45 protein-coding genes and 1 tRNA gene (2 of these 46 only partly in view) are annotated in these 57671 nt (G+C 52.6%); 18 read left to right on the top strand and 28 right to left on the bottom strand.

Going from position 1 to position 57671, the window contains the following annotated elements; genetic code table 11:
* On the top strand, positions 1 to 162 hold the 3' end of the coding sequence (locus AC6HVW_RS15645; protein WP_071682613.1) for a UxaA family hydrolase. The gene continues 1329 nt to the left of window position 1, outside the view; the window shows 162 of its 1491 coding nt (coding positions 1330–1491); the start codon falls outside the window, past its left edge; its stop codon occupies positions 160 to 162.
* Positions 163 to 238: 76 nt separating this feature from the next.
* Positions 239 to 802, top strand: coding sequence for a YgjV family protein (locus AC6HVW_RS15640; RefSeq protein WP_071682612.1), 564 nt, complete (start codon positions 239 to 241; stop codon positions 800 to 802).
* Between the two features lie 91 nt (positions 803 to 893).
* Here the strand turns inward: AC6HVW_RS15640 and sstT are convergent, their stop codons facing one another.
* The 4 genes from sstT to AC6HVW_RS15620 all read right to left on the bottom strand — a co-directional run bounded on the left by sstT (position 894) and on the right by AC6HVW_RS15620 (position 4738).
* Complete coding sequence (gene sstT, locus AC6HVW_RS15635; RefSeq protein WP_186486936.1) at positions 894 to 2129, bottom strand: serine/threonine transporter SstT; 1236 nt, start codon at positions 2127 to 2129, stop codon at positions 894 to 896.
* A gap of 293 nt (positions 2130 to 2422) precedes the next feature.
* The gene (locus tag AC6HVW_RS15630) at positions 2423 to 3160 is read right to left on the bottom strand and encodes a glutamine amidotransferase (protein WP_071682610.1); all 738 of its coding nucleotides are present in this window, start codon (positions 3158 to 3160) and stop codon (positions 2423 to 2425) included.
* 1 nt (position 3161) lies between these two features.
* Entirely contained in the window at positions 3162 to 4142 is a 981-nt protein-coding gene (locus AC6HVW_RS15625) for a Gfo/Idh/MocA family protein (RefSeq protein ID WP_071682609.1), read from the bottom strand.
* Between the two features lie 89 nt (positions 4143 to 4231).
* Positions 4232 to 4738, bottom strand: coding sequence for a M48 metallopeptidase family protein (locus AC6HVW_RS15620; protein ID WP_059201900.1), 507 nt, complete (start codon positions 4736 to 4738; stop codon positions 4232 to 4234).
* Positions 4739 to 4887: 149 nt separating this feature from the next.
* Between AC6HVW_RS15620 and rlmG the strand changes: the two genes are divergently transcribed.
* Entirely contained in the window at positions 4888 to 6027 is a 1140-nt protein-coding gene (rlmG, locus tag AC6HVW_RS15615) for a 23S rRNA (guanine(1835)-N(2))-methyltransferase RlmG (RefSeq protein WP_059201899.1), read from the top strand.
* 42 nt (positions 6028 to 6069) lie between these two features.
* On the opposite strand, the gene AC6HVW_RS15610 is transcribed toward rlmG, so the two are convergent.
* Complete coding sequence (locus AC6HVW_RS15610; RefSeq protein WP_497569540.1) at positions 6070 to 8091, bottom strand: oxidoreductase; 2022 nt, start codon at positions 8089 to 8091, stop codon at positions 6070 to 6072.
* A 284-nt stretch (positions 8092 to 8375) separates the two neighbouring features.
* Here AC6HVW_RS15610 and AC6HVW_RS15605 point away from each other — a divergent pair, with 284 nt between their 5' ends.
* From AC6HVW_RS15605 to AC6HVW_RS15580, 6 genes are all read left to right on the top strand, one after another.
* The gene (locus AC6HVW_RS15605) at positions 8376 to 9995 is read left to right on the top strand and encodes an ABC-F family ATP-binding cassette domain-containing protein (protein WP_497569539.1); all 1620 of its coding nucleotides are present in this window, start codon (positions 8376 to 8378) and stop codon (positions 9993 to 9995) included.
* A 74-nt stretch (positions 9996 to 10069) separates the two neighbouring features.
* The gene (locus AC6HVW_RS15600; protein WP_071682646.1) at positions 10070 to 11776 is read left to right on the top strand and encodes an amidohydrolase; all 1707 of its coding nucleotides are present in this window, start codon (positions 10070 to 10072) and stop codon (positions 11774 to 11776) included.
* A gap of 121 nt (positions 11777 to 11897) precedes the next feature.
* The gene (locus AC6HVW_RS15595; RefSeq protein WP_175415641.1) at positions 11898 to 12632 is read left to right on the top strand and encodes a GntR family transcriptional regulator; all 735 of its coding nucleotides are present in this window, start codon (positions 11898 to 11900) and stop codon (positions 12630 to 12632) included.
* 130 nt (positions 12633 to 12762) lie between these two features.
* Positions 12763 to 14373, top strand: coding sequence for a PTS transporter subunit EIIC (locus AC6HVW_RS15590; protein ID WP_071682606.1), 1611 nt, complete (start codon positions 12763 to 12765; stop codon positions 14371 to 14373).
* A gap of 9 nt (positions 14374 to 14382) precedes the next feature.
* The gene (locus AC6HVW_RS15585; RefSeq protein WP_254698879.1) at positions 14383 to 15711 is read left to right on the top strand and encodes a 6-phospho-alpha-glucosidase; all 1329 of its coding nucleotides are present in this window, start codon (positions 14383 to 14385) and stop codon (positions 15709 to 15711) included.
* Between the two features lie 243 nt (positions 15712 to 15954).
* Complete coding sequence (locus tag AC6HVW_RS15580; RefSeq protein ID WP_021806924.1) at positions 15955 to 17295, top strand: APC family permease; 1341 nt, start codon at positions 15955 to 15957, stop codon at positions 17293 to 17295.
* Positions 17296 to 17713: 418 nt separating this feature from the next.
* Here AC6HVW_RS15580 and pdxR read toward each other — a convergent pair whose 3' ends face one another.
* On the bottom strand, positions 17714 to 19228 hold the full coding sequence (gene pdxR / locus AC6HVW_RS15575; protein WP_071682605.1) for a MocR-like pyridoxine biosynthesis transcription factor PdxR: 1515 nt from the start codon (positions 19226 to 19228) through the stop codon (positions 17714 to 17716).
* A gap of 120 nt (positions 19229 to 19348) precedes the next feature.
* On the opposite strand from pdxR, the gene AC6HVW_RS15570 reads away from it, so the two are divergent.
* Together AC6HVW_RS15570 and AC6HVW_RS15565 are read left to right on the top strand one after the other, a co-directional pair.
* Entirely contained in the window at positions 19349 to 20614 is a 1266-nt protein-coding gene (locus tag AC6HVW_RS15570; protein ID WP_071682604.1) for a 4-aminobutyrate--2-oxoglutarate transaminase, read from the top strand.
* A gap of 12 nt (positions 20615 to 20626) precedes the next feature.
* A complete protein-coding gene (locus AC6HVW_RS15565) occupies positions 20627 to 22081 on the top strand; it encodes an NAD-dependent succinate-semialdehyde dehydrogenase (RefSeq protein ID WP_071682603.1) in 1455 nt (484 codons plus the stop codon).
* A gap of 110 nt (positions 22082 to 22191) precedes the next feature.
* Here AC6HVW_RS15565 and yfcF read toward each other — a convergent pair whose 3' ends face one another.
* From yfcF to AC6HVW_RS15545, 4 genes are all read right to left on the bottom strand, one after another.
* The gene (gene yfcF / locus AC6HVW_RS15560) at positions 22192 to 22827 is read right to left on the bottom strand and encodes a glutathione transferase (protein WP_071682602.1); all 636 of its coding nucleotides are present in this window, start codon (positions 22825 to 22827) and stop codon (positions 22192 to 22194) included.
* A 168-nt stretch (positions 22828 to 22995) separates the two neighbouring features.
* Positions 22996 to 23277 carry a type II toxin-antitoxin system RelE family toxin gene (locus AC6HVW_RS15555; protein WP_021806920.1) on the bottom strand — a complete coding sequence of 94 codons (282 nt, stop codon included), beginning with the start codon at positions 23275 to 23277 and terminating at the stop codon, positions 22996 to 22998.
* Complete coding sequence (locus AC6HVW_RS15550) at positions 23267 to 23518, bottom strand: type II toxin-antitoxin system Phd/YefM family antitoxin (protein WP_071682601.1); 252 nt, start codon at positions 23516 to 23518, stop codon at positions 23267 to 23269. The genes AC6HVW_RS15555 and AC6HVW_RS15550 overlap by 11 nt, the downstream gene beginning before the upstream one ends.
* 64 nt (positions 23519 to 23582) lie before the next feature.
* The gene (locus AC6HVW_RS15545) at positions 23583 to 24236 is read right to left on the bottom strand and encodes a Qnr family pentapeptide repeat protein (protein ID WP_071682600.1); all 654 of its coding nucleotides are present in this window, start codon (positions 24234 to 24236) and stop codon (positions 23583 to 23585) included.
* 206 nt (positions 24237 to 24442) lie between these two features.
* Between AC6HVW_RS15545 and AC6HVW_RS15540 the strand changes: the two genes are divergently transcribed.
* The 4 genes from AC6HVW_RS15540 (at position 24443) to AC6HVW_RS15525 (ending at position 30686) form a co-directional block, all read left to right on the top strand.
* On the top strand, positions 24443 to 25900 hold the full coding sequence (locus AC6HVW_RS15540) for an EmmdR/YeeO family multidrug/toxin efflux MATE transporter (RefSeq protein ID WP_497569538.1): 1458 nt from the start codon (positions 24443 to 24445) through the stop codon (positions 25898 to 25900).
* A 103-nt stretch (positions 25901 to 26003) separates the two neighbouring features.
* Complete coding sequence (locus AC6HVW_RS15535) at positions 26004 to 28775, top strand: DUF2339 domain-containing protein (protein ID WP_497569537.1); 2772 nt, start codon at positions 26004 to 26006, stop codon at positions 28773 to 28775.
* Positions 28772 to 30148 (top strand): DUF3999 family protein, encoded by a 1377-nt coding sequence (locus tag AC6HVW_RS15530; protein WP_071682597.1) that lies wholly within the window; start codon positions 28772 to 28774, stop codon positions 30146 to 30148. Before AC6HVW_RS15535 ends, AC6HVW_RS15530 begins: the two co-directional genes overlap by 4 nt.
* Positions 30149 to 30386: 238 nt before the next feature.
* Positions 30387 to 30686, top strand: a complete 300-nt coding sequence (locus tag AC6HVW_RS15525; RefSeq protein ID WP_217497037.1) for a DUF1889 family protein — start codon at positions 30387 to 30389, stop codon at positions 30684 to 30686.
* 418 nt (positions 30687 to 31104) lie between these two features.
* Here AC6HVW_RS15525 and AC6HVW_RS15520 read toward each other — a convergent pair.
* Positions 31105 to 31181, bottom strand: a tRNA-Ile gene (locus AC6HVW_RS15520).
* 148 nt (positions 31182 to 31329) lie between these two features.
* On the opposite strand from AC6HVW_RS15520, the gene mug reads away from it, so the two are divergent.
* Positions 31330 to 31818 (top strand): G/U mismatch-specific DNA glycosylase, encoded by a 489-nt coding sequence (gene mug / locus AC6HVW_RS15515; protein ID WP_074031204.1) that lies wholly within the window; start codon positions 31330 to 31332, stop codon positions 31816 to 31818.
* 49 nt (positions 31819 to 31867) lie between these two features.
* Here the strand turns inward: mug and rpoD are convergent, their stop codons facing one another.
* The 3 genes from rpoD to rpsU form a co-directional block, all read right to left on the bottom strand.
* Positions 31868 to 33706 carry an RNA polymerase sigma factor RpoD gene (gene rpoD / locus AC6HVW_RS15510; protein WP_021179483.1) on the bottom strand — a complete coding sequence of 613 codons (1839 nt, stop codon included), beginning with the start codon at positions 33704 to 33706 and terminating at the stop codon, positions 31868 to 31870.
* 157 nt (positions 33707 to 33863) lie between these two features.
* Positions 33864 to 35612: a DNA primase gene (gene dnaG, locus AC6HVW_RS15505; RefSeq protein WP_059201884.1), complete on the bottom strand. Its 1749-nt coding sequence runs from the start codon at positions 35610 to 35612 to the stop codon at positions 33864 to 33866.
* Between the two features lie 137 nt (positions 35613 to 35749).
* On the bottom strand, positions 35750 to 35965 hold the full coding sequence (gene rpsU, locus AC6HVW_RS15500; RefSeq protein WP_001144069.1) for a 30S ribosomal protein S21: 216 nt from the start codon (positions 35963 to 35965) through the stop codon (positions 35750 to 35752).
* A gap of 324 nt (positions 35966 to 36289) precedes the next feature.
* Here rpsU and tsaD point away from each other — a divergent pair, with 324 nt between their 5' ends.
* Positions 36290 to 37303 carry a tRNA (adenosine(37)-N6)-threonylcarbamoyltransferase complex transferase subunit TsaD gene (tsaD, locus tag AC6HVW_RS15495; protein ID WP_115159962.1) on the top strand — a complete coding sequence of 338 codons (1014 nt, stop codon included), beginning with the start codon at positions 36290 to 36292 and terminating at the stop codon, positions 37301 to 37303.
* 88 nt (positions 37304 to 37391) lie between these two features.
* On the opposite strand, the gene AC6HVW_RS15490 is transcribed toward tsaD, so the two are convergent.
* The 4 genes from AC6HVW_RS15490 to AC6HVW_RS15475 form a co-directional block, all read right to left on the bottom strand.
* Positions 37392 to 37937: a fimbrial protein gene (locus tag AC6HVW_RS15490; protein ID WP_059201867.1), complete on the bottom strand. Its 546-nt coding sequence runs from the start codon at positions 37935 to 37937 to the stop codon at positions 37392 to 37394.
* A gap of 495 nt (positions 37938 to 38432) precedes the next feature.
* Positions 38433 to 38990 carry a helix-turn-helix domain-containing protein gene (locus AC6HVW_RS15485; protein WP_179254106.1) on the bottom strand — a complete coding sequence of 186 codons (558 nt, stop codon included), beginning with the start codon at positions 38988 to 38990 and terminating at the stop codon, positions 38433 to 38435.
* Positions 38991 to 39100: 110 nt separating this feature from the next.
* On the bottom strand, positions 39101 to 41716 hold the full coding sequence (locus AC6HVW_RS15480) for a fimbria/pilus outer membrane usher protein (protein WP_497569536.1): 2616 nt from the start codon (positions 41714 to 41716) through the stop codon (positions 39101 to 39103).
* Positions 41717 to 41909: 193 nt separating this feature from the next.
* Positions 41910 to 42458, bottom strand: a complete 549-nt coding sequence (locus AC6HVW_RS15475) for a fimbrial protein (RefSeq protein WP_497569535.1) — start codon at positions 42456 to 42458, stop codon at positions 41910 to 41912.
* Positions 42459 to 43896: 1438 nt separating this feature from the next.
* Here AC6HVW_RS15475 and AC6HVW_RS15470 point away from each other — a divergent pair.
* Positions 43897 to 45237: a metal-dependent hydrolase family protein gene (locus tag AC6HVW_RS15470; protein WP_497569534.1), complete on the top strand. Its 1341-nt coding sequence runs from the start codon at positions 43897 to 43899 to the stop codon at positions 45235 to 45237.
* A gap of 476 nt (positions 45238 to 45713) precedes the next feature.
* Here the strand turns inward: AC6HVW_RS15470 and AC6HVW_RS15465 are convergent, their stop codons facing one another.
* The 10 genes from AC6HVW_RS15465 to AC6HVW_RS15420 form a co-directional block, all read right to left on the bottom strand.
* Positions 45714 to 48245 carry a fimbria/pilus outer membrane usher protein gene (locus AC6HVW_RS15465; RefSeq protein WP_497569533.1) on the bottom strand — a complete coding sequence of 844 codons (2532 nt, stop codon included), beginning with the start codon at positions 48243 to 48245 and terminating at the stop codon, positions 45714 to 45716.
* Between the two features lie 106 nt (positions 48246 to 48351).
* On the bottom strand, positions 48352 to 49053 hold the full coding sequence (locus AC6HVW_RS15460) for a fimbria/pilus periplasmic chaperone (protein ID WP_497569532.1): 702 nt from the start codon (positions 49051 to 49053) through the stop codon (positions 48352 to 48354).
* Between the two features lie 48 nt (positions 49054 to 49101).
* Positions 49102 to 49278: a hypothetical protein gene (locus tag AC6HVW_RS15455; RefSeq protein ID WP_497569531.1), complete on the bottom strand. Its 177-nt coding sequence runs from the start codon at positions 49276 to 49278 to the stop codon at positions 49102 to 49104.
* Positions 49279 to 49703: 425 nt separating this feature from the next.
* Complete coding sequence (locus AC6HVW_RS15450) at positions 49704 to 49940, bottom strand: hypothetical protein (RefSeq protein ID WP_059201865.1); 237 nt, start codon at positions 49938 to 49940, stop codon at positions 49704 to 49706.
* Between the two features lie 439 nt (positions 49941 to 50379).
* Positions 50380 to 50883: an NlpC/P60 family protein gene (locus AC6HVW_RS15445; protein ID WP_497569530.1), complete on the bottom strand. Its 504-nt coding sequence runs from the start codon at positions 50881 to 50883 to the stop codon at positions 50380 to 50382.
* Between the two features lie 162 nt (positions 50884 to 51045).
* The gene (locus AC6HVW_RS15440; RefSeq protein WP_497569529.1) at positions 51046 to 51591 is read right to left on the bottom strand and encodes a fimbrial protein; all 546 of its coding nucleotides are present in this window, start codon (positions 51589 to 51591) and stop codon (positions 51046 to 51048) included.
* Positions 51592 to 52321: 730 nt separating this feature from the next.
* Complete coding sequence (locus AC6HVW_RS15435) at positions 52322 to 53416, bottom strand: fimbrial protein (protein WP_497569528.1); 1095 nt, start codon at positions 53414 to 53416, stop codon at positions 52322 to 52324.
* Positions 53417 to 53594: 178 nt separating this feature from the next.
* Positions 53595 to 54161 carry a helix-turn-helix domain-containing protein gene (locus AC6HVW_RS15430; protein WP_497569527.1) on the bottom strand — a complete coding sequence of 189 codons (567 nt, stop codon included), beginning with the start codon at positions 54159 to 54161 and terminating at the stop codon, positions 53595 to 53597.
* Between the two features lie 332 nt (positions 54162 to 54493).
* Positions 54494 to 55645 carry a fimbrial protein gene (locus tag AC6HVW_RS15425; RefSeq protein ID WP_497569526.1) on the bottom strand — a complete coding sequence of 384 codons (1152 nt, stop codon included), beginning with the start codon at positions 55643 to 55645 and terminating at the stop codon, positions 54494 to 54496.
* Positions 55646 to 55802: 157 nt separating this feature from the next.
* Positions 55803 to 57671 carry the 3' portion of a fimbria/pilus outer membrane usher protein gene (locus AC6HVW_RS15420; protein WP_497569525.1) on the bottom strand. It continues 786 nt past the right edge of the window, so 1869 of the gene's 2655 nt are visible here — the last part of the coding sequence; the start codon falls outside the window, past its right edge; its stop codon occupies positions 55803 to 55805.

Raw genomic sequence — 57671 nt, 5'->3', positions numbered from 1 at the left:
ATCGATTTTGACGCAGGCCGCCTGATCCACGGCTTGCCGATGGCGCAGATGCTGGAGCAGTTTGTCGATCTGATCGCGGACATTGCCGATGGCGCTCCGGCGCGTAATGAAGTGAATGATTTCCGCGAGTTGGCGATCTTTAAAAGCGGTGTCACGTTGTAAAGCCTAGCCGGCGGGAGTAGCATAAAACGGCGTTTTGTTTTAAACGCCTTGCTACTACCGCCCCAGGATCTCCCTAATGACGTTTTATTGGTTTGCGCAGTCTGTTGGCGTGCTGGCTTTTTTGGTCGGCATCACCAGCTTTTTTAATCGCGATGACCAGCGTTTCAAACTGCAGCTGTCGGGCTACAGCCTGATTATCGGCATTCACTTTATCCTGATGGGGGCGAATGCCGCAGGGAGTAGCGCACTGCTTAGCGCCTGCCGCAACCTGGTTTCGATGAAGACTCGCAGCCTATGGGTGATGTGGATCTTTATCTCCCTTACGCTCATCATCGGTTTATCCCGCTTCCACCACTGGATCGAACTGCTACCGATTTGCGGCACGACCGTCAGCACCTGGGCGTTGTTCCGCACACGGGGTTTGATCACTCGCTGTGTAATGTGGTGCTCAACGGCCTGTTGGGTTACCCACAACATCTGGCTTGGCTCGATCGGGGGTTCGCTGATTGAAGGCAGTTTCCTGCTGATGAACGGTTTCAACATTATCCGCTTCCGCCGCCTGCAACTGCGCGGCATCGATCCTTTTGCGGTCGAAAAAAAGGCGCCCGTTGCAGAGGGGCGCCAGCCAGTTAAGCAATAAAGTGCCGGTTGCTGAGATTATCTTCACTCTTCCAACAGAGCAGAGGCTATCAGCTCCCTCTCCCTGTGGGAGAGGGTTGGGGTGAGGGGACTTAGCGAACTTTCAGCGGATCTTCATTGGCCAAGCGCTGGTCTTCCGCCTGACAGGCCGCTGCGGTAAACAGCACGTCGGTGGAGGAGTTGAGCGCGGTTTCAGCCGAGTCCTGCAGTACGCCGATGATAAAGCCGACGGCAACGACCTGCATCGCAATTTCGTTAGGAATACCGAACATGTTGCAAGCCAGCGGGATCAACAGCAGTGAACCACCGGCCACGCCGGAGGCCCCACAGGCGCAGATCGCAGCAACCACGCTCAGCAGCAGTGCAGTCGGCACATCCACCGGAATACCCAGCGTATTCACCGCCGCCAGCGTCAGCACGGTGATGGTGATTGCGGCACCAGCCATGTTGATGGTCGCCCCTAACGGAATAGAAACCGAATAGGTATCTTCGTTCAGATTCAGCTTTCTGCTCAGTTCCATATTCACCGGAATGTTGGCTGCGGAGCTGCGGGTAAAGAAGGCGGTAACGCCGCTTTCGCGCAGGCAGGTGAACACCAGTGGATAAGGATTACGGCGGATTTTCCAGTAAACGATCAGCGGGTTCAGCACCAACGCCACCAGCAGCATACAGCCGATCAGCACGAACAGTAGTTGAGCATAGCCCCACAGTGCGCTGAAGCCGGTATCGGCCAGGGTCGATGCCACCAGGCCAAAGATACCCAGCGGCGCAAAGCGGATCACCGAACGAACCACCATGGTCACGGCATGGGACATGTCGGTGATTAGCGATTTGGTGGTATCAGAGGCATGGCGCAGTGCCAGCCCCAAACCCACGGCCCAGGCCAGGATGCCGATATAGTTGGCGTTGATCAGCGCATGGAATGGGTTCGCCACCACGCTCATCAGCAAGCCTTTGAGCACTTCAACGATGCCACCTGGCGGATTGATGTCGGTGGTGCCCACGGCCAGCGCCAGCGTGGAAGGGAAAATAAAGCTGATCACCACGGCGGTCAGCGCGGCGGCAAAGGTACCCAGCAGGTAAAGGAACAGGATGGGGCGGATATTGGTTTTTTGGCCCTGCTTATGGTTGGCAATGGAGGCCATGACCAACACCAGCACCAGCAGCGGTGCCACCGCCTTCAGCGCGCCAACGAACAGCGAGCCGAGCAGGCCAACGGCTGCTGCTGCGGCTGGCGAAACCAGTGCCACCACAATGCCCGCTACCAGGCCGATCAATATTTGTTTAACCAGGCTGCCCTGAGTGATGCGTCGTAATAGTTTATTCATGATGCGCTTGCGTTTCCGCTCCCTGAGAATGTGATGTACAGATTGCTGCGCCTCGGCTGAAACGTGGCCGGGCAACTTATCGTCATATCTGTAACTAAGTATGTTTGCTACGCCAGTATTCAGTAAACGGGGGATCTTGGAAAGGGGAGAAGGTGAAATTACCTGCATGGATCAATGATTGATAACATGCTGTTTACATTTGTGTGATCGTCATAACATTTGGCGTTTATGGCTATTTGCCAAATAATCGCGGGGCGTCTAGCACCCCGGATAACAGATTATGGTGACTAACCTCAACCGACCCCGGCCAATGGCTGCTGGGCCCCAAGGCTGGCGACAAAGTCTTGCAGTAACAGCTGGCTGAATGGCGTATCGCTAACCTGTTGTTGTTTAAGTTGATAAATTTTCTGCTTGGCCGGTTCCAACTCGCTGAGCCAGCTCAGGTAGCGCTGCATGATCGCCCCGTTAAATTCCGGGTGGAACTGGGTGGTCAGGGCGTTATCGCCGTAACGCAGGATTTGGCAGGCGTCCTGTTGCGAGCGGGCCAGCACTTCAGCCCCTGGTGGCGGCGTTAGTACGCTTTGCGCATGGATCAGGTTCACGTTGAAGCGAGCAGGCAGGGTGGCAAGACGCTTATCTGAGCGGGCAGCGGGTAATAACTCGATCTCGAGAGTGCCAACCTCCATGCCCTGCGGGTGGTAGCCCACCTCGCCGCCCAGCGCATGTGCCAAAAGCTGGTGGCCGTAGCACACGCCAAAGATCGGCAGGTTGATTTGCATTGCCTGGCGCAACCATTCTGCCGCCCGTTCGCTCCAGGGAAGCCGTTCGGTCACCATCGCGGCTGAACCGGTGATCACCACGCCGCAGTAATCTTCTGGGGGCAATGGCGTCTCACCGGCGAGGACGTGCACGATCTGTACTCGATCGGTGTTGATATTTCCCTGTTTTAGGAACATCTGCTCAAAATTGGCCTGCTCCTGCTGGATCATCTGCGGTGCATCACCGGTTTGCATCAACAACAGCGGTTTCATCTCATTCTCCGTCAGCGGGGAACACTACGCCGGTCTGGCGGCGGATCTCCGTCAGCAGGCTGGCGACGATCAGGGAATTTTCCAGGCCCTCATGCTCGACCTGCCGTTTTTCCACCAGTTCGGCAAACACTTGCGCTTCATACAGCATGGTATTGATGTGTTGTGGCTGGGTCAGCACCTGGCTATTTTCACCGCGCGGCGTCAGCACCACGCCTTGGGCTTCGGAGATTTTTTCGATCACCAGCGTACCTTCTTCGCCCTGGATCTCACTCGGAATGTCAGAGTTGCTGACCTTGGAATGGCTGATCACCACGTCAAAGTCACCATAGTTCAGGCACACGCTGCCGTGGGCATCGACTCCGGTATCGAGCAATGTTGCGCTAGCCAATACCGACTGCGGTGCACCAAACAGCGCCACGGTGCTGGCCACGCAGTAATAGCCAATGTCCATGATCGAGCCGTTGGAGAACTGCGGGTTGAAGGTGTTCGGGTTTTCACCGGCCAGATAACGGGGATAGCGAGAGGAGTATTGGCAATAGTTGATAAATGCCTTACGCAGTTTGCCAATCTTTGGCAATGCCTGTTGCAGGATAAGAAAATTGGGCAAGTGGGCGCTTTTGAACGCTTCAAACAGCACTACCTGATGTTCCCGTGCGCAAGCCACCAGTTGTTCCACTTCGCGCAGATTTGACGCCAGCGGCTTCTCGCAAATCACGTGTTTTTTATGGCTGAGGAATAGCAGAGATTGTTGGCAGTGCAGAGCGTTGGGGCTGGCAATATACACCGCATCAATCACGTCGGATTGCGCCAGCGCTTCCAGCGAGTCAAAGAAGTGCTCGACCGGGTAGTTGGCGCCAAAGGCCTGCGCTTGTTCGAGCTTACGCGAATAGATGGCGGTCAGCCTCATCTTGCCGCTTTCGTGAGCCGCATCGATAAAACGTTCGGTGATCCAGTTGGTGCCGACAACAGCAAAGCGAATCATGGGTGACTCCAGTTTCCACAGGAAGATAGCTCAGGGGACCAGATTATCACGCCGCAAAGATTAGGCGAATATTTGCTTAAAAAGGCTTATTATTCATATAGTTCACCAAACAAGGAGAGATGGGTCAGATACAGACGGGTATCAAACTCCAACTGGTGATAGCTGGGTTCCATATGGCAGCACAGGCTGTAAAACGCCTTGTTGTGGTCTTTCTCTTTCAGGTGCGCCAACTCGTGGACCACGATCATGCGCAGGAAAGGCTCTGGGGCGTTTTTAAACACCGTCGCCACGCGGATCTCGGCTTTGGCCTTCAGCTTGCCACCTTGCACCCGGGAAATGGCGGTATGCAGCCCCAAGGCGTGCTTCATCACCTGGATTTTGCTGTCGTAGGCCACCTTGCTCAGCGGTTGAGCATTACGCAGATACTGATTTTTCAGATCGACGGTAAACTGATAAAGCGACTTGTCGGTGGTGCAGTCATGAACCTGCGGATAGCGTTGTAACAAAACCTCACCCAGCCGCTGTTGCTCGATGAGTTGTTGCACCTGCATTTGCAGATGATCGGGGTAGCCTTGCAGGTAGCTCAGTTCAGACATGTTATTCAGTATTCAGTGGTAAACCGGGGCGAGCATTGTATGACGTTTTGTTGCTCAAATCCTGCAAAGGGCAATTAATCCCAAAAAACATTTTACTGCCGAGCGTTTTTAGGGGATAAACAGCCCAAATTTATCATTCAGGAGGGGCAATGAGCCAACTCGATCTGGGAACACAGCAACTTGAGCTGGAGCGTTATCCCCAACAGGAAGAAGCCACCCAGCTGCAGGCGTGGGAAGCGGCGGACGAATATCTGCTGCAACAGTTGGAAAATGTCGACATCGGCGAACGTCCGGTACTGATTTTCAACGACAACTTTGGCACCTTGGCTTGTGCTCTGCATGGCTATAAGCCTTACAGTATCAGCGATTCATACATGAGCCAGTTGGCGACGCGCCATAACCTCAAGCTCAATGAGCTCGATGTCGAGCAGGTCACCTTGCAAGACAGCCTGGCCGAACTGCCTGCCAACCCGGCGGTGGTGTTGATCCGCATCCCGAAAGCGCTGGCGCTGCTGGAGCAGCAATTACGTGCTCTACGTGACGTGGTGGCACCCGATACGCTGATCGTGGCGGGTGCCAAGGCGCGTGACGTGCATACCTCGACCATGCAAGTGTTTGAGCGGGTGCTGGGCCCAACCCGCACCAGCCTGGCCTGGAAAAAGGCCCGCCTGATCTATTGCCAGGTCGCTGACATCGTGCCACCGGCAGCGCCGGAAACCACCGACTGGCTGCTCGACGGCACGGACTGGCTGATCCACAATCACGCCAACGTGTTCTCACGCGGTAGCCTGGATATTGGCGCACGCCTGTTCCTGGAAAATCTGCCGAAGGATTTGCAGGGCCATATTGTCGATCTCGGCTGTGGCAACGGCATTATCGGGATGCGTGCCTTGGTGCAGAACCCGCAAGCGCAGATGACCTTCGTCGATGAGTCTTACATGGCGGTGGCTTCCAGCGAACTGAACGTGGAGCACAACCTGCCGCAGGAGATGGATCGCTGTCAGTTTGAAGTGAACAACTCGCTGGCGGGCATTGAGCGTGAAAGCCTGCAGGCGGTACTGTGCAACCCACCGTTCCACCAGCAACATGCGATCACCGATCATACCGCCTGGCAAATGTTCTGCGACGCCAAGCGCTGCCTGCAAGTAGGTGGTGAGCTGTGGATCGTGGGCAACCGCCATCTGGATTACTACCAGAAGCTGAGGCGTTTATTCGGCAACTGCACCACCGTGGCCTCTAACCAGAAGTTCTTGATCCTCAAAGCGGTCAAGTCTGGCGCGCGCTATTGATGTAGGGGCGCAGCATTATACTGCGCCCGTCTAATCAATGGGTTACAGAGCCATTGCCAACCGCGTGCCCTGATCGATAGCGCGGCGGGCATCCAGCTCGGCAGCCACGTCGGCTCCGCCAATCAGATATACCGTTTTCCCCATCTCCAGCAGCGGCTGCTGCAATTCACGGCGCGGTTCCTGCCCGGCACAAATTACCACCGTATCCACCGGCAAGCAGCTTTCCTGCTCGGCACGCAGGATATGCAGACCTTCGTCGTCAATGCGTTGATAGCTCACGCTATTGAGCATTTTCACGCCACGTAGCGCCAGGCTGGTGCGATGGATCCAACCGGTGGTTTTACCCAGCCCTTCACCTACCTTGCTGGTTTTGCGTTGCAACAGGAATATCTGGCGTGGTGAGGCTGGCACTTCCGGCCCTTGGGCGCTGAGGCCCCCGCGCTGCTCGAGCTGCGAATCGATCCCCCATTCGCGGTTAAACGCTGCCGGATCCAGGCTACTGGAGGTGCCGTGCTGGCTAAGGTATTCGGCGACGTCGAAGCCAATTCCCCCGGCCCCAATGATGGCGACCCGTTGCCCAACCGGCTTTTTATCGCGTAAAACATCGAGATAGTTCACCACCTTGGCGTGCTCGATGCCCGCAATAGCTGGCATACGCGGCACGATGCCACAGGCCAGGATCACCTCATCGAAATCCGCCAGATCCTGCGGTTGCACCTGCTGCCCCAGCTTCAGCTCCACTTCATTGAGCGCCAACTGACGGCGGAAATAGCGCAACGTCTGGTGAAACTCCTCCTTGCCGGGGATTTGCTTGGCGATATTGAATTGGCCACCGATCTGCTCGGCGGCGTCAAACAGGGTTACCTGATGCCCACGGCTGGCGGCGGTGGTGGCAAACGCCAACCCGGCTGGCCCGGCCCCCACCACGGCCAATTTTTTAGGCGTTGCCGTGGCGATCAATGGCATTTCGGTTTCGCGACAGGCGCGAGGGTTGACCAGGCAGGAAGTGAGCTTGTGATCGAAAATCTGATCCAGACAGGCCTGATTGCAGCCGATGCAGGTGTTGATTTCGTCTGCACGACCTTCAGCGGCTTTCTGCACGAACGCCGCATCCGCCAGGAACGGGCGCGCCATGGACACCATGTCGGCACAGCCATCGGCCAACACCTGTTCCGCCACCGCCGGATCGTTGATGCGGTTGGTGGTGATCAGCGGGATCTTCACTTTGCCCATCAGCTTGCGCGTCACCCAACTGAACCCGGCGCGCGGCACCATGGTGGCGATGGTGGGAATACGTGCTTCGTGCCAGCCGATGCCGGTGTTGATCAGCGTTGCGCCAGCCTGTTCAATCGCCACGGCAAGCTGTTCGATCTCCTGCCAGCTGGAGCCATCCTCCACCAGATCGAGCATCGACAGGCGGTAGATCAGAATAAATTCTGGCCCGGTTGCCTCGCGCACGGCCCGCACAATTTCCACGGCGAAACGCATGCGGTTGCTGAAGCTGCCACCCCATTGGTCGGTGCGCTGGTTGGTGCGCGAGACCAGGAACTGGTTAATCAGGTAGCCCTCAGACCCCATGACTTCCACGCCGTCATAGCCAGCCTGCTGAGCCAAAGCCGCGCAGTTGGCGAAGTCGGCAATAGTCTGTTCGACCTCTTGATGGGTAAGTGCTGCTGGGCTGAATGGGTTAATCGGCGCTTGCAGCGCAGAAGGGGCTACCGGCTGTGGCTGATAGCTATAGCGCCCGGTATGCAGGATTTGCAGGGCAATCTTGCCTCCAGCCTGATGGACTGCCTCAGTTACGATCCGGTGATGGGCAACCTGCTGTGGCTGGTTCAGGACCGATGCCCCACGATACACCACGCCTTTCTCATTGGGGGCTATACCGCCGGTCACGATAAGGGCGACACCGGCAGCGGCCCGCTCGGCATAGAATGCCGCCATACGCTCGGGGCCATCAGGCAGTTCTTCCAGGCCAGTGTGCATCGAGCCCATCAACACCCGATTTTTCAAGGTGGTGAAGCCGAGATCCAGCGGCGCAAGCAGGTTGGGGTAAGCACGCATTGCAGTCTCCACAATATTTATCGTTATAGTTTTGACGACCCTTAAGTGGTCGGATGAGATAAATCTAGCCGTTGTTGGCGCACTTGGGAAACGCGGATGTGCTGAATGTGATAGACCTCATGTTTGCAATCGGTATAAAAGATCGGCTAACATCGGCTCGCTTTATCCCTTTTCTCTCTGCGGAGCCATTACCGAAAATGAACAACCACACCTGCTGATATCTGGCCCTATACCGAGCACGCCCGTGCCGTATGGGGATGTTTTGATTTCATACAGGAGTGTTTATGGCTCATTTTGCGCAGTCCCCTTATTTCGTTTTACATCAATTAACCTGTCAGTTTGCCAATGGCGAAACGCTGTTTGGCCCGCTTAATCTGGCCGTTGAACAGCAGCACTGTGGCCTGGTGGGGCGTAACGGCGTGGGAAAAACTCGCCTGCTACGTCTGATTGCCGGGTTGGATCAACCCGCCTCAGGCCATATTGAGACGCAGGCAACCTTTGCCTATGTGGCTCAGCAGCCTCACTTCACCGAACAGACAACCCAGGCAACGCTGCTAGGCTACGGCGAGGTGTTTGCCGCCCAGGCCCGTCTTGAGCAAGGTTGCCCACGGCTGGACGATATCGATCGTCTTGAGGGCCAGTGGGATCTGGCGGATCGCCTGAGCACGGCTTTTGCGGCGGCGGGATTGCCTGATTTTGACCCGCAACGGCCAGCCGGAGAGCTGAGTGGCGGCGAGCGTATGCGTGCGGCTTTGTGTGGCGCGTTAATGTCGGGGGCCGATTTCCTGTTGCTGGACGAACCGACCAATCACCTCGATAGCACGGGCCGTGAATGGTTGTATCAGCAATTGGCACAGTGGCGCGGCGGCCTGTTGATTGCCAGCCACGATCGGCAACTGCTGTCACGGATGCAGCGGATCGTCGAACTGACTCCCGAAGCACTGCGCAGCTATAGTGGCAATTATCACGAATACCATCGGCTGCGGGAGCAAGAGCAACAGGCGGCGCGTGCCCAACTGGAACATGCCGCGTTGGAAAGACGGCGCGTCCGCGCCCGCCAGCAGAAAGAACATGACAATTACCAGCGCCACTCCGCCCGTACGCTGAGAACCGTAGACTCGCTGAATATCGCCTCTTTTGAAAAAGCGGCCCTCAAAGGGGCTGCGCGCGACACGATGGGTACCTTGCGTAAACAGCATCAGGGGCAAAAGAACACACTGGATGAAGCAGTGCGCGAGGCGAGGGAACGGGTTGAAGAGGATAACCCGGTGATGCTGACCTTACCGGGCAGCACGGTGGCCGCAGGTAAGCAGGTGTTGGTACTGGAACAGTTACAGCTGCCGTTTTTCAGCTTACCGCCGCTCGACTGGCGGATAGATGGCCCGATGCGCGTCGCCATCACCGGCCCGAACGGCTGTGGCAAATCCACGCTGTTGAAGGTGATCCTGGGGCAGCTGGCTGCCAGCGCTGGTCATTGCCATTGCTCGGTATCGCTGGCCTATCTCGATCAAAACCTGTCCCAGCTCGATCTGACGCGTTCGGTGGTCGATCATCTGGGTTTACAGGATACCCCGCTGGCCGAAGGAGTATTGCGTAGCCAACTGGCGCAGCTGCAACTGAATGCCGACCGAGTCACGCTGCCGCTGGCGGCATTGAGTGGTGGAGAGCGGTTGAAAGCGGCGCTGGCCTGTGTGCTGTGGCGGCGTGAGCCTGCGCAACTCCTGCTGCTGGATGAACCGACCAACCATTTGGATCTGGCCTCATCGCAGGCGATTGAAGCGGCCTTGGCGGAGTTTCCTGGTGCGATGCTGGTAGTGTCGCACGATGAGGACTTCTTACAGGCGCTGCGATTGACCCATCGTTTGTCCTGGTCGGCAGCGGGTTGGTGCTTTCAAGCAATGTAACCCCGCCTGAGGGGCCAAGCTGGGGAGTTTTTGGTATACTTAAGGTCATTTTGTGAGGTTTCGAGACAATGACTATGACTCCAGTGGCAACAGCAGCCGAGGTAATTTATTACAACGGCACTATCTTCACCGCAGATGCGGAAAATCGTGTTTGTAGTGCGTTGGCGATAGGGCAGGGATACATTCTTGCGGTAGGGACTGATGAGCAGGTGCTTGCGCTGGCGACACCCACCACCGAACGCATCGATCTGCACGGTAAAATGATGATGCCGGGCCTGATCGACAGCCATATGCACCCATTCTGGGGGGGCAAACAGCTCAAGGGATGCAGCCTGCACTATGCGGCGCTGACGGTAGAGCAGACCTTGCAGCATATACAGGACCATCTGGATAAATATCCGGCTGGCGATGACGAATGGCTGACGGTGCGCGCCTGGCAGCGTCAGGCGATGATCCCGGTGGGTGCGGACATGAGCCGTGCGCTGCTGGACTCTCTGAACACCCGCCGCCCGGTAGCGTTGTTCGCTAACGATTGCCACACGCTGGCGGCTAACAGCCGTGCGCTGGAGATGTTGGGCATTGATGAAAATACGCCAGTGCCGCCAGATGGCAAGATCGCCCGCGATGCCGATGGTCAACTGACCGGGATCCTGGAAGATGCTCCAGCCATGCGCGCCTTCGACAGCATTCCTTCCGGCACGGCGGAACAGAACGTGCAGGTGGCGGCTCATGTGCAGCAGGTACTGCATGAGCAGGGCGTAACCACGGTGATGGACACCCGCGTGTTTGCGGAACAGTTGGAGGCTTTTGCCGTACTGCGCGATCGCGGTGAGCTGACCTTACGCGTGCTGGGGGCCAAAGAAGTCACGCCAGACAGCGTACAAGGGCCGGAAGACGCTGCCCGTGCGGTGCAGGAAGTTGTCGCCTTTGCCGAACAGTGGAGCAGCCAGCCTTGGACACCGCAGGCCGGGATCTCTGTTGGCCATCTCAAACTGTTCGTTGACGGCGTGTTGCAGCCACCGACCATGACGGCGGCGCTGCTGGAGCCTTACCGTGAACATCATGGGGAAGCCAAGAGTGAGCGTTATGGCGATCTCTACTTTAACACGCCGGTGCTGAACGCGCTGATCGTCGAGTGTGGCCGCGCTGGCCTGCATCCGCATACCCACACGGTAGGCGATGGCGCAATCGAGCAGGTGCTGGATGCGGTTGAGCTGATGCGAGCGGCCTGCCCGGGCAAAGATATCCGTCCAGGGTTGGCCCATAACGAACTGGTTGCGCCGCATCAGTATGCGCGTTTTGCCTCTTTGGCGGCAACGGCAGTGCTTTCGTTCCAGTGGGCCGGTTTACCGGGCGTACTGATCGATGAAGAGCGCGAGATGCTGGGTGAAGCCCGTTTCCCTCACCTGGAGCCCGCGGCACGCTTCCTGGATGCCGGTGCGCGGCTGGCCTATGGCAGCGACTGGCCAATCGATCGCCTGGATGAGTGGTATAACCTGCAAGTGGGGATGACCCGCCGGGCCTGGGATAGCGAAGGTAATCCTGCCGGGCCACGTCTGGATAACGATCGCGATCTGACCCTGATCGAAACGCTGCGCGCAGCCACCATCGATGCGGCCTACATGATCGCCAAAGAGCAGTACATTGGCTCGCTGGAAGTGGGCAAATTTGCCGACGCGATCGTGCTGCACCAAAATCTGTTTGAGCAACCAGCAGAGAAACTGTACCAAACCCGCATTGAGCGGACCTTGATCGGTGGGCAGATCGGCTATCAGTCCTGATAGCGATTTTCATTGATAACAAAGCCCTGGCCGTGAGGGCAGGGCTTTGAATGAAACCAGACTAATTGTTGTTACTTTGCGGCAGACTGCTACCATACCTTGGAAAAATAGGGGGCTGCTGATGATTGACCGATATTCTACCGTTCCGGTTTATTTACAACTTGAACAATACCTGAATGGGCTGATTGCCTACGGCACCCTACGCCCGGGCGATGCGTTGCCTTCAGAACACGAACTTTGCCAGCAGTTCACCATCTCCCGTATGACGGCACGTAAAGCGGTAGATTACCTGGTACGCCAGGGGAAGGTAGAACGCAGACGCGGACAAGGAACCTTCGTGATCCAGGCGAAAAAAAACGTCCTGGTATCATTACCTCTCGATCGCCATCTTTCTTCCAGTGAAGTCACCTGTGGGTTGGATGTCCCTGTCAGCAATCGTCTGATTTGTCTTTTTCGGCAACAGGCTACTGCCGATATCGCTGAGAAGCTCCGAATTGCGCCCGGCAGTGACGTCTGGTTTATGAAACGTCTGCGCCTAGTGGGGGATGTGCCCTTTGTCTTTGAACAGTCGTGGATGATTACCGAGCTTTTCGCCGATCTGCATGAAGATGACCTGAACAGTTCGAAATATGCCTATATCAGCCGCAAAGGCTTTAGCGTAGAGCATTCAGAAAAAGAGATCCGGGCGGAACTTCCCTCACATGAAGTGCGGGATATGCTGGGATTAAAGCGAGACGAACCGGTGTTACACGCCACCTCTCTCGCCACCCTTAGTGGGGGTAAAATATTCGAGTTTTCAGATATCTACTATAATCAGCAGCATTACCGTTTTACCCTGACGGCCTCCCGCGCCTAAACGGTAATCCTGGTTGATTTGTGATCACTCTCTTGCTTTGCTACTGGTGGGCTAGACAACTAGACATTTGCTGTGGTTATACTTACGCACAATTAAAACAGCCTCAGCCCCTTTGCTGGAGGGAGATACAATGAGTCGTGCCGGTGAGTTTCTACAAGATCTAGGTAAGGCACTAATGATGCCTATTTCTGTTATTGCCGCAGCAGGGATATTCCTCGGGCTTGCTGCCGCCTTACAGAATCCGGCGATTGTCGGTGAAAGCATCATGCATGCCGAAACCATGCAGAGATGTATTGGGTTTATACGAAAAGTTGCCGGTTCCTTATTTGCCAACCTGCCGCTGCTGTTTGCCATTGCTGCGGCTATTGGCCTTGCCCGTGATGAGAAACCCACGGCAGCCCTGGCGGCAGTGATTGGTTTTATCACCTTCCATGTCGGTGTGAATTTCAGTTTACTGTCGCAAGGGTTGACGCCAGACACCATCTCGGTAGCGGCGTTGGTCGCGAAAGGTTATAGCCAGACGGAAGCGGTGATGTACTCCGCCGAGTTTACCCACACCCTGGGGATTTTTACCTATCAAATGAGCGTGCTGGGCGGGGTCATTGCTGGCCTGATGACGGTCATGCTGCATAATCGTTTTTATACCATTAAGCTCCCGGCGGCCATTGCCTACTTTGGTGGCCGCCGTTTTGTTCCCATTATTACTGTCATTGTTTTACCTATTACTGGTGTGCTGGTGTCATTAATCTGGCCGGTTATCGCCAATGGCATTATTCACCTTGGTAAATACATCGGGGAATCAGGGCCATGGGGCACATTTGTCTATGCCTTTACTGAACGCGTGCTTATTCCCACCGGGCTGCACCATATCCTTAATGAAACCGTCCGTTTTACCCCGGTCGGAGGCATGGTTCACATTAATAATGAAAGCGTGATTGGGGCATTATCCATCTTCAACTTTGCCTTGGCCCATCCCGGTGAACTCGCCGACAACGTTGTGCGCGAGGCGACGCGCTTCCTGGCCCAGGGCAAAATTCCGGTCATGATGTTTGGTCTTCCTGCCGCTGCTTTGGCTATCTGGCACTGTGCCAAGCCTGAGCACAAGCAGCGCGTCAAGGCGTTAATGATGGCAGGCGCGCTAGCCTCCTTTACCACCGGCATCACGGAACCGCTGGAGTTCAGCTTTATCTTTGTCTCGCCGGTACTGTTTTTATTCCATGCCATCATGACCGGCCTATCGTTTGCCGTTGCCCAGATCTTTCAGGTGATGATTGGCAACATTCAGGGTGGATTTATCGATTTTGTCGTCTTCGGCGTGCTTGGCGGGGAGAAAACACATTGGTGGGTCAGTCTGATTATGGGGTGTATCTGGGCGCCTGTTTATTACTTTTCCTTCCGGTGGATTATTTTACGCCTGAACGTCAAGACCCCCGGGCGGGAAGATGAAGAAACTGCCATTGCGCTTTCCAGGTCAGGAGCAAACCAGGATGAAGGTCAATCGGCACAAATTATTGTCGGCCTGGGTGGTAAAGAGAATATCCAACATGTTGACTGCTGTTTCACCCGGCTGCGAGTGAAAATCAAAGACATACAAAAAATTAATGAAGTCATCCTGAAACAAAGCGGCGCTAGCGGGATCATCCGTGCCACTGAGAATGACTTACAGGTGATTTATGGCCCGCAGGTGGAAAGTATCGCCGGAGCGGTCAAGCAAAGTTTACTGGTTCAACAGACGCAATAAGAGAAACTCATGATGAAAACATCTTTTAATATTGTATTAGTGGGTGGCGGTTCTACCTGGACGCCGGGTTTATTAAAAGCATTATGTAAACTCAAAGCACGTCTGCCGCTAAAAAAGCTGGTGATGTTTGATATCAATCGCGAGCGCCAGGCCGTTATCGGTGAGTATGCTAAAGTCCTTTTCAGTGAGGAGTATCCTGAGCTGGAGTTTACTTATACCAATGATGAAGACGTCGCTTTTACGGATATGGATTTTATCTTCTGCCAGATGCGTACCGGCGGATATGCCATGCGTGAAAAGGATGAAAAGATCCCGTTAGAACTGGGCGTGATTGGTCAGGAAACCTGTGGTGCTGGCGGGTTTGCTTATGGCATGCGCTCCATACGTGACATGATTGAGCTGGTGGAAAATGTCCGGGCACGTTCCCCTCAGGCCTGGATATTGAACTACACCAACCCGGCGGCGATCGTGGCGGATGCCCTGAACAAAAAATTCCCGGATGATAAACGGATCCTGAATATCTGCGATCAGCCGGTGAATTTACTGCGTTCTTATGGGCGATTGTTAAATCGCGATCCGGCGACCTTTGATCCGGTCTATTTTGGGCTCAACCACTTTGGCTGGTTTAAACATCTGTATGACGAAACCGGGCACGATCTGGCACCGGAACTGAAATCATTTATCGCAGAAAATGGTTTTAAGCCGGTGGATGCGGAGCAACGCGATCAATCCTGGCTGGAAACCTACGCTGCGGTTGCCGATATGCTGCGCGACTTCCCGGATTACTTGCCCAATACCTATCTGCAATATTACCTCTATCCAGAATACAAACTGTCGAAACTGGATGCCCATTACACGCGAGCCAATGAGGTCATTGATGGGCGTGAAAAGCGGGTCTTTGACGAATGCCGTACCGCGGCGAAAGAGGGCACGACGAAGAACGTGCATGTGGTGCATAACGATGCTCACGGTGACATGATTGTCGAGCTGGCAGAGGCGATTGCGTTTAATCTGAAGAAAAAGTTTATCGTCATGGTGCCTAATAACGGCCTGGTAGCAAACCTGGACGACGATGTGATGGTCGAAGTGACCGCCGAAATTGGCAGCAACGGGCCAAGGGCCTTCGGCGTGGGTAAGATCCCAACCTTTTATAAAGGGCTTATTGAGCAGCAATTTGCCTATGAACGCTTGACGGTAGAAGCCTGGTTTGAAGGCTCCTACACTAAAGCTTTGCAGGCGCTGACGCTAAACCGCACCATTGTGGATGCCAAGAAAGCACGCCTGGTGCTTGATGCACTGATTGAAGCCAATAAAGACTACTGGCCTACGTTACGTTGACCGAACAGCAAGCCTTGCCCTTGACGGGCAGGGTTTGCCCCCTTCCCGCAGAAACAATATATCAACGAGCCAGCATCCTGTTGTTTACCTATTGCCGCCTAGTTGGCTGAAAGCGGATTGTTAGCTTCCCCGGCAGCCTAACTTGTGCCAGAATCCGTCCCCTTGTTTTTACCGCAGCGAATCAAATAGCCTATTGGGATTGGCCCTGAATAGCGCTGAGCTGCGCCAGGAGATGATACGGTAATGCCGCAAAACATTCGGTTGCAACGAGTTCTTAAAACCCCCGCCCTGGTTGCGTTTGGCCTTGCCTATATGGTGCCACTGGGCGTGTTTACCACCTACGGTCAGGTTACCGTGTTAAGCCAGGGCCACTTACCCATCGCTTATCTGGTTACCATCGTGACCATCCTGTTTACCGCCCTGAGCTATTGCCGGATGACCAACGCCATGCCGTTGGCAGGTTCGGCCTATTCCTACGTACAGCGCAGTTTTGGTGGTAAAACCGGTTTCCTGGTAGGTTGGGCGCAGATCCTCGATTATCTGTTCCTGCCGATGCTTAACTATCTGGTTTTAGGTATCTTCTTGCACGAGGCATTTCCGTCGATCCCCGCTTACGTGTTTATTCTTGGCTCCATTGCCAGCGTCAGCGCGCTGAATATTCTGGGCGTGCGCCTGCTTAGCTCGGTGAACTTCACGCTGATTGCCTTGCAGATGGTGTTTATCGTGCTGTTTATCGTGCTGGCATTTAGCGAGGCCGATCTCAGCCCGGCGTCATTGATGAAGCCGCTGCTGGTGGATGCCGGTGACTTCTCAGGTCTGATCGCTGGGGCGGCGGTGCTCTGCCTGGCCTTCCTGGGCTTTGACGCTATTGCCACCATGGCCGAAGAGGCCGCCGACGCCAAACGTACTCTGCCGCGCGCGATCCTGATCACCGTGATCTGTGCCGGTGGCATCTTTGTTGCCGTCTCCTACGCCGCGCATCTGGCCTATCCTGACTGGCAATCGCTGATCCCGCATCAGGACACCGCCAGCCTGATTATTTCGGAGCACGTGGGCGGCAAGTGGATGTACAACTTCTTTATGGCCACTTACCTAACTGGGGTGTATGCCTCCTCCATGTCTGCACAAACCGGCGTCTCACGTATTTTCTACGCCATGGGGCGTGAAGGCGTGTTGCCGCGCAAAGTGTTCTACCATCTGCACCCTCGTTTCCGCACTCCGTGGCGCGCGATCGTGTTTGTTGCCATTATCTCGCTGTTGGCGCTGTGGATGGATTTGAGCATGGTAGTGTCGATGATCAGCTTTGGCGCACTGGGGGCATTTACCTTCGTTAACCTCAGCGTGATCAAACACTTCCTGATTAACCAAAAACGCCGTGGGCTGAACGCGATGTTCAAATACGGCCTGCTGCCGCTGATTGGCTTCGGTATGTCGGTGTGGCTGTGGGTCAACCTGGATCCCGAAGCGCTGAAAGTGGGCTTCACCTGGCTGTTTGCCGGCTTTATTTATCTGCTATGGCTGACCAAGGGGATGCGTCAGGATCCCCCATCCACCCAGGATGATATCAACCACCTGCTGGATTGATGCCCCTCACCCCAACCCTCTCCCACAGGGAGAGGGAGCTGTTAGTCCCTGCTCTTTTGGCAGTAACTCGATCGGTTCCCAAAGGGGAGGGAGCTGTTAGTCCTTGCTCTTTTGGCAGTAACTCGATCGGTTCCCAAAGGGGAGGGAGTTGTTAGTCCTTGCTCTTTTGGCAGTAACTCGATGGGTTCCCAAAGGGGAGGGAGCTGTTAGTCCTTGCTCTTTTGGCAGTAACTCGATCGGTTCCCAAAGGGGAGGGAGTTGTTAGTCCCTGCTCTTTTGGCAGTAACTCGATCGGTTCCCAAAATGGAGGGGGCTGTTAGTCTCAGCTCTTTTGGCAGTAAATAGGCAATCTCAGCAAACGCGAACGTCCCTTCAACCAAGGCGAATCAGCCGGTGCTCATGAAGGATCACGATACTTTCAGCCCACTCGATCGGTTCCCTCTCCCTGTGGGAGAGGGTTAGGGTGAGGGGAACCTATACACTCCAACAATACGTCAAACGCCGCCGCCATCTGCTCTTCGGGCACGCAGGCAAAGCCCATTAGCAGCCCGCGTCGCGCATTTGGTAGCATGTAATATCGTGACAACGCTCTTACCAGCACTCCACGTTCATTGGCTGCCGCAGCGATGGCGACATCGTCGGTATCATTTGGCAGGTTGAGCACCAGGTGCAGCCCAGCGTTGCTGTTGAACTCGCTCAACGCCTGCTTACCCAGATGCTGTTCAATCAACGCGGTAAGGAACCCACGCCGCTTGGCATAAAGCAACCGCATGCGGCGGATATGTGCCGTATAGTGGCCTTCCTGAATAAACTGCGCCAGCGCCGCCTGAATGATCAAATGGCCACCACGATAAAGCTCGGCGTGAGCCGTTTTTAACTCGTCCATCAATGGCTTGGGGAGCACCACATAACCCAGCCGCAAGGCCGGATAGAGCGTTTTGCTGAAGGTACCGATGTAGATCACCGGCGCATCGGCTTCCAACCCCTGCAAGGCCGGGATCGGTTGGCCGGAGAAGCGGAATTCGCTGTCATAATCATCTTCCACGATCCAGCCGCCAGCCGCACGGGCCAAAGCCAGCAGCCGTTGCCGACGAGCCAGACTCATCACCGAGCCCAACGGGTATTGATGCGAAGGAGTGACAAAAATCAGCCGTGGCAAGGCCGCCGGTTGTTCTGGTGGCACCATCCCGGCCTCATCCACCGCCGACGGGCAGATATTGACGCCGTTCATACGCAGGATATTGCGGATCCCCCAATAGCCGGGTTCCTCGATCCAGGCGTCATCTCCTGGATTACACAGCATGCGAGTGACCAGATCGATCGCCTGATGAATGCCTTCGGTGATCAGGATCTGTTCTGGTGAACAGCGCACCGAACGTGACACCCGTAGATAATCCACCAGCGCATGCCGCAGTTCCGGGCTTCCGCCCTGGTTGCTGTAAGTCAAACGCTGTGAGGTTGGGCGGCGGCTGATGCGTGCCTGGAGTTTGCTGAAGATGTGATGCGGGAATGCATTCACGTCGGGGACGCCGGGGATAAAGGCTCCCCACTGTTTCGGGCTGGCGCTGGCGTGTTGCAGTAGCGTGATACCACGCTGTGACAGCTCGGCACGCCGTGGCTCGCCGTCACCGCCAATCGGCTGGCTGGCGGTGGATAAACAGCTGTCGGGTACCGTTTCTGCGACGAAGGTTCCACTTCCCTGGCGCGAAAACACATATCCTTCCGCCAGCAATTGTTCATAAACGGTTAAAACCGTATTACGTGAGAGACCCAGCTCTTGTGCCAGATCGCGTGACGCCAGCAGGCGGCTGGAAGGAGGTAGGCTGCCGTCCAGAATACTGGTACGAATGGCATTGTATAACCGCTTGTGCAGTTTATCATCGGGCTGCTCGCCGAGGCGTTGCAGCAGCAGGTCACCACTCAATGAGCGCAATTGGATCCCTCAATTAATCGTAACTGGCACTCGATTATAGGGCCACATCAGGTGTAAATAAACGCAATGTTTCACGTTTGTGAACAAAACCGATAACTGGTCCCGCCCGGAGAGAACAGCATGAAAAACGCAGAACTGAATCAACGTCGTCTGGCCGCTACCCCAAGAGGGATTGGCGTGATGTGTGGTTTTTACGCCGAGCGTGCAGAAAATGCCACCCTGTGGGATGTAGAAGGCAATGAGGTGATCGACTTTGCCTCAGGCATTGCGGTGCTCAATACCGGCCACCGTCATCCCAAGGTGATCGCCGCCATTGAAAAGCAACTGCAGGCGTTTACCCATACGGCATACCAGATCGTGCCTTATGAGAGCTATATTTCGCTGGCAGAACGCATCAATCAATGTGCTCCAATCGAAGGCACCTGTAAAACCGCCTTCTTCACCACCGGTGCTGAAGCGGTAGAGAACGCGGTGAAGATCGCCCGCGCATACACCGGGCGTCCAGGCCTGATCACCTTCGGCGGCGGATTCCATGGCCGTACCTATATGACCATGGCGCTGACGGGTAAAGTGGCCCCTTACAAGCTGGGCTTTGGCCCGTTCCCTGGCTCCGTGTTCCACGGTCAGTATCCGAATGCGTTATATGGCGTCAGCACCGAAGATGCCATGAACAGCCTGGAGCGCATCTTTAAGGCCGATATCGATCCCAAGCAGGTTGCCGCGATAGTGCTGGAGCCGGTGCAGGGTGAAGGGGGCTTTAACGTGGCTCCGGCAGAATTCATGCAGGCGCTGCGTACGCTGTGTGACCAACACGGTATCCTGCTGATCGCCGATGAGGTGCAAACCGGCTTTGCCCGTACCGGCAAGCTGTTTGCAATGGACCACTATGCGGTGAAACCGGACCTGATCACCATGGCGAAGAGCCTGGCTGGCGGTATGCCGCTGTCTGCCGTGGCGGGCCGTGCTGAAGTGATGGATGCCCCGGCTCCCGGCGGTCTTGGCGGTACCTACGCCGGTAACCCATTAGCCGTTGCTGCCGCGCTGGCGGTATTGGACGTGATTGAAGAAGAACAGCTGTGCCAACGCTCCCAACGTTTGGGGCAACATTTGGTGGAAGTGCTGCAACAGGCACGTAGCCACTGCCCGGCGATTGTGGATATTCGCGCGCTGGGTTCCATGGTGGCAGTAGAGTTCAACGACCCGGCAACCGGTAAACCGTCGCCGGAGTTTACCCGTCAGGTACAGCAAAAGGCCCAGGAAGAAGGACTGTTGTTACTCAGCTGTGGGGTGAACGGTAACGTGATCCGTTTCCTGTACCCGCTGACTATTCCTGATGCCCAGTTTAACCAGGCGCTGGCAATCCTTTCCCGTGCGCTGGCCCAATAAGGAGCAATATCCATGAAACTGCAAAACCCCGATCTGCTGCGTAGCCAATGCCTGATTAACGGCGAGTGGTGCGATGCCCGCAGCGGCAAACGTGAAGCCGTGATTAACCCGGCCAACGGTGTGGAGCTGACAACGGTGCCTCTGGTGAGCGCAGAGGAAACCCAGCAGGCAATTAACGCCGCACAGCAGGCACAAATCGGCTGGAAGCAACAGACCGCCAAGCAGCGTTCCGTATTGCTGCTGGCCTGGGCCGATAAAATCATGGCGGCTCAGGAAGATCTGGCACAACTGATGACCGCTGAGCAGGGTAAATCGTTGGCGGAAGCGCGTGGTGAAGTGGCCTATGCCGCCTCGTTTATTACCTGGTTTGCCGAAGAGGCCAAGCGTGTCGACGGTGCCGTATTACAGACCCCACAGGCTTCGCAACGTCTGGTGGTGGTGAAACAGCCGATCGGCGTCTGTGCGGCGATCACGCCGTGGAACTTCCCGGCAGCGATGATCACCCGTAAGGCGGCTCCTGCGCTGGCCGCAGGCTGCACCATGATCGTCAAACCGGCTGAGCAAACGCCGCTGACCGCATTGGCACTGGCCAAACTGGCGCAGGATGCCGGTATTCCCGCAGGCGTATTGCAGGTGGTAACCGGCGAAGCCGCACAGGTGGGTAAAGTGCTGTGTGACAGCCCGGTAGTACGCAAGCTGAGTTTTACCGGCTCGACCGAGGTTGGGCGCATCCTGATGGCCCAATGTGCGCCAACCATTAAAAAGCTTTCGCTGGAACTGGGCGGCAACGCTCCGGTGATCGTGTTTGACGACGCCAATCTGGACGCGGCCGTTGCCGGTATTATGGCCTCCAAGTTCCGCAACAGCGGGCAGACCTGCGTTTGCGCCAACCGTATTTACGTGCAGGACGGCATCTACGATCGCCTGGTGGATAAGCTGGTGGCCGCGGTTGAGCAACTGAAAGTCGGTGATGGCACACAAGAAGGGACGACGCAGGGGCCGCTGATCGATGAGGCTGCGATAGAGAAAGTGCAGAGCCACATTGATGATGCGCTGATCAAAGGGGCGCAGATCGCCACCGGCGGGCAGCCGCATGCGTTGGGCCGTACTTTCTTCCAGCCGACGGTGGTTACCGGTGTGACCCAGCAGATGCGCTTTGCCAAAGAAGAAACCTTTGGCCCGGTTGCGCCGCTGTTCCGTTTCCATGACGAAGCGGAAGCTATCGCGATGGCCAACGATACCGAATTTGGCCTGGCCGCTTACCTGTTTACGCAAAACGCCGCTCGTCAATGGCGGGTGCCAGAGGCGTTGGAATACGGCATGGTGGGCATCAATACCGGTTTGATCTCCAACGAGGTAGCGCCTTTCGGCGGTATCAAACAGTCTGGGCTGGGGCGCGAAGGCTCTCGCTACGGTATTGAAGAGTATCTGGAACTGAAATATCTGTGCATTGACGTGAGCTGTTAACCCTCAAGACTTGAACGCTCCCCGGTGGCCTACACAGGGGAGCGCTTCCTCCGAGCAAGAAGTGATGTTTCTCACCGTTGAGAACGGCGGCGTCGTGGCCGCCGGTTTTTTTAGCTCCGCATTTTCTCTGGTAATGCCAACCACGCCTGCACCGATGGGCGCTGCCACTGTTTTTGTGCATAGTCGCGCAGCGGTTCCGGTACCTGATCGCCATGCATCACCAGCCGGTTGAGCATCAGGGCCAGATCGGTATCGGCGATGCACCATTCCTGGAACAGATGATCCTGGCCGTGGCTCAGTAACTTTTCCGCCGCAGTCAGCAGTTTGTTGGCTGCCCGTTGGGCATCTGCACTCAATGGGGCAAATTTGACCGCGCTGAAAATCACCTCGGTTGGGCGTTCGGCCCGCAGCGGTAACAGATCGCTACGTAACCATGCCTGGATCTCACGGGCTTTGGCGCGCTGTTTGATGTCACGCGGGTAGAGCGGGTGGGCTGGGTGGAGTTCTTCCAAATATTCCTCAATGGCGGAAGACTCGGAAAGCTGGAAGCTGCCCATCACCAACGTCGGCACCCGCAGCGTTAACGACAGGCTGCCGTAGGCCTGGCTTTGCTGTTCTCCCAGTGAGAGATCTACCGGCTTGACGGTAAACGGCATGCCTTTCTCCGTGAGCGCCACAAAGGCCGACATGGCATAGGGGCTGAAAAAGTTGCTATCAGTGTAGAGAACAGTGGCCGATGGGTTCATACGGATCCTTGGGGATGGGAAAGGTATTTGGAATCATTGGCGAACGGCGCAATAAAATCAAGGCGATGGCCGATGATTAATCGTAATGGCGGATTAGGCCGAGTAATACCTTAATTAGCTTTCAAGCCGGTTTTGTTGATTTGTGAAGGGGATACTCAGTGATTAATTCTATCGCTTATCGGCAGCAAAATAGACTTCCTCCCCAGCCCGTTTTCCAACGGCGATCACCAATAGAACAATTTCATTATCACGTACTTCATAAACCAACCGATAGCCTGATGAGCGCAGTTTGATTTTGTAACGGTTCGGGCGGCCACTTAGGCGGGATGCGGGCACATGCGGGTTTTCTAAACGCTCGGCCAGCTTCTTTTTCAGTTGTTCCCGAACGGGATAGCCCAGCTTTTCCCATTCCTTCAGTGCGCGCTTTTCAAATTTGAGCTTATAAGTCATTAAGATTTACGCTCACAAACTCCGCATCTTCCATGCGTTCATCTGCAATACGGTTTAATTCTGCATCTTCGGCAAGCTCCCGATAGTATGCATACAGCTCAGGGGGCACGCAGTAGAAAGCCGGTTCGTTACGATTCAGGATGGCAACCGCTTCACCTTCTCCGTCTGCAACGGTTCCCATAGGATTCTTTTTCAGGTCGGTGATGCTGGCAGCGATAGTGGTTAAAATTTGAAAGGCCATGGTGATCTCCTGTTTGGAATATCGATATTAGCACCTTTAAAAGTGCCATTAAATGACCTATTCGTCAATCATCACTGACCAGGATTATCCCCAGCCGATCGATTAGCCCAACGACCTGCTGACTATCCAGCTGTACCCCCTCCAGATCAACCTGGCGGATATCCATCTCCCCCAGCTCTGCGCCGGTCAGATTGCAGTGGTTGAAGGTGGCGGCCCGCCAGTCAAACTGGTTGAACTCCCCGCCGGACAGATCGGAGCCAATAAAGCTGGCACCCAGCACGTTAGCGCCACTCCAGCGGTTTTCCCACAGCTCGCATTTCTCCAGCACCACCTTGGAGAAATTGCTGTAGCTCAGATTGCTTTTGATGATAAAGGCGCTGCAAAAATAGCTGCGCTGAGAAATCATGTTCATGAAGCTGGCGCCACGAAAATCGGCCCCCTGTGCCTTGCATTCGCGGATCTCCAGGCCGAGGGCCTGGGCATTTCTGAAATCGGCCAGCGAGAGATCGCAGCTTTTAAAGCTGGCATCTTTCAACACCGCGCGGCTGAAGTTGCAGCCGAGTTGGGTCTCTTCGTCATAGAAAACGCAGCCGATAAACTGGGTATCGGTCAGATCGGTGCCGGAGAAATCACAGTTCAGAAACTTGCCGTTGGTGATGATCTCACCACGGAATTGATCACGGGAAATCTTGGCGGATTGCAGTAGTAAGGGTTGCATAGGGTTACCTGTTTTTTTATACAGTCTATGGCGATAGTACCCGAGGTGGATGGGGAAGGGAATGATGGGATGTCGATTTTGGCTCTCGGGCGGATGAATACTTTATTGCCTTTGTGTGGGTATATTGGGAAAGAAAACGCTTGCAGAGTAAGCGTTGATAAACCATCATTTGAAACGACGTTTCACTTCCTTGCTACAGGCCAACCTTGAACTTACACGGGCTACTGCCCCAGCACGTTGCCAAGACGCATTGGTATGCCAAGCGAAAAAGCTATCGGGTGCTTTTTTGGCGCGAGATCACGCCACTGGCAGTACCGATCTTTCTAGAGAACACCTGCGTACTGCTGATGGGGGTGCTCAGCACCTTCCTGGTGAGCTGGCTCGGCAAAGAGTCGATGGCGGGTGTTGGCCTGGCAGACAGTTTCAACATGGTCATCATGGCCTTTTTCGCGGCGGTGGATCTGGGTACCACGGTGGTGGTGGCCTTTAGCCTTGGTACTCGCGATCGTAAACGAGCGCGGGCGGCGGCACGCCAGTCGCTGGTATTAATGACCGTGCTGGCGGTGCTGCTGGCGGTTGGGATCCATTTGGCCGGGCAACAGATCATTAACGTGATCGCTGGTGAAGCCACGCCCGAAGTCAAAGCGCTGGCGCTCTCTTATCTGCAAACCACCGTCTGGAGCTATCCGGCAGCCGCCATCGCCCTGATTGGTAGCGGTGCTCTGCGTGGGGCGGGCAACACCAAGATCCCGCTGCTGATCAATGGCGGCATGAATATCCTCAACATCCTCATCAGCAGTACGCTGATTTATGGGGTATTTAGCTGGCAAGGCCTGGGTTTTGTTGGCGCGGGGCTGGGGCTGACTATTGCCCGCTATATTGGCGCGATCGCCATTATTGCTGTTCTGGCGGTGGGTTTTAATCCGGCGCTGCGTATTACGCTCAAAAGCTATTTTACGCCACTCAACAGCAGCATCCTGCGTGAGGTGCTGGGGATTGGTATTCCCGCCAGTATCGAATCGGTACTGTTCAACGCTGGCAAACTGCTGACACAAATGTTTGTCGCCGGGATGGGGACTAACGTCATCGCCGGTAACTTTATCGCTTTCTCTATCGCGGCCCTGATTAACCTGCCGGGGAATGCCTTGGGATCGGCTTCGACCATTATCGTCGGCAGGCGTCTGGGGAAAGGGCAAATTGCTCAGGCCGAACGGCAGATGAAGCATGTCTTTTGGCTGGCAACGATTGGCCTGACGGTGATTGCCTGGGGAACCGCTCCCTTTGCCGGGCTGTTTGCCTCATTTTATACCCAGGAAGACGATGTTAAAGAGGTAGTCAAAATCCTGATTTGGCTCAATGCCGCGTTTATGCCGATCTGGGCCGCGTCCTGGGTGTTACCCGCCGGGTTGAAGGGCGCGCGTGATGTCCGATTTGCCATGTGGGTGACGATGTTGGGCATGTGGGGCTGCCGGGTGGTCGCCGGTTATATCCTGGGCATCGTGCTGGGCATGGGCGTGGTGGGTGTCTGGCTGGGGATGTTCTTGGACTGGGCCGTTCGCGGGGTCTTCTTCTACTGGCGAATGGTCAGCGGGCGCTGGCTATGGAAATATCCACGGCTCAGAAAAAACCAGCCGGAATCAGCCGAAGAACAGTCGCCAAGCTAACGGTATTTTATTGGACTGAGCCGGGTTGGCAGTATCAATCCATTGTCGGCGGTTATGTTTTGGTGTAAGACTGATGCCACGATAAATGATCTAAAGGTGCACCATGGATGGATTGATATTTATCGCTGGCTTGGCGTTGTTCCTGTGCCTGGTGGTATTACCCATTTCAGTGGTGGTATCGCTCGGCCGTGGCAACCGCAACCAGCGGGAAATTGCCCAACTGACGCTGACCATCACCCAGTTGCAAAAACAGGTGGACGATCTCCGCTTCGAGGAAACCGGGAGATCACGGCCAACGCCAACGCCAGCTCTCCAGGCGCAAACTGTGGCTGCGAAGACAACGCATGACTTTGCTGCGCACGCGGCACAACAGTCAGCCGTTAAACCCGCCGCTGACATGCCCGTTACTCCTCCGGTTATATCACCATGGGAGCCCACAGCTCCAAAACCAGCCGCACCAGTAACAACCATTCCTCGCCCACCTATTGCTGATAAACCTGCCATTGATAAACCACAGCAACCGAAAAACGACCTGCTCAGCGGGCTGGTGGGCTGGTTTATGCAAGGCAATCCGCTGGCGAAGCTGGGTGTCTTGCTGCTGTTCTTCGGTTTGGCCTACCTGATGAAATACACCGTTGAACGTGACATGCTGCCTATTGAGTTCAGGTTAATGGGCGCGGCGGTGGCTAGCGGCGTTTTACTGTGGTTTGGCTGGCGTCTGCGTGTTAAACAGACGATGTATGCCCTGATCCTGCAAGGGGGCGCGGTTGGCGCGCTCTATATCACCGTATTTGGTGCCTTCCGGCTTTATCAACTGTTGCCCCATATGCTGGCATTTGGCCTGATGCTGGTGATCTGCGCCGCCAGCGTGGGCTTGGCCGTATTGCAGCGTGCCCTCAGCCTGGCGATGCTTGCCAGCATTGGCGGCTATCTTTCACCTTTGCTGTTGTCCACCGGTGGCGGCAGTTATATCGCGCTATTCTCCTATTATCTGCTGCTCTCGCTGGGCATTCTGGCGATCAGCGTCTGGCAGCCATGGCGGCCACTTAACCTGCTGGGCTTTGTTTTTTCCTTTAGCGTCGCTGGGCTGTGGGGAGTAAACAACTACCTGCCGGAATACTACCTGGGCTGCCAGCTGTTCCTGATTGCCAATATCGTGATTTTTGGCGTGCTATGCCTGGCGTTGACTCTACGTGCACAGTTGCCTGGCGAGAAGATTATCGATGGCGCGCTGCTGTTTGGCCCACCGTTAATCGGTTTCGGCATGCAGTATCTGATCGTTCGCCAGTGGGAGTTTGGCCCGGCGTTCTCGGCGCTGGGCTTCGGTTTGGCTTACCTGTTACTGGCCTGGGCCGCATTGAAGCGCTACCCATCCCTGGGCCGAATGTTGGCGGTTTCCGGTTTGGCACTGGGTGGGGTGTTCACTACGCTGGCTATCCCATTGGCACTGTCTGCTGAGTGGACATCCATGGCTTGGGCGTTGGAAGGGCTCGGCATTCTGTGGCTTGGTCGTGAGCAAAAGCAAATCCGCATGAGCCTCAGCGGTTCTGGCCTGCTGGTGCTGGCCTTGGCTTCCGCCCTGGTGGCTCTTGGCGCTGGCATGACGACGCTCTCCTTCACGCTGGTGTTCGCCGTACTGGCATTAACTTGGCTCGCGGTGGCATTCCTCTGGCGCGATCTGGAGAGCGAGGCTGCATTCAGGCTGGTTGTCAGCCGCTCCTTCCTGGCTGGCGGCATCCTGCTCTGGCTGGTTTGCCTGCTCGGTTTTGCCGGGCGATTGCCGCTTGATTATGGCTACGGGGCTTTCCTGGCGTTGGCCTTGTTGACGCTATCCGTAGTGCTGTGGCGTTGGGTGGCACAAAGGCTGGCCTGGCTCGAACTAGGTTATAGCATTTGGCTACTGTGGCCGGGTATGTTGGCCATGCTGTTGTTCCAATTGGTCGACTTTGATTCTTTATTGTCCTTCGGCTGGCCGAATCTGGTCTGGTTACTGGCCTTGCCGGTGGCGTACTGGCTGCTGAAGCGCGAAGCGGGCTCCCTGCCGTTACTGCGCCTGCAGCAAGGATTACACCTGTCGCTGTTCTGGATGGTGGTGTTTGCGCTGGGTTATGAAGTCTTTTGGCGCACGATGCGCTTGCCGTGGGGCATGGATGAATGGCAATTGGGCCTGCAAATGGGCTTCCTCTCCCTGATCATCTTGGCTACACATGGTGCGCTGCGCAAAGGATGCTGGCCGTTTGCCGAACATCGTCAGCTGTATGGTGCGATTGCCTTGGCCCCATTGGCGGCGTTGGCTTTGCTGCTGTTGCTGGTAGGCAACGTGTTCGATGGGGTCAGTATAGGCTGGCGTTATTTACCACTGTTGAACCCGTTGGAAGAGGGGGCTGGTTTTGCACTCTTGGCACTGGTGACTCTGGGGCTGTTTGTCCGGCGGGAATACCCGCAGTTTGCTGCATTGCTGAAACAGGCGCTACCGCTGTTTACCCTCGCGATGCTGTTCTGGTGGGGCAATGGGGTGGTCCTGCGTGCGCTGGCCTATTACGCCGATATTGCCTGGCGGGTTGATACGCTCTGGGGCTCCCGCCTGGTGCAGACCACCTTCGCTTTGCTGTGGATGCTGATAGCGCTGATCGTCATGGTGTTGTCAACTCGCCGTGGGCAGCGTGAGTTCTGGTTTGGCGGTGCGGCGTTGCTCGGTATCGTCATTGTTAAGCTGATGCTGGTTGATAGCGCCCGGGGTGGGGGATTGGCTCGTGCCATCTCGTTTATCGGCGTGGCGATACTGGTGTTGATCGTGGGATATTTTTCCCCATTGCCACCCAAAGCGGTGCGCGGTAAGGAACCCAATGTGGCAAGCGAACGAGGGAATGTATGAAAGTAAAACTGAATAACTGGTTGCTGCTGGGGTCGCTTTGTCTGGCCGGGGCGGCCAATGCGGAGCCGGTGGCTGAAAAACCGCAAGATTTCGCCTATGGCATCTCGCTAACCACTGAAGGCAGCGCGCCATTTTTCCGTATTGAACTGCCTGAGGCAGTGTATACCGAGAGCGTTTGGCCGGATCTGCGCGATGTGCGGGTGTTCAACAATCAGGGGCAGGCCGTCCCCTTTGCATTGGCCGCGAACGTCACTACTCAGGACAATAGCCAGACTTTCCCTCTGCGCCTGTTCCCGATGAAGGGTAAAAGGGTCACTAATCAGGAACAACAGGTGATTTCGTTAAAATCCGCAGGTGGTGTTGAAGTTACCTTGCCTGTGGATAGCGACCAGCCAATGGGGAACACCTATCTGCTGGAGATCCCGCAGCATGAGGGCAACTATCCCCGTCTGACCCAGTTAAAACTGGCCTGGGAGCGTCTGCCCGAGAATTGGCAGACCCGCGTTAGCCTGTTCTCTAGCCGCGATTTAAAAGACTGGTCGAGCAGCGCTGAGGATGTGCCCTTGATGGATCTGGTCTCTGGCAGCGATCGGTTGCTGTTGGATACCATCGATCTTGATGACTATGCCAGACCTCGTTATCTGCTATTGGTGTTCAACGATGCCAAAACGGCCCCTGATTTGAAGATCCAGTCAGTGCAGGGGATTGCGGCGTCCAGACACATCGAACAGCAAAGGATCGGCCTGAGCTTCAACCAAAAAGCCATTTCGGCCAGTGAGGCGGAATATAGCTGGCCGAATCCACAGCCCTTGAACAATATCAGCATTCGGCCGACGCAGAGCAATACGGTACTGCCACTTGAGATCGATTACCGCAGCGCAGCTAATGACAGTTGGCACCCTCTGACCAAGCAGGTGGTGTTCTCGGTGAATGGCCGCACCGCTGAGGCAATCCCGCTGAACGGCTTGCTGGTGCAGGGTATCCGCTTGAAAGGCATCAACCAGCAATGGGGCGATTCACTGCCAGAAGTCTCGGCACAGCGCGATAGTCAAACCTTGATATTCAATGCCCAGGGAACCACGCCATTCCTGCTGGCGTGGGGAAATAAAGCCGCCCAGCCTCAGGCGATCCCTTTAGATAGCCTGATCCCGGCAGAGCTGCGTAAAACGATAGATGCCGATGCGTTGCCAGAAGCTGGATTGCAATCCCAAGTGACCCTGGGCGGCACCGAACGCTTGAGCGCAGTGGATGCCGCAGAAGAGGCCAGCATGTGGAAGAAAGGCTTACTCTGGCTGCTGCTGGTTGTGGGGGCGGGGGGATTGGTGTTGCTGGCGCTGAAGTTGTGGAAAGAGGTTCAGCAGAAGCCGCAATAGGGCGGGCAGGTGGGATAGAAAACAAGGGGTGATGCTGAATGTGTTGCCCTTTGGTGGTTGATTCAGTTGGTAGATGTCATCTCTGAAGGGATCTATACCGACGACAACAAGTAATCCTCCCTCAATTGTTTGACCGCGCGAAAAATGAAAGAAAGTTAATGATCCCTATGACATTACGGCTTGTTTGGGTTCATATTATAAACTTGTTTATTACGTGGTTAATTTTAAGGATAAGAGTATGTCAACAGTAATAGATAAAGCACTGGACTTCATTGGCGGTATGAACACATCAGTACCCACACCGCATCCCATGGATGAAAGTACCGCTAAGGGAATACTTAAGTATTTGAGAGAATTAGGTGTGCCGGCTAGTGCAGCCGATGTCACTGCACGAGGTATTAAAGAGGGGTGGGATACCGGGTTCACGAAAAAAGTGGCCGGGTGGGCTGATAAAATTCAGTCTGGTGGTCGTGTTGTTATTAAAAATCCTGAATACTTTTCTTCGTACATGCAAGAAGAACTCCGGGCACTAGTTTGAGTTAACCGTTAGCAAATGGGTTAAGTACTCTAGGCGCTTTCACTATCAATGTGGGAGCGTTCCATCTATCAATCACACATTACGAGTGGTATTCGTTATACCAGTTTAAAGAATCCATAATTTCTCTCATTAGGCTATCGGGAAGAATAGATTCATCATCACTGTTAGCCAGTTCGAGTATTTTCCTCGGAGTAAGCCCCACATCGGCTAATAGCGGCCATCTGGTCTGCACATTCTGGACCGTTACAGCATCAGGAACATCATGAAGATTAAAAGGTATGCCCATAATGGCACGTCTGAGCATGCAATTTTTTGTTTCTTTAATGACCAATCCCCCCGGTAAAACTCGCTTATACTTCGTTGCGGTATCCTGAAAAAAATAAGGACCCACGTTATTAGCGTAAGTCCTTGTTTTATTTGGTGGCCCCTACTGGACTTGAACCAGTGACCAAGCGATTATGAGTCGCCTGCTCTAACCAACTGAGCTAAGGGGCCAGGCGGCGTGATTATACGGTAATCATGGGATGCAGGTCTACACCCATAAAACCATATGATGTTTTTATGCACAGTTCTAGCCTGTTGTAATTGCAGGCAGATTTTGCGATAACCGCGGTTAATTCCTTTTAACGGACTGGTGATACTCATGGAACTCTTGGCGCCAAACCTGCAGGTGGTGTTCTGCGGCATCAATCCTGGCCTTTCCTCTGCCCATCAGGGCTATCCTTTTGCCAATGGCAGTAACCGTTTCTGGAAGGTGATCCATCAGGCGGGCTTCACCGATCGCCAGCTGGCACCGGAACAGTGGCTACAGCTGCAAGATAACGGTTGTGGGATCACCGCTCTGGTCGCGCGGCCAACGGTGGCGGCCAGCGAACTTTCACGTGATGAACTGCGCGGTGGCGGTGAGGTGCTCAAAGAAAAAATTCTGCGTTACCAACCGCGAGCTTTGGCAATTCTGGGGAAACAGGCGTTCAGCAGTGCGTTTGGCGTGCGAAATGCCGCTTGGGGGCGTCAGGAGATGATGCTAGGTAAAACGGAGGTGTGGGTATTGCCTAATCCCAGTGGATTGAATCGTGCCACGCTGGAGCAGCTTACCGAGAGTTACCGCGAGCTATTCCTGGCGTTAAAATAAGGCATAAAAAAACCCCGGCGAGCCGGGGTTCTTACGAGGTTGTTAAACCTTAGTCATCCAGGAAGCTACGCAGCACTTCTGAACGGCTTGGGTGGCGCAGTTTACGCAACGCTTTGGCTTCGATCTGACGAATACGCTCACGGGTAACGTCGAACTGTTTGCCCACTTCTTCCAGCGTGTGGTCAGTGTTCATATCGATACCGAAACGCATACGCAGCACCTTCGCTTCACGTGCGGTCAGGCCAGCCAGGACGTCGTGCGTGGCAGAACGCAGGCTTTCAGAAGTGGCAGAATCCAGTGGTAGCTCGAGGGTAGTATCCTCGATGAAATCGCCTAGATGTGAATCTTCATCATCACCAATCGGCGTTTCCATGGAGATCGGCTCTTTGGCGATCTTCAGTACCTTACGGATTTTGTCTTCTGGCATCAGCATACGCTCGGCCAGCTCTTCCGGCGTTGGCTCACGGCCCATCTCTTGCAGCATCTGGCGCGAAATACGGTTGAGCTTGTTGATAGTCTCAATCATATGCACCGGAATACGGATGGTACGTGCCTGGTCGGCGATAGAGCGGGTGATAGCCTGACGGATCCACCAGGTGGCGTAAGTTGAGAACTTGTAGCCACGACGGTATTCAAACTTGTCTACCGCTTTCATCAAGCCGATGTTGCCTTCCTGGATCAGATCCAGGAACTGCAGGCCACGGTTGGTGTATTTTTTAGCGATCGAGATAACCAGACGCAAGTTGGCTTCAACCATTTCTTTCTTCGCGCGGCGGGCTTTCGCTTCACCGATCGACATACGACGGTTGATGTCTTTCACCTGCTCGATGGTCAGGCCGGTTTCTTCTTCGATCTGACGCAGTTTTTGCAGGCTGCGCTGAACATCTTCATTAACGTCTTTCAGCTTCTCTGACCATGGTTTACCCATTGCCAGTGCCGCTGCGAACCAGGTGTCGCTGGTTTCGTTGCCGGCGAACAGGGTGACGAAGTTTTTCTTCGGCATTTTGCACTGCTCAACGCACAGTTTCATGATGATACGTTCTTGCGTACGAACGCGATCCATCATGGTACGCATGCTGTTGACCAGGAAGTCGAACTGTTTTGGCACCAGGCGGAACTGCTTGAACACTTCAGACAGCTTCAGGATCTCTTCTGCTGCGCTGGCGTGGCTGCGGCCGTTCTTTTTGATAACCAGACGAGTAGCTTCGTACTGATCGCGCAGATCGGTAAACTTCTGGCGCGCCAGTTCTGGATCGATGCTGTTGTCGTCTTCGGCTTCGTCTTCTTCATCTTCGTCTTTGTCGTCGTCGTCCTGCTCTTCGGTGGTTAATTCAGAACCGATGTGAGTAGCGGTAGGGGCGATGTCTTCTTCCGCGTTAGGATCGACGAAGCCGGTGATCAGATCGGACAGGCGTGCTTCGCCAGCCTCGACACGATCGTACTGCTCCAGCAGATAGGTGATGGCTTCAGGGTACTCAGCAACCGAGCACTGCACCTGGTTGATGCCGTCTTCGATACGCTTGGCGATGTCGATTTCGCCTTCACGCGTCAGCAATTCAACGGTACCCATTTCACGCATGTACATGCGCACTGGGTCAGTGGTACGCCCGATTTCAGATTCTACGCTGGACAGCACCTGAGCGGCAGCTTCTTCCGCATCTTCGTCTGTGCTGTTGGTATTTTCAGCCAGCAGCAGGTCATCGGCGTCCGGTGCTTCTTCCATCACCTGGATGCCCATGTCGTTAATCATCTGGATGATGTCTTCGATCTGATCGGAGTCGACGATATCTTCCGGCAGATGGTCATTGACCTCAGCATAGGTCAGATAGCCTTGCTCCTTACCGCGTTGGACAAGAAGTTTAAGCTGTGACTGCGGGTTTTGCTCCATAAGACGGTATCCACACTTCAGAGTATTTGGGTTGGTGTCGGTCGGCGAAACCGCCAACAATAGCATTTGGGGCGTTTTTGTTGTTGCCGCGGCCCACTGTGGCGGCATATTGCAGGGCTCTGCCCTCGCATTTATCGGCACTTAAGCCGTTTGGTATTCAGTCTTTCTTCGCCAATGCCAGTTGTAATGACCAGAGTTCCTTGCGTTCGTCTGCATTCAGGCCATGCGTTCTGTCACGTGCGATCAAATCTTCCTGACGTTTTTCCAGTACCGAGTCGTAGAGATTCGTCAGAGTATCTAAAAAGTGTTGTTCAACTTGTTCCTCAACGATCATATGGTTCCATGTCGCCAAGGTTTCAAGCTGCGGGCTCAATTTGTTATCTCGGTACAGCTCCAGCAACTGGCCGGTAGTCAGGCCCGGCTGCGCTAAACAGGTCTGCACCAGTTCAACAAATAGCGGTAAACCCGCCTGTTTAGTCTGCTCGAGCCCTTCCAGAGAAGGGATAAGTGTAGCCAAACGCGGATTTTGCACCAGTAATCCTATCAGTATACGCATGGTTGTGCGTTTTAGCTGGGGCGCCTGATAAGTATTCGCATTTTCCGCCTGTTTGGGCATCAGCTTATCGAGCTGGCTATCGTCCAGCAGGCCCAGTTTGCTGCCTAGCTGTTGGCGCAGGTAGAGACGTAATGTCTCGCCCGGCACCTGAGTGATCAACGGTAGCGCCAAGGTACTCAGTTTGGCACGGCCATCCGGGCTGCTCAGGTCGACCTGTGGCATCAACGTTTCGAACAGGAAAGTGGAAAGCGGCTGCGCCAGCTCCATTCGCTGTTCGAAGGCGTCTTTGCCTTCTTTACGGACCAAGGTGTCCGGGTCTTCACCGTCTGGCAAAAACATAAACCGTAACTGGCGCCCATCGTTCAGATAGGGCAGTGCGGTTTCTAACGCGCGCCAGGCGGCTTCACGGCCAGCCCTGTCGCCGTCGTAACAGCAGACAACGTTATCGGTAGCGCGGAACAGCAGCTGAATATGTTCAGCCGTTGTCGAGGTTCCGAGTGAGGCAACGGCATAATCAATGCCATATTGCGCTAACGCCACCACGTCCATATAGCCTTCGACCACCAGCAAACGTTGCGGGTTGGCGTGGCTCTGCTGTGCTTCATACAGGCCGTACAACTGACGGCCCTTGTGGAATACTTCGGTTTCCGGCGAGTTCAGGTACTTGGGCATACCGTCGCCCAGTACGCGTCCACCAAAAGCGATTACCCGCCCGCGTTTGTCGCGGATGGGGAACATCACACGCTCGCGGAAGCGATCGTAAGTGCGCCCTTGATCGTTAGTCACCAACATTCCGGCATCGTTCAGTGCTGCCCGGCTGTCGGTATCACGCCCGAAACGTTTTAACGCATTATCCCAACCGGCAGGTGCAAAGCCGATGGCAAAATGGCGGATAACGTCGTCACTCAATCCGCGCTGTTGCAGGTAGTTGCGCGCCTGCGTCCCGTTGGATTGATGCAGTGACTGTTGATAGAACGCGCTGAGCTGTTCCATCAGTTGATATAGGCTTTGACGCTGATGGCGTTCGATTGGCGTCGGTCCGGTGCCTGCCTCGTAAGGCACTTCCAGCCCGTGCATGGTGGCCAGTTCCTCGATGGTTTCGACAAACTCGAGTCTGTCGTAATTCATCAGGAAGTCGACGGCGTTACCGTGCGCTCCACAACCAAAACAGTGATAAAACTGTTTGTCGCCATTAACGGTGAATGAAGGCGTTTTTTCGTGGTGGAACGGACAGCACGCGTGATAGTTCTTGCCCTGCTTTTTAAGCTTTACCCGGGCGTCGATCAGATCGACGATGTCGGTGCGAGCCAGCAAGTCATTGATAAATACACGCGGAATTCGTCCAGCCATAAGCCCCTGTTACGATTGCCTATAAACGAGAACAAGCCGCGCATTCCTTTCGGAAAGCACGGCCTTCGTATGCAACTACTCGGTCTGCGTGTTCTTGAAAAAGAAAAAAATCACGCGGTGGGGTTACCCCCGAAGGATTAATACAGACGAGTGCGGCGTGCGTTTTCGCGAGCCAGTTTCTTCGCGTGGCGTTTTACTGCAGAAGCTTTAGCGCGTTTACGTTCGGTAGTCGGTTTTTCATAGAACTCACGACGACGAACTTCAGCCAAAACACCCGCTTTTTCGCAGGAACGCTTGAAACGACGCAGTGCAACGTCAAATGGCTCGTTTTCACGTACTTTAATTACCGGCATGTGCCTCTCACCTCAATAGAATTCGGTTTGCTGCTGGCCAAGCGCCAGCCTTTTCAAAATGGTGCGGAATTTTACTTCAATGGATGCTGCTTTGTAAAGCACCATAGCAAATTGAAACACGCCGCGTTCCGGCAAACTCGCGCAATTATGCATCGGCCGCCGATTATAGACTAATCAGAAAAAATTGCTCGTTTTTAATCACCCGGCAGGCAACCTTGTGAATCATCGACATAGCGCACCATGGCGGCCAGGGTGCTGCAGGCTGGCGGTAAATGGCGTTGATTGTGATAAACTGGCGGCCGCACGTGAATGATGGGAAATGTAATGCGCGTATTGGGTATAGAAACGTCCTGCGATGAAACCGGTATTGCAGTGTATGACGATCAAGCCGGTTTGTTAGCCAACCAACTCTACAGCCAGGTGAAACTGCATGCCGATTACGGCGGCGTGGTGCCGGAGCTGGCTTCTCGCGATCACGTGCGCAAGACCGTGCCGCTGATCCAGGCCGCACTGAAAGAGGCGAACCTGAAGCCTACCGATATCGATGGCGTGGCGTATACCGCCGGGCCGGGTCTGGTGGGGGCCTTGTTGGTCGGGGCAACCATTGGCCGCGCACTGGCGTTTGCCTGGGGCGTGCCTGCGGTGCCGGTGCATCATATGGAAGGCCACTTGCTGGCACCGATGCTGGAAGACAACCCACCGGAGTTTCCGTTTGTGGCGCTGTTGGTGTCTGGTGGCCATACCCAACTGATCAGCGTGACCGGAATTGGTGAATATACCTTGCTGGGGGAGTCGGTCGACGACGCCGCTGGCGAAGCATTCGACAAAACCGCCAAGCTGTTAGGGTTGGATTATCCTGGCGGGCCGATGCTGTCGAAAATGGCGCAGCAGGGCACTGAAGGGCGCTTTACCTTCCCACGCCCAATGACCGACCGTCCAGGGCTGGATTTCAGCTTCTCCGGCCTGAAGACCTTTGCCGCCAATACCATCCGCTCTAACGGCAACGACGATCAAACCCGTGCCGACATTGCCCGTGCTTTTGAAGATGCGGTGGTGGATACGCTGGCGATCAAATGCAAACGCGCGCTGGAGCAGACTGGGTTTAAACGCCTGGTGATGGCCGGTGGCGTCAGTGCCAACCGCACGTTGCGTAGCAAGCTGGCTGAACTGATGAAAAAACGCGGTGGCGAAGTGTTCTATGCCCGCCCGGAATTCTGCACCGACAATGGGGCGATGATCGCCTATGCCGGGATGGTTCGGATGAAAAACGGGGGTAACCCGGAGTTGGGCGTTACCGTACGCCCACGTTGGCCGCTGGCAGAGCTGCCTGCGGTGTAAAAACCTGGTAGGTATGGTGGGAAAAAGTTTATAACAACGCCAAACCTAATATGAGATTGGGAGGGGTTTATGCCCCTCCCGGTAGGTATTACTGATATTGAATAGAATAAACTACGTTGCTGACCACGGTGCCCGGAGTGGTTGCACCTTCCGCGTAGTAGCGTACTGCGTATGGCAGGTTGGCGCTGCCGCTGGAAATGTCAACGTAAGCGGTATTGGTCACCTGGTTCTGGTTGCCTGCCTGAATGACCGAGCGGGAGGTGCTGGAGGCATCGAGCAGTTGCAGGCTGACGTTGGTTGCGCCACCGGTCAGGTTTTTCAGGCGGCCAGTAACCTGGTCAACAGATGCACCGGCTTCAAAGAAGGCAGAGGCCGTCTGCAGGGTACCGGAACAGTTGTTGAGTGCCATCACAAAGCCGGTTTCGCCAGCGGTTTTGGTGGCGGCATCCAGCAGGTTGGTGCCGATGGTTGGCAGCACCACGGTGGCGTCTGCAGCCTGGCCATCAACAACGACGTCACAGGTAGTGGCGGTCAGTTCACCATTAAAGTTGATGGTACCGGTAGAGGCGGCTTGCGCCATACCAACAGAACCGAATGCGGCGACCAGGGATGCAACGATGGCTAACTTTTTCATAATACTTCCTATTATCTTGTATTGAATAAACGATTCGGATATTCCGGAAAGGGGGAATGTCCTCACTCTATAAGGTGCGAAATATATAGACCTTCGCTTGATTAACAGCGTGTGAAACGTTTGGCGATAACTACAGTCGTCAATTAACCGATGTGATTAAGTAACTCACCCCGAATATTGAGCGAACTTCCTTGTTGAGTTTCTTTAATCGTGCCTTTGCTTCTTCACCCGTCACGCATCAATGATGATGTTTATCGTGCTGTCCTGCTGTTGGGATAAATACTATCCAAGAAAAGAGAATACTCTTAGTGAAGTAATATCAAGTCTTGTTGTCCACTCATATAGGTATTAAAAATCAATTGCTTACATTAAAATCTTAGGTTTGTATTATCTGATTATTTAGCGTTTCTACCTGATTGGTTTTGGTTTGAAATGCCAACAGCGTATCAGGTCAAGGTTGGATACGTGTCTGTACCCCAAGCAAGGCCGTTGTGTTCAAACAACGGCATCCCGTAAAAATTTTCCGCTGAAGGGCCATATCTCAAAAACATTTCTGCCGCCGAGTTTGTGCAATGCATTGCGTCGGTGTGCGTAAACGGTTTTGATTGAAATGGACAGGCACTGGCCGATTTTATGCACGTCCATGCCATTGATGGTATGGCGCATGACGACGTGTTCCTGTCTGGTCAGCGGATCTTGAGTCGCTTTTTGGGCATCGCTATCATTACCGATTATTTTTGCAACGATATCGTCAATGGTTGCATAGCTGTCCAGAGCCACGTACTGATTGAACGACAGCTTGAACTTTTCCTTGCGAGAGGTTGGGATGAAAATGACCTTTCCAGGAAAAATACCTGTTGATATCTGGAGTGAAAACGCCATACCAAAATTAGACGTATGGAAAATAAAAACATCATTTTTGTCAAAATTATCCATGTCGCTGTTTTCCAGAACGTTCGGTAACAGTTGTCTTATGTCCTTGGGGCTAAAGGGCAGTTTTTCTTTAACGCCTAAATAGAAAAAATTATTCTCCGTGACAATATATATCGTCATGATTAGCTCCTTTTATAATGACTATTCGTTTACAGACGGGTTTGCAGGTGTCGTTGCATTTCCTTCTGGCGAGAGTGAGGCACTTCTATCACTCTCGCCATGTTGTGGTGTCATGCAGGTACAGCGCGACGGGTCTTGTCAACTTGCCCAGCAGAGGGCTGACACACCGAGTTAAATTGCTGTATCTGCGCCTGTTTTTGCCCTTTGGCCACTGGCATCAGGATATAGCTGACGGTGCACTGCATCGTGCTGCCTTCGCCCCATTTCACCCGCAACTGACCTTTGTCTTCTGCGACACGCGCATACAACTGCCCTCCTTGCCCCACCGAGCCCACGTTGTTGCCTTTGCTGTCCAGGATGTCGGCACCAAACGGCACGGGATCGTCCTGGAAGGTGGCATTGATCAGAATCGGCGTCCCCCGCTTGGTGTTGTATTTCACCTTCACCACCGCGCCGGAGTAAGGCGCCACCTTCTGGCTGGTATTGTCCAGCTCCACATCGGATGCTGTGCCCTTCGGGTCGATGCTGATGTCGTTCATCTGATACGGGTTCAGGTACGGCACCACGGCATAGCCGTGCGAGTCAATCTTCACCCCCGGATAGGACGAGACGCTGGCCCCTTCGGCCCCCTTGGCCTCGACCAGGGCAAAGGTGTCCGCGGTGTACGGGGTGAAGCTCACACCACCGGAATGGGCGATCACCGTGCCGTTCATGCCGGCAGAGGCGCTGCGGTAGCCCTTACCGGTACCGACGGTGCCGCTCAACGCCGTTGCCGGACTGCGATAGTTGCCGCTCAACGAGCCGTTGGAGCCCATGCCCTGGTTGGCATTCATGGCCGTTGCGCCGTAGCTGAACTGGTTTTCCGCCCCGGCAGAGCCGGACACCGTGGCCTGCTGGCCATAACGGCCACTGCTGTCATGGGACAGGTCCATACGTAGTTGTGGCGTATGGGTCTGATCGCTGCGGCCCAGTGGCACGCTGAAACTCAGCAGGTAGTTGGTCTGCGAAGTCCCCAGGCTGGACAAGCTGCGGTTGGCGCTCAGGCCGTAAGAGAGGCTCTTGTAACGGTTGTTGTAGCCCATCTGGTACTGCTTCTCACTGCCGTCCCGGTTCCAGTAGTTTTGCAACGAGCCGCTGACATACAGTTGCCCCCAGTTACCCGGCAAGCCTTGTCCGGCCGTCAGTGTCAGGCGGTTCTTGGCGCGCCAGATGGAGTCCGGAGAATACCCTTGTGCCACCGCATCGCGTGTCTGCATCGCCGTCATGAAGTCCATGTAGCCATCGGTCGAAAAGCGATGGGCCGCCAGCGACAGGTTACTGTTGGTCTCGCTGATCAGTTTGCTGTAGCTCACCTGATAGCTTTGGCCGCTGAGGCTGCTATCCGCCCCGTCGGTGCCGTTTGGCAACTGCGCGTGGGCCTGGGTGACATCAAATGCCACCGCACCAATCGGGGTGCCGACCGCGGCGCCCAATTGCAGCGCATAATAATCCTGGTTGAGCTGCATGCCGCCGTAGCCGGTGATACGGTTGGTTAGCCCGCGCTGGTAAGTGGCCTGATACAGGGCCGGTTTATCGCGCAGGTTATCGCTGCGTACCTCCCCCCCGGTGATGCTATAGCGTGAAGATCCTGGGCGCAGCAACTGGGCGACGGAGGAATAGGGCACGGTGAAGGTCTGTTCGGTGCCGTCGGACTCGCGCACGGTGACCAGCAGATCGCCGCCGTAGCCGGTCGGGTACAGGTCGTTGATCAGGAACTCTCCCGGGGGGACCGTGGTTTCATACAGCACCTGGCTACCCTGGCGCACGGTGACGCGGGCGTTGGTCCGTGCGATACCGCGAATATCCGGCGCGTAACCGCGCAGGGACTCCGGCAGCATGCGTTCGTCGGTGGACAGTTGCACACCGCTAAACGGCAGCGTATCGAACAGATCCCCGGTGGTGTTCGACTGGCCCACTAGAGCACGGGCTTTGAGCGCCGGGATGTCGCGCTGCAGATAGGTATTGATGCTGCTGTACTGGCTTGGCCCATTATCCATCTGGGTATAAGAACCATTGTGCCGCAGATACCAGGCACCCAGATTTAACCCGGCGTTGAGGCCGGCAAACAGCGAGCTGAACGTCTCCCCGTTGGATTCGCTGGTGTAGCCATTGACGTTGTAGCCCAACAGTGCGGAAGCAATACCGCTGTCCCACAGCTCCGGGCTGACGGTGCCGCGTGCGGTATTCAGCATATAGACCTGGGGAATGAGGATATCCAGACGTTGTTCATTACTGTCAAAGTTCACCTGGGCTTCCGGCAATTTATGCTGCAGATCCAGGCACAGGTCGCCCGCTTGCTGCTGGCTTAAAAAGTCTGCCGGCAGTTTGTCGTAGTTGAAGGCGATATTTTTAATGATATCGGGGGTCAGGCAGGGATAAACGGTTTTATCTGCCCGCGCCTTGAATTCGATATCGACATTGCTGATCATCTGATCGTTGACATACAGGGCGGTTTTATACACGCCGGGCAGCGCCGAGGAGCCATTGGCAAAACGGCTGAGATCGACCGATTTCTCATCATCAACATTCAGGAAAGAAGCATCGAATTCCAGATTCTTTGCGATTTCTTGCGGTGCGGCCGCGGCCGTGTCGGCAGCAAAGGTGCCACCCGCAAAGAAGGTCGATAAAATGGCCAGCGTCAGGGGAGAAAGCCGCCCATGAAGGCTACGTTGCAAAGATTTAGGCATAAAGAACTCCTTCAGAGCTGATTTCCTGAATAATGATGAAGACGGTCATTAATGTGATGGGACGTTGTGGATGCTTATTTCACGATGGCATCAAGGGTCAGTTCGACACTCTGATCATTCACATGGGTTCCACAGTGGACCGTGCACCCAACGCCGGGTGATTTGGGAGGGGGATACCCCCTCCCACAAGCCATTACTGGTACTGGATAGAATAAACAACGTTGCTATCAACCAGACCGGCAGTGGTTGGCGCTTCTGCATAGTAGCGAACGATGTAAGACAGGTTGGCGCTGCCACCTGAGACATCCTTGTAACCCGCAGTGGTTTTCTGGATCTGGTTACCCACATTGATCACGCTTGGTGAAGAATTGTTGGCATCCAGCAGCTCCAGGCTAACGTTGGTTGCGCCAGTACCGTTCAGGTTTTTCAGACGGCCAGTGGTCAAATCAACGGAAGAACCTGCTTCGAAGTAAGCCGCTGCGGTTTGCAGTGTGCCGGCACAGTTGTTCAGCGCCATGACGAAGCCGGTATCACCCGCTCGTTTGGTGGCGGCATTCAGTTGATTGGTACCGACGGTTGGCAGCGTAACGGTGGCGTCCGCAGCCTGGCCGTCAACAACGACGTCACAGGTGGTGGCGGTCAGTTCACCGTTAAAGGTGATGGTACCGGTAGAGGCGGCTTGTGCCATACCAACAGAACCGAATGCGGCGACCAGGGATGCAACGATGGCTAACTTTTTCATAATATTTCCTATTACCTTATATTGAATTAACGATTTTGAGCTCCCGAATAAGGGGAGTATTATTATGTGTAGGCCGATATAAATAGACCTTCACCCAGTTAACAGCGTGGGAAACGTTTGGCGATAACTGCAGTCGTCAATTAACCGATGTGATTAAGTAACTCACTCCGAATAATGAACGTTACTCCTTACTGAGTATTTTTAACGATGCCTTTGTTTCTTTACCAGTCACGCATCAATTTCTCTGTCTGACGTGCTGTCTTGCTGCTGAGGAAATAGTAAGGCTTGGCAGGGAAAATTCCGAATAAAGTAATATTAAGTTGTATTGCTCTGTTTTTTTACCTTTGTAAGTCATGGAGTTATGTGATTATCTTATGACGTAAAAACCAGGTCCTTTAACGTTCTAACAGGATCAACCATAAATACCTAAGAAAATCTTATAATGGTGTGATTTTTAAGGTGATATTCTGATAGTGAGAAATGCTATGGGTGGGATGTTGACGTCGGTGAGCATCGCTATAATGATTTAACTGTTTGTAATTAATAGATTGTAAATTTAAGAAAGATTTCATTGGTAAGTAGGGGGGGAGAGGACTGGATGCGTTCAATAAGTTGACAGTGCTATATCGTGGAAAGGGTAAAAGTGAATACCTACTACATTATAGCCGGAAATAATGTCTTTTCTAGTCGGAAGGGGGAAGATGAACAAGGAGTGTTAGTGATCTTGCAGAGGTTGCGCCGGGTCTCGTTGGCCGTCATTAGTGTTTTTTGTAGCACATTTTTGACGCTAGCCATACACTATATGTATCATAAATCCAGCATTTTTCGAGGTTAATACTAATAATAGTCTTAAAATTTTTTTTCTGTTTGTTATTTTTTTTCATGAGTACCAAGCGGTTGCGATAGGAAATGCTTTTATTTAGGAGAACAAAGTCTTATAAGATGCTGTGATTCTGCTACTCTTAATTCTGCTATTGGCAAACACTAAACTGAATATGTCAGCTTGATTTTATCTTCGTTCCTTTCTTGGGGGGGATATGGATATTCTATTGTTGGGTATTTCATCCTTATATGGATTTTTTATCGTTGTGCTATTCACTGTTGCTATATGCCTTGGATTAATACGGCAGGATAACTTAGAGTGTAAGTGGATCATTTTCACCATCAACACAGTATGTGCCGTTAGTCTTTTTATTATTTTAGCTTGCCTATGTATAGATTGAATATTTTCGAATTATATACGTTAACCCGTGATCTTTGCTGAAAAAACAACGCATTGTATTTTAATGATATTTTTTCATGGCAACCCTATAAAAACGTTCTACACTCTATTGAGGTTGAAGTCTTTCCATGCGCTTTTGGATATTAATGGGACGGCACGCTATCGATTATAAATAATAAACACTACCTGCTTAAGGGATACGAGAGGGCTATACCAATGTCAAATGTAATCAACAGAACTTTCCTGGCTGCATGTATAACCAGCCTTCAGCTCCTGCCTGCACCATCCATTGCTCAATCGTCAATGACTATCTTCGAGGATGTACGGATCTTTGACGGCAGCACCTTGACTGCCAAGATGAATGTGGCCGTTGAAGGCAATAAAATTACGCAAATCTCTTCCCAACCGATTAGTTTAACCGCCGATGCGCTGCATATCGCTGGCAATGGCCAAACACTGATGCCTGGCCTTATCGATGCTCACTGGCACACCTTTATGGTTCGACCTACCATGGTTCAGGCATCCATGGCCCCGTTAACTTTTATTACGTTACTGGCTGGTGCTGAGGCAGAGTCAACACTGCTGCGTGGCTTTACCAGCGTTCGTGATTTGGGGGGGCCGGCATTTGGCTTAAAACTCGCTATTGATAATGGCGTCATCAAAGGGCCACGCATCTGGCCATCAGGGGCAATGATTTCGCAAACGGGTGGCCATGGTGATTTTCGTATGCTTTCCGAGATCCCCTCTACCCCTGATCAATTGAGCTATCCAGAGCGAGTGGGTATCTCTGCGATAGCAGATTCGCCCGATGAGGTTCGCAAGCGCACCAGAGAACAATTATTGCAAGGAGCCAGCCAGATCAAGCTGACCGGGGGCGGTGGCGTCTCTTCTCCCTATGGCCCGATAGATACGGTACAACTTAGCGTCGATGAAATTCACGCCGCAGTCGAGGCCGCTGCGAATTGGGGGACCTATGTGACAGTCCATGCATATACCCCGGAAGCCATTCGTAATGCCATTCAGGCCGGTGCAAAAGTGATTGAACATGGTCAACTGGCCGATGATGCAACGGCAAAATTGATGGCAGATACGGGAACATGGTGGAGCCTGCAACCATTTTTGGCTGATGAAAACGCCAATCAACTGCCCGATGCCGCTGGGCAAGCCAGAGCAGCGCAAGTTTTTGCCGGAACGGATAATGCTTATCGGTTGGCAAAAAAATATGGTGTGAAAGTCGCATTTGGCACGGACATTTTATTTGATGCTAATTTGGCAGCCCGACAAGGCTCACAGCTTTCTACTATGACGCGTTGGTACACCCCAGCCGAAGTTCTCAAAATGGCGACAGCTGATAATGCAAAGTTGTTGGCGCTATCAGATCGACGCAATCCCTATCCAGGAAAACTGGGTGTTGTCGAAGTCGGGGCCTTAGCTGACTTATTACTGGTCAACGGCGATCCAATCGCTGATATCGGCCTGCTAGCCGATCCTGGCAAAAACCTGACTGTTATTATGAAAGACGGCCAGATAGTAAAAAACCAGCTGGCTGCGAAGTAAACTCTCTTATAGCGAGGTTTGGCGCCTACTCGAGAAAATACGCCGTAAGAACCTAAAATTATAAAATCTAAAGAGACGTCTCAGAGTCATTTATTATGATTCTGAGACGCTCAGGTGAGGTAATTTGGCTTCACCTTCCGCGATAAGTGTCTTGCAGTACAGTTATAAAATATTTTTATTGAATTTAATCAATGTATTGCATGGTTTTATTATGTGTTAACCTTGCTCTACTCATAAGGGTAAAGGAGGCGGTTTTTTTATCTAATAAATGTGACGTCGTTGTTGATAGTCAGGCTGCAGACGCCACCGTGGTGCTGCCTACCATCGGCACCAACCTGCCATACGCAGTGTGCTATTCAATATCAATAAAAGGCTTTGGGAAGTGAATTGCCTCCTTGTCTGAGCGTTGGAACGTTATCGGGCAATCAACCTTTGTATTACCCGATAACGCCAATGGCACCAGAGTTGGAGGGGACTCATTGACATTCCGAGTCGAAGACCTGAATGGACATCATAGTACCGTCTCTTGCCTCAGGCATTAGCATATATCCGATGATGCATTGCATGTTGTTGCTCTCACCCCATTTGACCGTGAGTAGCCCTTGGTCTTCCGCGACACGGGCATAGACTTGCCCGCCCTGACCCACAGAACCTACGTTGTTGCCGTTACTGTCAAAAACATCGGCCCCAAAGGGAACCGGCCCCTCTTGATAGGTGGCATTAATCAGGATCGGTGTACCCCGTTTGGTAGCGTATTGTAGTTTTACCACTGCACCGGAATACGGGGCCACCTTCTGACTGGTATTGTCCAGCTCGATATCGGACGAAGTGCCTGTCGGGTCAATGCTTATGTCGTTCATCTGGTACGGGTTCAGGTAAGGAACCAATGCATAACCGCGAGAGTTGATGTTCACCCCCGGATAAGATGACACGCTAGCCCCTTCAGCACCTTTGGCTTCAACCAAAGCAAAAGTATCCGAGGTGTATGGCGTGAAGGTCACCCCCCCGGCATGGCCGATCATCGTACCGGTTATGCCGGCCGAGCCACTCTGGTAACCTTGACCCGTGCTGTAGGTTCCACTCAATGCTGAGACTGGGCTTCTATAGTTACCACTTACGGAGCCGCTGGCGCCCATCCCCTGGTTGGCATTCATGGCGTTTATCCCATAGCTGAACTGGTTTTCTTCCCCGACGCTACCTGAAACGGTCGCCTGCTGGCCATTGCGGCCACTGCTATCGTGAGACAGGTCCATGCGCAACTGAGGTGTGTGGGTCTGGTCATCCCGTCCCAGAGGCAGGCTGAAACTCAGCAGAAAGTTGGTTTGCATTGTGCCCAGGCTGGAATGGCTTCGGTTGGCGCTGATACCATAGGAGAGACTTTTGTATCGATTGTTGTACCCCACTTGGTACTGCATATCACTGCCATCCTGGTTCCAGTAGTTTTGCATCGACCCACTGACATACAGCTGCCCCCAGTTATCCGGCAGGCCCTGCCCGGCAGTCAGGGTCAGGCGATCTTTAATACGATATATAGTATCCGGATCGTACCCTTGCTCTACGGCATTTCGTGTCTGCATGGCCGTCAAAAAGTCCATGTAGCCTTGAGAAGAGGAGTGATGCAGCACGATGGAAAGGTTGCTGTTGGTCTCACTAATCAGCTTGCTGTAAGTGAGTTGATATCTTTGCCCGCTCTGGGAGCCGTTTGAACGATGCACTCCATTCATATCGGTACTGTCGTCCAACTGCGTCCGGGCCTGAGTAACGTCAAAGGCCAGAGCCCCTATCGGCAGACCAAAAGCGGCTCCGATCTGAAAGGCGTAATAATCCTGGCTGGCCTGAATGCCGCCATAGCCGGTGATGGCGTTATTGAGGCCATATTGATAGGTGGTCTGGAACAGCGCGGGCTTCTCACGCAGGTTTTCCGCACGTAACTCACCAGCGGTGATCGCGTACCGTGACGATCCAGGTCGGAGCAATTGGGCCACCGAGGCATAGGGGACGCTAAAAGTTTGTTCGGTACCGTCAGACTCACGTACGGTGACGACAAGATCGCCACCATAGCCGGTTGGGTACAGGTCATTGATCAGGAATTCACCAGGTGTGACGGTCGTTTCATACAAGACCTGACCATTTTGGGTTACCGTGACTCGCGCGTTGGTGCGTGCAATCCCTCGAATTTCCGGAGCATAACCGCGCTGAGATTCCGGTAACATCCGCTCGTCGGTAGCCAGTTGCACACCGGTAAAAGGCAAGGTATCAAACAACTGGCCGGTGGTGTTCGACTCACCTAGCAGCATTCGGCCCTTCAGCTGCGGGATATCACGCTGCAGATAGGAATTGATACTGGTGTATTGGCTTGGTCCGTTGCTCATCTGGTTATAAGAGCCGTTGTGACGTAGATACCAGGCTCCCAGATTCAGCCCGGTGTTGACGCCAGCAAACAGCGAACTAAAGGTTTCGCCGTGTGACTCGCTGGTATAGCCATTGACGTTATAACCAAGCAGGAAGGCGGGTACTCCGCTGTCCCAGAGTTCCGGACTGACGGTGCCACGGGCGACATTCAGCATGTAAATCTGGGGAATAATGATATCCAGGCGTTGTTCATTGCTGTCGAAATTGACCTGTGCCTCTGGCAGCTTTTGCTGTAGATCCAGGCACATGCCACTGCCAGCCTGTCGGCTCAAAAAGTCTGGTGGCAGCTTCTCGTAGTTGAAAGCGATATTTTTAATAATGTCGCTGGTCAGACAGGGGTAGACCGACTTGTCGGCCCGTGGCTTGAATTCAATATCGGTGTTACTGATCAGTTGTTCATTGACGTACAGCGCGATTTTGTAGATGCCCGGCAGAGCAGAGGCGCCTGCGGCAAAGCGGCTGAGGTCGACCGACGTTTCGTCATCCACATTCAGAAAGGATGAATCGAACTCGAGATTCGGGGGCGCTTGTGGCGCAGGGGGGGCTTCCGCCTGAGCTCTGCCCACCAGAACAATTGAGAGCACTGCTGTGCCCATAAGAGCGAAGCGAGCCCAAAAAATATGCCGCAAAAATTTTGACACCTTGCCCCCCAAGAGCTTGACACCGAAGTCACCACATATGTTGTGAATAGCTAAAGATGGGCTATCTAATGACAGCGTCTATGGGGATTACCGCACCGTAGTCATTAACAAAGCTGGTGCTGATCTTACTGCCAGCATTACCCGGTAAATTCAGTGCCAGGTTTGAACGAGGCGGTACCATGGCGTTATCGAGTTTCTTGCCGTTGACCGACAGGTTCACGAAAGAAACATAATACGGGGTGGGGTTGTTGGCCTGTACTTTCCCACCTTGGGTGCTCCAGATGACGGCTTTAGCCGCGTCGTTGGCGTTGCCTTCCAGGCCTTTTGGGCGATAGAACAGCTTGATGCGGGTACGAAAAGCCATCTGCAGTTTGTTCTCACCGGTTGCTGCCTGGCTCTTGGCCGGGACTTCCAGCACGTTCAACCAGAATACCGATTCTTTATCCATCGGCAATGTGCCACCAGCATAGCTGATACGCAATGTCTGGCCTTTACCGGGTTCGACACGGTTCATTGGTGGGGTCAGCACAAACGGCACTTTGATTGCGGCGGGTTTGGCATTGGCATCACCGTTATCGATCCAGCTTTGCAGCAGTACCGGCGAGGGGCCCACATTGCTGATTTTAACGCTGACTTCTTTAGCATCAGAGGGGTAAATAACACGCGTGCCGCTCACGACGACACTAGCCAGCGAGTGGGCACTAAATAAGGCAGCTGCGGTAAGGGTAACAATCTGGCATATATTTTGAGAAAAAAGTTTCATAAAAACTCCTGACTCGCCTGATAAAGGGAGGGGGAAGTATTACCGGTATTAAATAGAATAGACTACATTTCTGACCACGGTGCCCGGAGTGGTTGCTCCTTCAGCATAGTAAGGAACCGCATAAGGCAGGTTGGCGCTGCCGCTGGAAATGTCAACGTAAGCAGTGTTGGTAACCTGGTTCTGGTTACCGGCCTGAATGACCATACGAGAGGAAGTTGGACGCATCGAGCAACTGCAGGCTGACTTTGGTTGTACCTCCGGTCAGCTTGTTCTGGATAGCTCAATTGCAGGATGCCTGGTATTTCTGGGGTGTGGCTGAAGTGTCATCCTAATCGTGATCACTAATGGTAAAAGTATCAACAAAGACTATCAGTGGCTCGAACTTTGCGACAGTAAAAAAATGAGAACGTACCATCACGATAAGCAGTAAGTGATTTGTAAAACTACGTTAAAAATCATGAGTAGATACTGTGGTGGCTGTGAGTAAATAGAGATAAACACCCAAAAAAATACCCCGAGGAAGTTAGGTGTCTCGGGGTTATGATTTTTTAGAGTATATTATCTCTTCATTAGCATGTCACTAATGAGTTTGTATTTAGTAGTTAAAAATAAAGCTATCTATAAAAAGGTAGAATTAAATTCTATTGTCTTTATATGGCATTGAGTAATTTGCGTTTCTCAATTTCCAGTGTCTCTATACTTACCGCAGATGATAAACATTTGAACTGCTCTATCTTTTGTTTTACAGACTCGCTCGTTAGCCCACTTGTTGGTAGCACTGCAGATAGTAGGTGAAGCGACAGTTCCGAACGTATGACTAAGTGCTCTATCACTTTATCTTGGATGGCAATTCGATTACGGAGGTCATTTATATCTCTTTCAGACATGTTTTTTTCCTTGTCTGTGGTTACGGGCTTAGAAGATAGCACTTTTGTGATTAATTGAAAACATACTGCTATTGCACCATTTTATCGAGTGCTTGAGCCCTCTATAGTCTGCAACTGAATGAAGAGTTTTGTGTTGTAGCAACATCTAAAGTTTCAAGGCTGGTTTTAATAATGATCATGATATTTCTTATTTTTCATGTTGTTATGCGATTCTGTCGTTGGTTTTTGTACGTGATTTTTTCGATGGGAATTTAATTTTTCTATTTTTGTATTGCTAAGTGTTTTTATATTCATATCAATAAGTTATGTAATTACTTTGTGTTATAAAAAACAGCCTCGGCATAACATTGAATATCATCGAATTGCATATATAAGAAATTCACGTATCTAATTGATAGATATCATTCTATATATATATAAGGACCCTTCCGGAACCAGCTTATACATTTTCCAGTTTTATACGCCGTGCCTGCTCATAGCGTGTTTTCCAGTATTGATTATCCAGCGTTGAGACGGTGACGCCAGCGCTGCTGGAGGCATGAATAAACTTTCCCTCCCCTATATAAACGCCCACGTGGCGCTCCTGCGGTGACGTTTTAAAAAACACCAGATCGCCAGTATCCAAATCATGCTTACCAATCCGCGAGCCCAATTTGGCCTGTTCATGGGAGCTTCTTGGCAAGCTTAAGGCGAATTCGTCAGCGAACACGCGCTGCGTATAGGCAGAGCAATCGATCCCCTGACGGTTGTTTCCACCAAATTTGTAACTGACCCCTTCCCATCGATCGTAATGCGTCAGGATTTTATTGAGTTTCTGCTTATCGTTATGCGCATTAGCTGGGGTACTGGCAGTATGGCTGTTCTCCTGGTAGGGTTCTGCGTTAGTAGAAAAGGTCAGTAAGGAGATTAAAACCAGAATCAATAGAATAAAAATCTTGAGCATGGGGATATCTGAAATAGAAATGAAGTGGCTGTCCTTGATTGGGATAGTTAGTCGTTCCTTATGATGTTAATTTAAAGCCTAGGTATTTAATAACGGATGAGGCTGTTAACTGATGCCTAAATACTCAGACAGGGAGGAGCATACCCCCTCCCTGTTGCGTTATTACTGGTACTGAATGGAGTAGACCACGTTGCTGATCACGGTACCTGCCGTGGTAGGTGCTTCAGCATAGTAGCGTACGATGTATGGCAGAGTGGTGCTGCCGCCTGAGACATCTTTATAGGTGGTGTTCATTACCTGGTTGGCGTTACCGGCCTGGATGATGGCCTGTGACGAACTTGAACCGTCGAGCAGTTGCAGGCTGACGTTGGACGCCGAGCCAGTCAGGTTTTTCAGACGTCCGGTCAGGGAGTCTACTGACGCGCCCGCTTCAAAAAAGGCCGAGGCCGTCTGCAGCGTGCCGGAACAATTGTTCAGTGCCATCACAAAGCCCGTGTCCCCAGCAGTTTTGGTGGCGCTATTCAGTTGATTGACACCCACTGTTGGCAACACCACAGTAGCATCAGCCGTCTGGCCGTCCACAACGACGTCACAGGTGTTGGCAGTAAGTTCACCGTTAAAGGTGATGGTACCGCTAGAAGCAGCTTGCGCCATACTGACGGAACCGAAAGCGGCGACCAGAGATGCAACGATAGTTAATTTTTTCATATTCATTTACCTGTATGTAATAAGTTAAAAACTTCCGTATTCCCAGAGCGGGATATATTCAAGAGCGGGTACGATATTGAAAGTTACATCGCTCGCTAAACAGCGCTGGACAGGTCCCTATAGTCATCGACGTCGACGTAGGCATTGAGTTTAAAGTAAAACTCAGCATGCTACATTTACGTCATTTCCTTATGGGGCTATCAGAGAGCTATTGTTCACCCTGATAAACATCCTGTACTGTTCTTGTCCTGTTTTGCTGTTGGGATAAATACTATCGTGAAAAAGAGAATATTCTTAGTGAACTGTTATTAAAAAATATCAAATGGAAAAATATCATTTTTTATCAATCGGATACGAGTATTTCTTATGTGTGTAATGCGGTGATATTCAATGTTATGATGGGATGGTGTCCATAACATAAGATTGTTACATAATTCATTGATATTATTAATAAAAACCAATATTATGATATTTTTTGGCTTTTTGAGAACGAAGGATTGATATCTTTTATAAGTAACTTATTGAAAGTAAAGATTATAGTAATGATGATTTTCAGTATGTTGTTGCCGCATTTATCGGAATGATGATTTATTCAGGATGAATTAGCTATTTCCATTAAATAACAGATGGTTAAGTAAGTAACTAATGAGTAGCTTAACATTAGTTACTTACGTGGAAATTATCATCTATCAATTTTTGATAACTGTAAGGAGTGCGGTTAGCAGAGCCTTTAGTAATAGCTTATTGTAAATGTCACTTTACCGTCAGCACGCCCCGGAGTAACGGTATCTCCCGTTTGGTAATATCTTGCTGATAGGGGTATTTTAAATGATTTAAGACCGTTATTGCCTGGGTTGAAGTTGAAATTTTGATTGAAGTTAAGCGGCTGTGGAGAACCGGAAATATCACCCCATCCTAATTGTATTCCAACACCAGTAGCAGATGATGTCGAACTCGCCACATTCATTATGCCCCTTGCAGTATCCCAGACTGTATTTTGAGGCGTTATTTTAGCCGTCAAAAGGTTGGGTACTGCGGTTCCTGCTGTTGTTGATCCAGCACCAACAGAGGTATTATAAGAAGTATTGTTATAATAACCATAAAAACGTGGGCAGTCTTTTAATTCGATAGAAGCATCCCTCCAGGCGGTCACTGTACCTTTGGATGTAAACGTGCTTGTCTCATAAGAGCCTAAAGGAACGTTGACATCGGGAGTGGTACAAGTCTGTGAGACAACATTAATTGAGCCAGAATAACTCAAATTGTAAATTCGTTGTGGCATTCCGGTTAATGTTGGATCTGGAGCAAACTCAAGGAAGACGCTGGGCAACGATGATGCGGTTATTACACCAGGGGTGACTGGACCAATTTTAATAAAGGAAAGCACAACATTAATACTTACGTAAAATGAGTTTACATTGGATGTTGTATAGGCAATGGTAGGCAATGCCTGATTATTTATATCGCTCCAGGCAACAACCCCAATTCCTGGTACGGATGTATTGTAAACTTTCCCAGGGAATGGTGTACCATTCCAACTGGATAATGGCATGGGGAGACTTATGTAGTCAAGACGCTGCGGAAGATTAAATTGTTCACCAGGAGGGCAAAGAAATCCATTTATCTGTGGATGATTGAAATTAAGTCTATACACTACTGTACCCACAGGCATGTCTGGACCAACGGTGATGTTTAAGGGGGCCAATGGAACGTTATATACCTTCGGCAAGCCCGCCGGCAGTTGGCAACTGGTCAGAGCATGGGCATTTTGAGTAAAAAATACCAGTGCTCCGAATGCAATCATTAAATACCTAAATATTTTCATAATTTTCTCTCATAAATTCATTAGTAGTACAAATAGGGGCTTACATCTACAACGTTTTTAGTTTCGCCGTGGTATGAACTTTCTTATTAATTATAGCTGATAATGTATGGGGTGTTCTATAAACTCATTTTTTTAGCATGAACACACCATTCTTGATTTTTTACAGGTGGCTTTGGTTTTAAGCTGCTATCGTTTGTAGGATTTTCTCTTTGAATGGCCAGATTTCAAATAAATTCCTACCGCCTAACTTATGCAGGGCATTCCGTCGATGAGTATAGACAGTTTTTACCGAAATACAAAGAAGTCGGCTGATGGTTTGTGCATTCATGCCATTGATAGTTTTATGTAATATGGTTTTTTCCCTTTCAGTAAGCTCATCCTTAAAAATTTTCGTTTGCTCAGTACTTTTTTGCTGAGTATCAAATACTTTAGAAACAACATTCATCAAATCTGATTTGGCATCTAAGAATGAATATCTGCTAAATGCCTCCTTGAACCTAACTTTCCCATTGGTGGGGATAAAGAATAACTTCCCAGGGAAATGCCCTGTGGAGATTAGAAAGGAAAGTTTCAAACTGTAATTTGAAGTGTGAAAGATAAAAATATCACCTTGTTTGAATTTATTATCAGGGGAAGTTTCTAATTCATAGGATGACAGTTTTTCAACTGAGTTCTTATCGTTTTTTAGCGTATGCTTTAAACCAATAAAAAAATAATTGTTTTCGGTGATAATGTATACGTTCATAGCTATTGGTCCTTCTAATGAGAGGCGAATTCCCTTTTTAGGTATTGTTGCTTTAAATAAGCAGAATTAGCTGATGTAAATTGATTGTCGAGTTTTTTATTTTTGATGCTAACTTTGTTGAAAAAATCCGTTACTACCCGCTCACCCCAGCGATTTACCGGAGGGGCAGATTATTTAATAATAGGTGATGATAAATCTTACAGTAGCATTTAGTTGTGTGAATTAATATTCAATCCGGTATACGATAGTACTTGGGCCTCAATCATGGCAAAGGTGTTCGAGGTATACGGTGATATAGCCAAAAGAATCGAGACCAGAAATCATATAACGCTCTAATAATAATTGATAGTAAAAGTCATTTTACCATCCGCCCGGCCGCCTACCAGCTGTGTATTAGTTTTTATATAACGAGCGGCTAACGGGATCCTCAATGTCGTTGTTCCATCTTTGGGCGCTATCACAGTCTGAACTTGACTAAAGTTAAAGGGGGTTGGTGTTCCTGAAGAATTACCGTACCCGATTTGAATACCTATACCTTGTGCTGCGGGATCAGCTGTCAATGAATTTACTGCCATAATACCTTGAAGAGGATCAATGACTGGATTCATTGGTGTCAACCCAATTGTCAACGCGTTAGGATCAGAGGTACTTGTACTGGTGGTGACCACTCCATTTCCTGACCTTCTTAACGAAGTGTTACTCATGTTATAAGTGCCATAGAAGATAGGACAACTGCTTAATGTTACAGATGCGTCCACCCAAGGTGTTGCAGAATTGGCCCCCGTAAAATCAATTGTAGAAAATCTACCTAAGTCTACATTAACATCAGGCGTTACACAGGTAGTCGATATCACATTGAGGCTCCCACCAAACTGCAGATATTGAATTGGAAGGGGGAGTCCAGCAACACCTGCTGCGATTTTCGTTGTGATTACTGTTGGGAAATTTGCCGCATTAATAACTCCCGGCGTAACAGGGCCTGTTTTGACCAGCCAAACACGATAAGCCCCGCTATTTACAATGGGTTTTCCGGACTCAAAAAAGTCCGTCCTTTCTATGCGTGGTAATTTTTCATTGAAGCCATTTGTTCCTGTGATAAAGACACCGATCCCAGGCAGTCCAGTCTCATATACTGCCCCGCTAAAACCACCGATCGCTACAGGAACGATTGGCAATGGCGTAGTGCTATATTGGGCATATTGTTGCAATGTCACATCTGCATCACAGGTTAATACCGCCCCCATATTCTGGAAGGTGTAGTCAGCTCTGTATAATACGGTGCCGACAGGCGTGTCAGGGCCAACGGTAATATTGCCAGAAAGCGTTAAGATGCCTTGAAACGGAGCTACACCTTCAGTTGGATAACACGTTGCTGCCTCTGCATGTTGACTAAAAATAACACTACTGATGAAAATAGCACATATCGGCAGTGTAGATAACACTGAAAAAAGACTCTTCAATATGTTCAAGTTTTTTCGTTTCATTGAGTTATCTCTTATGCTGAGAAAACCTAGGTAGTGAGATAGGAAGTTGATAAATAAAATTCGTTTAGCACTTAGTGAAACGACTATTATTCCTGCTTCTTCTACATCTCCTGGTTATCTAACTAGCATCAATTATAGTGGCTCATGCCAGGTTTGTTTAACTTTCGCCTGCGGGTGTGCTCAGACCTGCGTTGGCCAGTATTTTGTTTCCCGGCACCGGAGCGTTATTCGGTGAGCAGGTCGAGGTAAACTGTTGTATCTGTGCCTGTTTCTGCCCTTTGGCCACCGGCATCAGGACATAGCTGACGGCGCATTGCATCTCGCTGCCTTCCCCCCATTTCACACGCAGTTGCCCCCGGTCTTCAGCCACGCGGGCATACAGTTGCCCACCCTGGCCGACGGAACCCACGCTTTTCCCCTTGCTGTCAAAGATATCGGCCCCAAACGGCACCGGCTCACCCTGGTAGGTAGCGTTGACGAGAATGGGGGTGCCATGTTTGGTAGCGTATTTCACCTTTACCACGGCACCGGAGTACGGTGCCACCTTCTGGCTGGTGTTGTCCAACTCCACATCGGACGCGGTACCCTTCGGGTCAATGGTGATGTCGTTCATCTGGTACGGGTTCAGGTACGGCACTACGGCGTAGCCATGCGAGTCAATCTTCACCCCTGGATAGGACGAGACGCTGGCCCCTTCGGCCCCCTTGGCCTCGACCAGGGCAAAGGTGTCCGAGGTATAGGGTGTAAAGGTCACGCCGCCAGAGTGCGCAATGACCGTGCCGTTCAGGCCGGCGGACGCACTCTGGTAGCCTTTGCCGGTACTGTAGGTGCCGCTCAGTGCTGTCACCGGACTGCGGTAGTTGCCACTCAACGAGCCGCTGGTGCCCATACCCTGGTTGGCATTCATCGCCGTCACGCCGTAGCTGTACTGGTTATCCACCCCGGCGGAACCGGAGACGGTTGCCTGCTGGCCATACCGCCCGGTGCTGTCATGGGACAGGTCCATGCGCAACTGTGGCGTGTGGGTCTGGTCATTCCGACCCAGCGGCAGGCTGAAGCTCAGCAGGTAGTTGGTCTGCGAAGTCCCCAGGCTGGAGAAGGTCCGGTTGGCGCTGATCCCGTAGGACAGGCTCTTGTAACGGTTGTTATACCCCACCTGGTACTGCTTCTCGCTGCCGTCCTTGTTCCAGTAGTTTTGCAGGGAGCCACTGACATACAACTGTCCCCAGTTGTCGGGCAACCCCTGACCGGCGGTCAGCGTCAGGCGGTTCTTGGCCCGCCAGATCGAGTCGGGAGAAAACCCCTGCGCCACGGCGTCACGGGTTTGCATCGCCGTCATGAAATCCATGTAGCCATCGGTCGAGAAGCGGTAAGCTGCCAGCGACAGGTTACTGTTGGTTTCGCTGATCAGTTTGCTGTAGCTAACCTGATAGCTCTGGCCACTCAGGCTGTTGCCGGACTGGTGGCGGCCATTTTCATCGGTGCCGTTTTGCAGATGGGTACGTGCCTGGGTGGCATCAAACGCCAGTGCCCCAATCGGCGTGCCCACCGCCGCCCCCAGTTGCAGTGCGTAGTAATCCTGGCTGAGCTGCAGGCCGCCGTAGCCGGTGATGGCGTTGGTCAGCCCCAACTGGTAGGTCGCCTGGTACAGCGCCGGTTTTTCGCGCAGGTTGTCGCTGCGGACTTCACCCGCGGTGATAGAATAGCGCGATGCACCTGGGCGCAGTAACTGAGCCACCGACGCATAGGGCACGCTGAAAGTCTGCTCGGTGCCGTCGGATTCCCGTACGCTCACCTCCAGATCGCCACCGTAGCCGGTCGGGTAGAGATCATTGATCAGGAACTCTCCCGGGGTGACCGTGGTTTCATACAGCACCTGACCGCTCTGGCGCACGGTGACACGGGCATTGGTACGGGCAATGCCGCGGATCTCCGGCGCATAACCGCGCAGGGATTCGGGCAACATCCGCTCGTCGGTGGCCAGTTGGATACCGGTAAATGGCAGCGTATCGAACAGTTGGCCGGT

This window comes from Serratia sp. NCCP-200 (genome assembly GCF_059697885.1).
Note: the sequence above shows the minus strand (reverse complement) of the source record. Positions and strands in the feature narration are given on the sequence as shown.

Excerpts from the sequence above, each read along its gene's own strand:
- AC6HVW_RS15595 (WP_175415641.1), top strand. The coding sequence starts at position 11,898 with ATGATTGACCGATATTCTACCGTTCCGGTTTATTTACAACTTGAACAA.
- AC6HVW_RS15425 (WP_497569526.1), bottom strand. The coding sequence starts at position 55,645 with ATGAAACGAAAAAACTTGAACATATTGAAGAGTCTTTTTTCAGTGTTA.
- AC6HVW_RS15545 (WP_071682600.1), bottom strand. The coding sequence starts at position 24,236 with ATGCAACCCTTACTACTGCAATCCGCCAAGATTTCCCGTGATCAATTC.
- AC6HVW_RS15570 (WP_071682604.1), top strand. The coding sequence starts at position 19,349 with ATGAAAAACGCAGAACTGAATCAACGTCGTCTGGCCGCTACCCCAAGA.
- AC6HVW_RS15485 (WP_179254106.1), bottom strand. The coding sequence starts at position 38,990 with ATGACGATATATATTGTCACGGAGAATAATTTTTTCTATTTAGGCGTT.
- AC6HVW_RS15535 (WP_497569537.1), top strand. The coding sequence starts at position 26,004 with ATGGATGGATTGATATTTATCGCTGGCTTGGCGTTGTTCCTGTGCCTG.
- tsaD (WP_115159962.1), top strand. The coding sequence starts at position 36,290 with ATGCGCGTATTGGGTATAGAAACGTCCTGCGATGAAACCGGTATTGCA.
- AC6HVW_RS15620 (WP_059201900.1), bottom strand. The coding sequence starts at position 4,738 with ATGTCTGAACTGAGCTACCTGCAAGGCTACCCCGATCATCTGCAAATG.
- AC6HVW_RS15530 (WP_071682597.1), top strand. The coding sequence starts at position 28,772 with ATGAAAGTAAAACTGAATAACTGGTTGCTGCTGGGGTCGCTTTGTCTG.
- AC6HVW_RS15590 (WP_071682606.1), top strand. The coding sequence starts at position 12,763 with ATGAGTCGTGCCGGTGAGTTTCTACAAGATCTAGGTAAGGCACTAATG.
- rpsU (WP_001144069.1), bottom strand. The coding sequence starts at position 35,965 with ATGCCGGTAATTAAAGTACGTGAAAACGAGCCATTTGACGTTGCACTG.
- AC6HVW_RS15610 (WP_497569540.1), bottom strand. The coding sequence starts at position 8,091 with ATGCGTGCTTACCCCAACCTGCTTGCGCCGCTGGATCTCGGCTTCACC.
- AC6HVW_RS15430 (WP_497569527.1), bottom strand. The coding sequence starts at position 54,161 with ATGAACGTATACATTATCACCGAAAACAATTATTTTTTTATTGGTTTA.
- AC6HVW_RS15465 (WP_497569533.1), bottom strand. The coding sequence starts at position 48,245 with ATGGGCACAGCAGTGCTCTCAATTGTTCTGGTGGGCAGAGCTCAGGCG.
- AC6HVW_RS15525 (WP_217497037.1), top strand. The coding sequence starts at position 30,387 with ATGTCAACAGTAATAGATAAAGCACTGGACTTCATTGGCGGTATGAAC.
- AC6HVW_RS15565 (WP_071682603.1), top strand. The coding sequence starts at position 20,627 with ATGAAACTGCAAAACCCCGATCTGCTGCGTAGCCAATGCCTGATTAAC.
- rlmG (WP_059201899.1), top strand. The coding sequence starts at position 4,888 with ATGAGCCAACTCGATCTGGGAACACAGCAACTTGAGCTGGAGCGTTAT.
- AC6HVW_RS15580 (WP_021806924.1), top strand. The coding sequence starts at position 15,955 with ATGCCGCAAAACATTCGGTTGCAACGAGTTCTTAAAACCCCCGCCCTG.
- AC6HVW_RS15605 (WP_497569539.1), top strand. The coding sequence starts at position 8,376 with ATGGCTCATTTTGCGCAGTCCCCTTATTTCGTTTTACATCAATTAACC.
- dnaG (WP_059201884.1), bottom strand. The coding sequence starts at position 35,612 with ATGGCTGGACGAATTCCGCGTGTATTTATCAATGACTTGCTGGCTCGC.
- AC6HVW_RS15435 (WP_497569528.1), bottom strand. The coding sequence starts at position 53,416 with ATGAAAATATTTAGGTATTTAATGATTGCATTCGGAGCACTGGTATTT.
- AC6HVW_RS15555 (WP_021806920.1), bottom strand. The coding sequence starts at position 23,277 with ATGACTTATAAGCTCAAATTTGAAAAGCGCGCACTGAAGGAATGGGAA.
- rpoD (WP_021179483.1), bottom strand. The coding sequence starts at position 33,706 with ATGGAGCAAAACCCGCAGTCACAGCTTAAACTTCTTGTCCAACGCGGT.
- AC6HVW_RS15445 (WP_497569530.1), bottom strand. The coding sequence starts at position 50,883 with ATGCTCAAGATTTTTATTCTATTGATTCTGGTTTTAATCTCCTTACTG.
- AC6HVW_RS15460 (WP_497569532.1), bottom strand. The coding sequence starts at position 49,053 with ATGAAACTTTTTTCTCAAAATATATGCCAGATTGTTACCCTTACCGCA.
- AC6HVW_RS15470 (WP_497569534.1), top strand. The coding sequence starts at position 43,897 with ATGTCAAATGTAATCAACAGAACTTTCCTGGCTGCATGTATAACCAGC.
- AC6HVW_RS15625 (WP_071682609.1), bottom strand. The coding sequence starts at position 4,142 with ATGATTCGCTTTGCTGTTGTCGGCACCAACTGGATCACCGAACGTTTT.
- AC6HVW_RS15475 (WP_497569535.1), bottom strand. The coding sequence starts at position 42,458 with ATGAAAAAGTTAGCCATCGTTGCATCCCTGGTCGCCGCATTCGGTTCT.
- AC6HVW_RS15450 (WP_059201865.1), bottom strand. The coding sequence starts at position 49,940 with ATGTCTGAAAGAGATATAAATGACCTCCGTAATCGAATTGCCATCCAA.
- AC6HVW_RS15480 (WP_497569536.1), bottom strand. The coding sequence starts at position 41,716 with ATGCCTAAATCTTTGCAACGTAGCCTTCATGGGCGGCTTTCTCCCCTG.
- AC6HVW_RS15550 (WP_071682601.1), bottom strand. The coding sequence starts at position 23,518 with ATGGCCTTTCAAATTTTAACCACTATCGCTGCCAGCATCACCGACCTG.
- AC6HVW_RS15585 (WP_254698879.1), top strand. The coding sequence starts at position 14,383 with ATGATGAAAACATCTTTTAATATTGTATTAGTGGGTGGCGGTTCTACC.
- AC6HVW_RS15455 (WP_497569531.1), bottom strand. The coding sequence starts at position 49,278 with ATGCGTCCAACTTCCTCTCGTATGGTCATTCAGGCCGGTAACCAGAAC.
- AC6HVW_RS15600 (WP_071682646.1), top strand. The coding sequence starts at position 10,070 with ATGACTCCAGTGGCAACAGCAGCCGAGGTAATTTATTACAACGGCACT.
- mug (WP_074031204.1), top strand. The coding sequence starts at position 31,330 with ATGGAACTCTTGGCGCCAAACCTGCAGGTGGTGTTCTGCGGCATCAAT.
- yfcF (WP_071682602.1), bottom strand. The coding sequence starts at position 22,827 with ATGAACCCATCGGCCACTGTTCTCTACACTGATAGCAACTTTTTCAGC.
- AC6HVW_RS15630 (WP_071682610.1), bottom strand. The coding sequence starts at position 3,160 with ATGAAACCGCTGTTGTTGATGCAAACCGGTGATGCACCGCAGATGATC.
- AC6HVW_RS15490 (WP_059201867.1), bottom strand. The coding sequence starts at position 37,937 with ATGAAAAAGTTAGCCATCGTTGCATCCCTGGTCGCCGCATTCGGTTCT.
- sstT (WP_186486936.1), bottom strand. The coding sequence starts at position 2,129 with ATGAATAAACTATTACGACGCATCACTCAGGGCAGCCTGGTTAAACAA.
- AC6HVW_RS15440 (WP_497569529.1), bottom strand. The coding sequence starts at position 51,591 with ATGAAAAAATTAACTATCGTTGCATCTCTGGTCGCCGCTTTCGGTTCC.
- AC6HVW_RS15640 (WP_071682612.1), top strand. The coding sequence starts at position 239 with ATGACGTTTTATTGGTTTGCGCAGTCTGTTGGCGTGCTGGCTTTTTTG.